Origin of the sequence: Terrimesophilobacter mesophilus (assembly GCF_014200375.1) — a bacterium.
In the GTDB taxonomy this organism is placed as follows: Bacteria; Actinomycetota; Actinomycetes; order Actinomycetales; family Microbacteriaceae; genus Terrimesophilobacter; species Terrimesophilobacter mesophilus.
Window position 1 is genome coordinate 1,874,266 of the sequence record NZ_JACHBP010000001.1, and the last position, 57,671, is coordinate 1,931,936.

The following is a 57,671-nucleotide window of genomic DNA, read 5'->3' on the forward strand; positions in this document are numbered from 1 at the left end:
ATCCCGGGCAGACGCCGCCCGGCACGCTTCGAGCGACGCTCCCGGATCGGGCGACGGTGCGACCAACGGCGGTGACGGCTCGGTCGGTGGACTCGTGAGCGACATCATCGCGGAGGTGACGGATCCGCTGAAGTCCCTCCTCCCACCCCTGCCGATTGCGCCGATACCGGAGCACACCGCGCCGGACGGGCTCGTCGGGGCTCTCGTCGATCTCGACCTCAACGGACGCGGCATGCCCGGCGCGACCGTGTCGGCGCAGGTTGCCGGCCAGGTCTACACGACAGTCGTCGCGGCGGACGGCACGTGGGCCCTGCGACTGACCGCGCTTCCGGACGGACTCGGACCGATCACGCTCACGCAGAGGCTGACCATCCTGGGGATCAGCGTGCCGCTCGACATTCCCCTCACGCTCCTCTCGGACACCCTGGGAATCACGGTCGAACTCCTCAATTGAAAAGAAGTCCGCACAAGCGCGTCATGATCCGGCAGGTTCGGAGTCTCTCCTCTCAGGAGGGACATCATTTCCACCCTCGGGGGATACAGCGTCGGCGGCACTTCGGGTGAGCCGCCGACGTCTCCTCGTCTGAGTCGGCGGGAGGCTAGGGCTTGCCCCGCATGATGGCCTGCTTGACCTCAGCGATGGCCTGGGTGACCTGGATGCCGCGCGGGCAGGCATCCGTGCAGTTGAAGGTCGTACGGCAGCGCCAGACGCCTTCCTTGTCATTCAGGATGTCCATGCGCACCTGGGCCCCCTCGTCGCGCGAGTCGAAGATGAAGCGGTGCGCGTTCACGATCGCCGCCGGGCCGAAATACTGGCCGTCGGTCCAGAACACCGGGCAGCTCGAGGTGCACGCAGCACACAGGATGCACTTCGTCGTGTCGTCGAAGCGGGCGCGCTCCTCAGGGGACTGCAGGCGCTCCTTGCCGTCCTTCGGCTTGCTCGAGGCCATGAGGAACGGCTGAACATCCCTGAAGCTGTCGAAGAACGGCTCCATGTCGACGATGAGGTCCTTCTCCAGCGGGAGGCCCTTGAGCGCTTCGACGTAGATGGGCTGCGACACGTCGAGGTCTTTGAGCAGCGTCTTGCAGGCGAGCCGATTCCGCCCGTTGATGCGCATGGCATCCGACCCGCACACGCCGTGGGCGCACGAGCGGCGGAAGGCGAGGGAGCCGTCGATCTCCCACTTGATCTTGTGGAGCGCGTCGAGGACGCGGTCGGTCCCGTGCATCTCGAGGTCGTAGTCGACCCAGCGCGGCTCTTCGTCGACCTCCGGGTCGAATCGGCGGACGATCATGGTCACCGTGAACGTCGGAACCGCGTCGTGGGCCCGAGGACCCTTCTTCTCGAGAACGTCGGATGCCATCAGTACTTTCTTTCCGTCGGTGGGTAGTTGGTGACCACAACCGGTTTCCAATCCAGCCGGATGTGGTCGTCCGCCTGCGCGGACTCCGCATCGCCGGTCAGGTAGGCCATCGTGTGGACCATGAGGTTCTTGTCGTCGCGCTTCGGGTAGTCCTCGCGCATGTGCGCGCCGCGGCTCTCCTTGCGATTGCGGGCCGAGTACACGACGACCTCGGCGAGGTCGAGCAGGAAGCCGAGCTCCACCGCTTCGAGGAGATCCGTGTTGAACCGTTTGCCCTTGTCCTGCACCTGGACGTTCCGGTACCGGGCGCGGAGCTTCTTGATGAGGTCGCCGACGTCACGCAGGGACTCGTCCGTGCGGAAGACCTGGGCATTGCGGTCCATGGCCTCCTGAAGCTCCTTGCGGATGACGGCGATCCGTTCGCTGCCGTCCCCGCCGCGCACGTGGTCGAGCAGTCGGCGCACCCCGGCCGTCGGGTCATCCGGGAGGTCGACCCAGTCCGCCGACTTCGCGTACTCGACGGCGTTGTTCCCTGCACGCTTGCCGAACACGTTGATGTCCAGAAGCGAGTTCGTTCCGAGACGGTTCGAGCCGTGGACGCTCACACACGCGCACTCGCCGGCGGCGAAGAGCCCGGGCACCGTCTCGGTGTTCGTGCGCAGCACCTCGGCGTTGTTCGTCGTCGGGATGCCGCCCATCGCGTAGTGCGCGGTCGGCAGCACCGGAACGGGCTCGGTGTACGGCTCGACGCCGAGATAGGTGCGGGCGAACTCGGTGATGTCGGGGAGCTTCGCATCGATCACCGCGGGTTCGAGGTGTGTGATGTCGAGATAGACGTAGTCCTTGTACGGCCCCGCGCCCCTGCCCTCGCGGATCTCCGTGGCCATCGACCGCGCCACGATGTCACGGGGTGCGAGGTCCTTGATGGTCGGGGCGTAGCGCTCCATGAACCGTTCGCCTTCGCTGTTGCGCAGGATCGCACCCTCACCGCGGGCGGCCTCCGAGAGCAGGATGCCGAGGCCGGCGAGACCGGTCGGGTGGAACTGGAAGAACTCCATGTCCTCGAGCGGAAGACCCTTGCGCCAGACGATTCCGACACCGTCGCCGGTGAGCGTGTGCGCGTTCGAGGTGGTCTTGTAGATCTTCCCGAATCCACCCGTCGCGAAGATGATCGACTTGCCCTGGAACACGTGCAGGTCGCCGGTGGCGAGCTCGTAGGCGACGACGCCGGCGGGCCGCTCGACACCATCCACCTCGGTCATGAGGAGGTCGAGCACGTAGAACTCGTTGAAGAAGTTGATCCCGTGCTTGACGCAGTTCTGGTACAGCGTCTGCAGGATCATGTGGCCGGTGCGGTCTGCCGCGTAGCAGGCCCTGCGCACCGGCGCCTTGCCGTGCTCGCGCGTGTGGCCGCCGAACCGACGCTGGTCGATGCGGCCCTCCGGCGTGCGGTTGAAAGGGAGACCCATGTTCTCGAGGTCGATGACCGCGTCGATCGCCTCCTTGGCGAGGATCTCCGCAGCATCCTGGTCGACGAGGTAGTCGCCGCCCTTGACCGTGTCGTAGGTGTGCCACTCCCAGTTGTCCTCTTCGACATTCGCGAGAGCGGCGGCCATGCCGCCCTGCGCTGCTCCCGTGTGGGAGCGCGTCGGGTAGAGCTTGGAGATGACGGCGGTGCTCGCCTTCGGGCCGGCTTCGATCGCCGCGCGCATGCCGGCGCCGCCCGCTCCGACGATGACGATGTCGTGCTTGTGGAAGTGCACCCCGTCGACGATGGTTCCCTGGTCCGTCTCGCTCATCGTCAACCTGCCGTGCAGAAGGACGCGAGGAGGTCGGCCGGGGAGCCTGCGGGGCACGGGTCGAAGGTATAGATCACGAGAGTTCCCAGTATGAGTAGCACGACCGTGGCAGCCAGGATGGCGCCCTTGAGCACGACGCCGACGAGGCGGTTGTGCGCGTAGTCGTTGGTGATGGTCCGCATCCCGTTCGCACCGTGGATGAGCGCGAGCCAGAGAAGCAGGGTGTCCCAGATCTGCCAGAACGGGTTGGAGAGCTTGCCGCCGACGAACGCGAAGTCGAGTGCCTTCACACCGTCGCCCAGCATGAGGTTGACGAAGAGGTGGCCGAAGATCAGCACGACGAGGACGACACCGCTCACGCGCATGTAGATCCAGCCCCACTTCTCCCAGTTGACGCCGCCACGTCGGACGGTGCGGGGTGCACGGGGGGATTCGATGGTGGTGGTCATGGCGGTCACTCGCTGAAGACGTTCATGAGGTGGCGCGGTACGAAACCGATCAGGAGGATGATCCAGAGGATGACGACGATCCACTGGAGGAGCTTCTGGTGCTTCGTCCCCCAGGCCCAGAAGTCGACGAGGATGATCCGCAGTCCGTTGAGGGCGTGCAGGCCGATCGCTGCGACGAGGGCGACCTCGCCCAGACCCATGATCGGGTTCTTATAGGTGCCGATGACCGCGTTGTATGCCTCGGGGCTCACCCTCACGAGTGCGGTGTCCAGAATGTGGACGAGAAGGAAGAAGAAGATGGCAACGCCGGTGATGCGGTGGAGTACCCACGACCACATCCCCACGTTTCCCCGATAGATGGTACCCGCCGGTGCCTTCGGCTTCGTCAGCCGGGGAAGAGGGTACTTGCCTCGTGGCGCCGGAGACGGCACCGTTTCCGCCGATATGCCAGGCACGACCAACCTTCCTGCCGATGTACGGTTCACCTCTGAGAGTAGTTGTTCGCAACTCCCGTCCAGCCAGTCTATTCCCGCGTTCGCTAGTCTGAACGCCATGGCGACACGACCGAATGGCCTCGACCGCTTCTACAGCGTGATTCCCGCCGGCGGTATCGGCTCGCGGCTGTGGCCGCTGTCGCGCGCAGATGCGCCCAAATTCCTGCACGATCTGACCGGTTCAGGCAAGACGCTGTTGCGGGCTACGTGGGAACGCCTCGAGCCGCTCACGGGGCCGGATCGGATCATGGTGGTGACCGGTCGAGCACATCGCGCCGCGGTCGAAGCCCAGTTGCCAGAGCTCACCGACCGCAATGTCGTGCTGGAGAGCGAGCCGAAGGACTCTTCGGCGGCGATCGGGCTGGCGGCCGCCATCCTGCACCACCGCGAGCCCGATGTCATCATCGGCTCCTTCGCCGCCGACCACGTGATCGGGGATGTGCGGGGGTTCCACCGGGCGGTGGGGGAGGCGGTCGTCGCGGCCGAGGAGGGTTACATCGCGACGATCGGCATCACACCGACAGAGCCCGCGATCGGATTCGGCTACATCCACTGCAACGGAAATCTCGGAATCGCCGGCGCGCCGGGGGCGGTGGGTGCGGACCGGTTCGTCGAGAAGCCCGACCTCGAGGTCGCGAAGCGGTATCTGGCCGACGGCAACTACCTGTGGAATGCCGGCATGTTCATCTCGCGCGCCGACCGGCTCCTCGAACAGCTCGGCCACAGCCAGCCGGAACTTCTCGAAGGCCTCACGGAGCTCGCCGAGGCGTGGGACACGGATCGGCGGGGAGCCGTCGTCGACCGGGTGTGGCCGCGACTCGCCAAGATCGCCATCGACTACACGGTCGCCGAACCGGCGGCTGCGGCGGGAAGACTCGCGGTGGTGCCCGGCAGCTTCGACTGGGACGACATCGGGGACTTCGCGGCGATCGCGAAGCTTCACTCGGGTGGGAGGAAGTCCGACCTGGCCATCCTGGGCGAGGGCGCTCGTGTGCTCTCGGATGCGTCGAGCGGCGTCGTCATCAGCCAGAGCGGTCGCCTGATCTCCCTGATCGGGGTGACGGACATCGTCGTCGTCGACACTCCGGATGCTCTTTTGGTGACCACGAGCGCGAATGCGCAGCGTGTCAAGGCGGTCGTCGACGCCCTGAAGGTGTCCGGCCGGGGCGACATCCTCTGACGGTCGCGATTCCTGCTGTTGCAGGTTCATAACCTTTGGCGTCTGGAGCCCGTGAGGGGTTGTCAACCCGCGCGTCGCATTAGGTAATCTGTACGGATATGGCCGCGGCACCGATGCCGTGGCAGCACCTTGGAGGACACCTTGAGAATCACCTCGCGAAAGTCCGCTCTTGCCGGACTTGCGGTCGTCGGGATCAGCACCATGCTGCTCGCCGGCTGCGCACCAGCGCCCGAAGCACCCGGTAGCAGCGACAAGCCCGCTGCATCCGACTTCCTTCCCTGCATGGTTTCCGACTCCGGCGGATTCGACGACAAGTCGTTCAACCAGCTGGGCAAGCAGGGCATCGATGAGGCGGCGACCAAGCTCGGCGTCAAGGCGAACTCAGTCGAGTCGAAGGTTGAGACCGACTACGCGCCCAACATCACGAGCCTGATCGCGCAGAACTGCAACATCATCGTCACGGTCGGGTTCAACCTCGCCGCGGCGACGAAGGATGCGGCGACTGCCAACACGGACATCAACTTCGCCATCATCGACGACAACTCGATCGACCTGCCCAACGTCAAGCCGATCGTCTTCGACACCGCGCAGGCGGCGTTCCTCGGTGGCTACGCAGCTGCGAGCTACTCGAAGTCCGGCATCGTCGGCACCTTCGGTGGCATCCCGATCCCGCCCGTGACGATCTTCATGGACGGCTTCTACGACGGCGTGCAGTACTACAACAGCCAGAAGGGCAAGGACGTCAAGGTCCTCGGCTGGGACGTCAAGAAGCAGAAGGAAGGCGCGTTCACCGGTGGCTTCGAGGCCAACGACACCGCCAAGAGCACCGCGAAGAACCTGATCGACCAGGGCGCCGACGTGATTCTCCCGGTCGGTGGTCCGATCTACCAGAGTGCGGTCCAGGCCATCAAGGACTCCGGCAAGGACATCGCGCTCATCGGTGTCGACGCGGACGTCACCCAGACCGATCCCGACATCACGCCGATGCTCCTCACGTCGATCATGAAGGGCATCCAGGTCTCGGTTGCCGAGGTCGTCTCTGAGGCTGCAGCCGGCAAGTTCGACAACACCCCGTACGTTGGCACGCTCGCCAACAACGGTGTCGGACTGGCCCCGTTCCACGACTTCGCCTCCAAGGTCGACCCCGGCCTGCAGGGCGAGCTCGATGCGATCAAGGCTGGCATCATCAGCGGCAAGATCACGGTCGAATCTCCTTCGTCACCGAAGTAGTCAGGGCCGTAGCACAGTAGGGATCGGGGAGGCCAGCAGGGCTGGTCTCCCCGATTCCGTGTAGTCTTCCTTAGCACCTGAGCGACACCGTCGGCAGCGCTGCCTGACACCAGAGGATCCGAAACACCATGAAGCTCGAACTCCGGGGTATCACCAAGCGATTTGGGGCCCTCGTGGCCAACGACCACATCTCCGTCGTGGTGGAACCGGGCGAGATCCACTGTCTCCTTGGTGAGAACGGCGCGGGCAAGTCGACCCTGATGAACGTCCTCTACGGCCTGTATCAGGCCGATGAAGGGGAGATCCTGCTGGACGACAAGGTCCAGAAGTTCTCCGGACCCGGCGACGCGATGGCCGCAGGCATCGGGATGGTTCACCAGCACTTCATGCTCATCCCCGTGTTCACGGTGGCGGAGAACGTCATGCTCGGCCACGAGCCGACCACGTTCGGCGATCGCCTGAATGTCGCGAAAGCGCGCGAACAGGTTCGCGAGATCTCCCAGCGATTCGGGTTCGACCTCGATCCGGATGCGCTCGTCGGCGACCTTCCCGTCGGCGTCCAGCAGCGCGTCGAGATCATCAAGGCGCTGTCCCGCGATGCCAAGGTCCTGGTGTTCGATGAGCCGACCGCTGTGCTCACCCCGCAGGAGACCGATGAGCTCATGCTCATCATGAAGCAGCTGAAGGAGACCGGCACCTCCATCGTCTTCATCACCCACAAGTTGCGTGAGGTGCGCGAAGTCGCAGACAAGATCACCGTCATCCGCCTCGGCAAGGTCGTCGGCGAGGCTTCTCCGACCGCGTCGAACGAGGAACTCGCCTCCATGATGGTCGGAAGGGCGATCGAGCTCACCATCGAAAAGGGCAAGGCCAAACTGGGCCAACCCGCCCTCGTCGTCGACAAGCTCTCGGTCATCGACCCGATCGGCCAGCTCGTCGTCAACAACATCAGCTTCGATATCAAAGAGGGCGAGATCGTCGCGGTCGCCGGGGTGCAGGGCAACGGCCAGACCGAACTCGTCGAAGCGATCATGGGACTCCAGTCGAAGGTCACCGGCGGGATCACCCTCAATGGCAGGTCCCTCGTCGGCCGCAGCGTGCGGGAGGTTCTCGACGCCGGAGTCGGCTTCGTCCCGGAGGATCGCAACGAAGACGGACTCGTGTCCGAGTTCACGATCGCGGAGAACCTCATGCTCGACCGGTCCAACGGCGAACCGTTCGTGAAACACGGCACACTGCAGCTGGCCACGCTCGCGGAATTCGCGGAGGAGAAACTCACCGAGTTCGACATCCGGGCACAGGGCATCGGGACGCACGCGGGAAACCTGTCGGGAGGAAACCAGCAGAAGGTCGTGCTCGCGAGGGAGTTGAGCCGTGAGTTGAAACTCCTCGTCGCGGCGCAACCGACCAGGGGCCTGGATGTCGGCTCCGTCGAGTTCGTTCACACCAGAATCGTCGAGGCACGGGACTCCGGTGTTCCGGTGCTGGTGGTCTCCACGGAACTCGACGAAGTGGTCGCACTCGCGGATCGGATCGCCGTGATGTATCGAGGAGGAATTGTTGGCATCGTCCCTGGTGACACCCCACGAGATGTGCTCGGCCTCATGATGGCCGGCGAGGCGCCGTCAGGCGGTAAGGCAGCATGAGCGGGAACGAGCCCGTGGACCGGCAACTCCCCAACATCTCTCCCGAGAAGGCCACGCGCGAACCGGGTCAGAGCGGCACCGCCTCAGAGCCTGAGCGTTCGCGCTGGAACGTGGCGATGCGGGAGATCCTCAACGGCAGCGCCATGATCTCGCTGCTGGCAGTCGTTCTCGCCATCATCATCGGCGGAATCCTGATCGCGGTGACCGACGAGAACGTCCAGGCGACGGCAGGCTACTTCTTCTCCCGGCCGGGCGACATGATCGCGGCGATCTGGAACTCGGTCTCCGGCGCATACGTCTCCCTGTTCCAGGGCTCCATCTACAACTTCCGACGGCCAGGGTTCGCCAACGGCATCCGCCCGCTCATGGACACCCTGACGTTCGCCACACCGCTCATCGTGGCAGGGCTGGGCGTCGCACTCGGATTCCGGGCCGGCTTGTTCAACATCGGTGGCCGCGGGCAGATGCTGTTCGGCGCATCGGCAGCTGGTTGGGTCGCGTTCTCCTTCGCGGGGTTGCCCTTCCCGCTCCACCTTATTTTCGCCGTCGTGGCCGGCGTCATCGCCGGGGCCCTGTGGAGCGGCCTCGCCGGACTCCTCAAGGCCACGACCGGCGCGAACGAGGTCATCACGACCATCATGCTCAACTACGTCGCCTATTACTTCGTGTACTGGATGCTGAGCACCCAGGGCCTGCTGCAATTGCCGGGTTCCAACAACCCGAAGAGCCCGGGGATGCTGCCGTCCGCGGTCCTCCCGCCGCTGTTCGGACAGCAGTATTCGCTGCACTGGGGCTTCATCATCGCGATCCTCGTGACGTTCTTCGCCTGGTGGCTGCTGAATCGCTCGAGGCTCGGATTCCAGTTCAAGGCGGTCGGACTGAATCCGGATGCCGCACGCGTCGCCGGAATCAACGTTCCCCGGATGATCGTCTACGTCATGCTCTTCTCCGGCGCTTTCGTCGGGCTCGCCGGCGTCTTCCAGGTGCTGGGAACCGTCACGACCGGCTTCAGCGCCGGCATCGACGCCGGCATCGGATTCGACGCGATCACCGTCGCACTCCTCGGGCGGTCCAAGCCATGGGGTGTGTTCGCCGCAGCAGTCCTGTTCGGTGCGTTCAAGGCCGGCGGGTTCGCCATGCAGGCCTCGCAGGGGATCTCGGTCGACATCGTGCTGGTCGTCCAGTCCGTGATCGTCCTCCTGATCGCCGCGCCGCCACTGGTGCGCGCGGTGTTCCGACTCCCCAAGCCGAACCTTCTCAGTCCGTTGAAGAGCAATAAGACGCAGGGCAAGAAGGCGGTGGTGACCAAGTGAGCACCTCAACACTCCCATCGGCCGCACCCATCACTCTCGAGCGCACGATCGTCAAGAGCTGGAAGGGTCCGATCGCCCTGTCGATCTTCGCCCTGCTCGCCATCGTGCTGTTCGGGGTCTTCGCCCGCCCGGGTGTGAGTCACTTCCGCCTGTCGACGACCGGCGACTTCTTCCAGTTGCCTCAGCTGGATGTCCCCACCACATCCACCGGCTGGATCCTGGCCGTCATTCTGGTCATCCTTGCCGCCTGGTCGGTGCTCATGGTGTTCCAGTCCAGGCGGGTTCCGCTCTGGCTCACCATCGTCTTCGCGATCGTGTTCATGGCCGGGTTCCTCACCTGGGTCGCGGCCGATGCGCTCATTCCGATCCCCGGGCTTCTCATCGGCGCGGTCAGCCTGAGCGTTCCGCTCATCTTCGGTGCGATGAGCGGTGTGATCTCCGAGCGCAGCGGTGTCATCAACATCGCCATCGAGGGACAACTGCTCGCGGGCGCCTTCGTCTCTGCGGTCGTCGCGTCGATGACCGGTTCTCCGTGGGCGGGCCTCGTCGCGGCGATGGTCGCCGGAACGCTCGTCTCGTTCGCGCTTGCGGCGTTCGCCATCAAGTACATCGTCGACCAGATCATCGTCGGCGTTGTGCTGAATGTGCTCGTATCCGGCCTCACCGGGTTCCTGTTCTCCCAGGTGCTCACGAACAACCCGAAGTTCCTGAACACGCCGCCGCGGTTCGACCGGATCGACATCCCGGTCCTCGGGCAGATCCCCATCATCGGGCCGGTGCTGTTCGATCAGACCGTCATCGTCTACTTCATGTACATCGTGGTCGCCGGTGTCGCATACGCCCTGTTCCGCACCCGGTGGGGACTGCGCACGAGGGCTGTCGGTGAGCATCCGCAGGCCGCAGACACGGTGGGCATCAAGGTCAACCTCCGTCGGTTCTGGAACGTGTCGCTGGCCGGAGCCATCGCCGGGTTCGGCGGTGCGTACTTCACGCTCGGTTCGGTGGGATCCTTCACCAAGGACATGACGGCCGGCGCCGGATTCATCGCGCTGGCGGCGGTCATCTTCGGGCGCTGGGATCCGATCCGGGCCATGCTCGCCGGCCTTCTCTTCGGGTTCGCCACGAACCTGCAGAGCGTGCTCGGGATCATCGGTTCGCCCGTGCCGAGCCAGTTCATGCTCATGCTGCCGTACATCGTCACGATCTTCGCTGTCGCCGGGCTGGTCGGCCAGTCGCGTGCTCCGGCGGCGGACGGCAAGCCATACATCAAGTCCTGATGGTCCCGGTGGATGCCGGGCTCGCCCCGTCGGCGGGCCCCGGCCCGGCGGGCAGCGGCGGCCGGACGACGTCCGGAGGAGTCTGGGCGGCGATCGCCATCGTGCTCGTCGCGCTCAACCTTCGGCCGGTGATCGTGGCGGTCGCCCCGCTCTTCGACACGATCGGGGCGGAGCTGGAGCTCACCTCGTTCCTGGCCGGACTGCTCGTCACGCTTCCCGTGCTGTGCTTCGGTGTGCTCGGCCCTGTCGCACCGGTTCTCGCTGCGAAATTCGGGTTCGAGCGGAGCCTCGCCATGGTGCTCCTGGCGATCATCGCCGGCTCAGCGCTGCGGATCGTGCCCACCATACCCGCGCTGTTCGGTGGCACGCTGTTGCTGGGCGCGGGCATCGCGGTCGGCAACATCCTGCTGCCCGGACTCATCAAGCGGGACTTCTCGCACCGACTGGGGCTCATGTCCGGGCTGTTCTCGATGTGTCTCGCCGCCGGCGCGACGCTCGCGGCGGGAGTGACCATCCCCATCGCCGAGGCCGCCGGATGGGACTGGAACGAGGCGCTCGCCGCGTGGGGGCTGTTCGCCCTGCTCGGGCTCGCGTGCTGGGTCCCGACGCTGTGGGGCGCCAGGGGGACCGCCGGCCACCCACCGACCCTGGGCATCCGCCTGTCGCGTGATCGCGTCGCCTGGCTCGTGACGGCATTCTTCGGCCTTCAGTCGTTCAACTTCTACTCGACGACGGCCTGGTTGCCGACCATCCTGATCGCCCAGGGCCATGACGCGGTGTTCGCCGGGCTCATGCTCTCGCTCGTGAACCTCGTGAGCGTGCTGCCGGCGCTCCTCGTGCCGATCCTGCTCGATCGCATCCGTCGGCAGCCCGCGTTCACGGTGTTCGTCTCCCTCGTCTACTTCGCCGCGTTCGGCGGATTCCTCGCGTTCCCGGGCCCCGTCATCGTCTGGATGGTGCTCCTCGGGTTCGCCCAGGGTGCGGGCCTCGGCCTCGGCCTCACGCTGATCGTGCTCCGCTCGCCGGACGCCGAGCACGCCACGAAGCTCTCCGGCATGGCGCAGAGCTGGGGCTACCTTCTTGCGGCGGTCGGGCCGCTCGCGCTCGGGGGCCTGCGCGACCTCACCGGCGCGTGGCTCGTGCCCGTGCTGCTCCTGTTCGTGATGCTCGTCCCTCAGGCCATCACGGCCTGGCTCGCCGGGCGGCCCGACCTCGTCGGGGGCCACCGCGCACGGGGTGCCGGAGACGGCGACGCGGCTAGATTGGATGTGTCGGAAGGATGACCATGACTGACGTCGACTGGGACGGATTGCGCGACATCGCGAACGAGGCGAATGCGCATGCATACGTGCCCTATTCGAAATTTCCGGTGGGGGCTGCGGCGATGGTGGATGACGGCCGCGTCATCTCGGGCTGCAACGTCGAGAACGCCTCCTATGGGCTCACCCTGTGCGCGGAGTGCGCGCTCGTGTCGAGCCTCCACATGACCGGCGGTGGGAGGCTCGTCGCGTTCACCTGCGTGGACGGCCACGGCAACATCCTCATGCCCTGCGGCCGATGCCGCCAGCTGCTCTTCGAGCACTCCGCTCCCGGCATGCTGCTCGAGACGGTCTCCGGTGTGAAGACGATCGACGAGGTCATCCCCGACGCCTTCGGCCCCCGCACCCTGGAGGAATACAGCGCATGACCGCCACGACATCCGGTGCAGCCCAGGCCAGCGGCATCGAGCCCTTCGACACGGTCGACCTCATCCATGCCAAGCGCGATGGCAAGAAGCTCTCCACTGCACAGGTCTCCTGGCTCATCGACGCGTACACCCGCGGTTACGTCGGGGATGAGCAGATGGCGGCCATGGCCATGGCGATCTTCCTGAACGGGATGGACCGCGAGGAAGTGCGCGATCTCACCCTCGCGATGATCGCATCCGGTGAGCGGCTGAGCTTCGACGGACTGTCGAAGAAGACCGCCGACAAGCACTCGACCGGCGGGGTGGGCGACAAGATCACGCTCCCGCTCGCGCCGCTCGTCGCATCCTTCGGGGTCGCGGTGCCGCAGCTCTCCGGCCGCGGGCTCGGCCACACCGGCGGAACGCTCGACAAGCTCGAGAGCATCCCGGGCTGGCAGGCGGATGTCAGCGCAGAGGGGATGCGGGCACAGCTGGAATCGGTGGGGGCTGTGGTGTGCGCTGCCGGTGCGTCCCTCGCGCCCGCGGACAAGAAACTGTACGCGCTGCGCGACATCACGGGAACCGTGGAGTCGATCCCGCTCATCGCGTCGTCGATCATGAGCAAGAAGATCGCCGAGGGGACGTCCGCGCTCGTGCTCGATGTGAAGTTCGGGTCCGGCGCGTTCATGCAGGACCCCGCCCGCAGCCGCCAGCTCGCCGAGACGATGGTGGCGCTCGGTACGGACGCCGGGGTGGCGACCACGGCTCTGCTCACCAACATGAACGTGCCGCTCGGCCTCGCGATCGGGAACGCGAACGAGGTTCGCGAATCCGTCGAGGTGCTCGCCGGAGGCGGCCCAGCGGATGTCGTCGAACTCACGATCGCCCTGGCGCGCGAGATGCTCGCCTCGGCCGGGCAGCCCGACGCCGACGTCGAGGCCGCGCTCAAGGATGGCCGCGCCATGGACACCTGGCGCGCGATGATCTCGGCGCAGCACGGTGACCCGGATGCTGCGCTGCCGGTTGCGAAGGAGACGCACGTCGTCACGGCCGATCGGGATGGCATCCTCGTCGAGCAGCAGGCATTGCCGTTCGGGATCGCGGCGTGGCGGCTGGGGGCCGGGCGCGCCCGCAAGGAGGACCCCGTGCAGCACTCTGCCGGCGTCGACCTGCACGCGAAGCCCGGAGACCCGGTGAAGAAGGGCCAGCCGCTCTTCACGCTAAACGCGGATGAGCCCGCGCGGTTCGAACGCGCCCTCGAGGCCCTCCAAGGCGCCTACCGGATCGGCGACCCGGGTTCTGAGGTCCACGACGGCGGCCCACTCATCCAGGGCCGCATCACGGCCTGAGCCGGGGAGCCACGCCCAACTGCGAGTGAGGGCGTCGAACTCACACGGGATCGCCGATGCGTTCGAGCGCATCGACGATGAGACTCCAGAACTTCGCGTGGTCGAGGTCCGTCGCGGCATACGTCGTGCAGTCCTCCGGTGCCGCCGAGCGGAAGTCCGCAACCGTCATTCCGAGCGTGAGGCTGCCGGTGAGTTCGATGTCGAGGGGCACCCGAACGACACTCATGACGCTCGGGTCGATGACGAGTGCGACGGCGCATGGGTCGTGCACGGGTGGATGGTCGAAGCCCTGTGCGTCCTTGTAGCTCTCGGCGAAGAACTCGAGCAGTTCGAGCACGAACCTCGCCGGCTTCGTGTCGACGGCAGCGATCGCCGCGACGACATCCGGTGTCGCGAGCGCCTGGTGCGTGAGGTCGAGACCGACCATGGTGAGCTTCCACTTCTCGTTGAACACGATGTGGGCGGCTTCGGGGTCGATCACGATGTTGAACTCTGCGGCAGCGCTCCAGTTGCCCACGTGGTATCCGCCGCCCATGAGCACGACCTCTTTCACGCGCTCGGCGATGCGCGGCTCCTTGCGTACGGCGAGGGCGATGTTCGTGAGCGCCCCGGTCGGGACGAGCGTGATGGTTCCCGGCTCACTGCTCATGATGGTGTCGATGATGAGGTCGACGGCGTGACGATCCTCCGCCTCGAACGCAGGCTCCGGCAGCACGGGGCCGTCGAGTCCGGAGTCCCCATGGATGGATTCGGCGACCTCCGGTGTCCGCACGAGCGGGCGGTGGGCGCCTGCGGCGAACGGCACGCCCGTGATGCCTGCGACCGTCGCCACGGCCAGAGCGTTCCTCGTGACCTTCTCGATCGTCTGGTTCCCGTGCACTGTCGTCACGGCCACGAGCTCGATGTTCGGATTCCCGTGAGCGAGCAGGAGAGCGATCGCGTCGTCGTGTCCTGGGTCGCAGTCGAGGATGATCTTCGTCGTCATGATGACATCATATATGAAAATCATCTTCATATATGTATGATCAAGGCATGGATGAGCTTGTCGCCCGCGGCCGTGGCCGCATCGAATGGATCCGTTCCCGCATGCCGCTCCTGGCCGACGCGCGCGCACACTTCGCGGAGACCCGGCCGTTCGCCGGGCACCGCATCGGGATGTCGCTTCACCTCGAGCCGAAGACGGCCGTGCTGCTCGAGACCCTTGCGGCGGGTGGGGCAGAGGTCGTCGCAACCGGCAACCACGGTTCGACCCAGGATGACGTCGTCGCCGTACTGCGCGCGAGCGGGATGACCGTGTTCGGCAGCCGCGACGACACGCTCGACGAGCACGGGAGGAACATCGCGGGCGTGCTCGATGCCGAGCCGGACATCCTCCTCGACAACGGGGCCGACCTCGCCGCGGGCATCGTCGCGCGCGGAAGGCAGGACACGATCCTCGGCGGCACCGAGGAGACCACCTCCGGGGGCCTGCGCCTGCGCGGCGAACTCGCCGGGGCCATTCCGTTCCCGATCCTCGTCATCAACGACAGCATCCTCAAGGCGATCGGCGAGAACCGTCACGCAGTCGGCCAGTCGGTCGTGGAGAGCTTCATGCGCATCACGAACCTCATGGTTCCCGGTCGGCGCTTCGTCGTCGCCGGGTACGGTTGGTGCGGCAGGGGAGTCGCCCAGTATCTGCGCGCTCTCGGTGGCAAGGTCGCAGTCGTGGAGGTCGATGAGCTCAAGGCCTTCGAAGCCGCCCTCGACGGCTACCGGGTCGATACGATGCAGGGCCTCGCGACGTGGGGCGAGGTGTTCATCACCGCGACGGGACATCCGGATGTCATCGGTCCGGACATCTTCCCGTTGCTGCGGGACGGCAGCGTTCTCGCCAATTGCGGCCACTTCCCGTGGGAGATCGACGTCGCCGCGCTGAAAGCGGATGCCGCCGAGGTGCGCACGCTCGATGCCGCGATCGAACGGATCGAATTCGCCGACGGCCGCCACGTCATCCTCCTCGCCGAGGGCCGCATGATGAACCTCGCCGGGCGCGAACCGAAGGGCAACTCGCTCGAGTCGATGGACCTCGGCTTCCTGCTCCAGACGCTCTCACTGGAGCGCATCGCGCGCTCGGCGGAGAGTCTCGCCGATGGAGCACAGCCGATCCCCGACGATATCAACCGCGAGATCGCGCGACGCATGCTCTCCGCCATGGGGGCAGACCGGTAGCGGCGATGGCGACGTCCGATCCGAACTACGCGGTCCCCGCGCTCGACAAGGCCCTCGACATCCTCGAGTTCCTGGCCGACCAGGGCGGTGGGGTGGGCCAGGGCGAGCTGGCGGACGCTGTCGGACGAACTCCGAGCCAGGTCTTCCGCGTGCTGCAACGCCTCGAACGACGCGGCTGGATCGTGCGCGAGAGGCCGAGCGGACTCTACCTCCTGTCGACGCGGATGCTGGACCTGGCTCATCGGCAACCGCGGTTGCGCGGCCTCATCGCCCTGGCCATCGGCCCGATGCGCAGCCTCACCGAAGAGGTGCACCAGTCGTGCAACCTGAGCGTGCTCGACGCGGGTCGCGTTCGTGTCATCGCGCAGGCGGAGAGCCCGGCGGACTTCGGGTTCCGGGTGAGGGTGGGAGCGGAGTTTCCACTCGAGACTCCGGCCGGCCAGGTGCTCACGGAGGGAGCGCCGCTCGGCTACCTGAGGCAGGACGATTCTCTCCAGCCGGGAATCACCGACCTCGTCGCCCCCGTAGTCGACGCGTCCGGTGTCGCGATCGCGGCGATCACCGTCCCGTACATCGCCACGTCGTACAGCGGCCTGCCGATCGCCGCCGTGCTGCGGGCCGTGACGGCGACAGGTCGCACCGTGTCCGCTCTCGTGCGCGGTGACTGACGAGCGCCGAGCCAGTAGGTTTGCAGAATGACCTCCGTAGATTTCGAACCCGCGACCGGGCGCGACCACCGACTTCTGGATGGCCTCTCCGCCGCCGTGCTGCCGAAGGTGTCGCTTCACGACCACCTCGACGGTGGCCTTCGACCCCAGACGATCATCGAGCTGGCCCACGAGCTCGACATCGACATCCCGGCGGATGATGCGCTCGCGCTCGGCTCCTGGTTCGCGACCCAGTCCGACTCCGGTTCGCTCGTGGAGTATCTCAAGACCTTCGACGTGACGCTCTCCGTCATGCAGACGGCGGACGGCCTCGCACGCGTCGCGCGGGACTTCGTGGAGGATCTCCACGCGGACGGTGTGATCTACGGCGAAATCCGGTGGGCGCCCGAGCAGCACCGCGCACGGGGGCTCAGCCTCGACGAGGCTGTGGATGCTGTGCAGGGCGGGATCGAGGACGGCATCGCCTCCGTCTCGCGGACCGGTGGCAGCATCCGCATCGGACAACTCGTCAGCGCGATGCGCCAGGCGGACAACGGGGCCGAGATCGCCCGGCTCGCGGTTCGGCACCGCGACAACGGAGCGGTCGGGTTCGACATCGCGGGGCCGGAGGACGGGTTCCCGCCGAGCCGGATGCGCGGCGCGTTCGACTACCTGGCAGAGCACTTCATGCCCGTCACGGTCCATGCGGGTGAAGCAGCCGGCCTCGACAGCATCCGCAGCGCGCTCTTCGACGGGCGCACGCTGCGGCTCGGGCACGGGGTACGGATCGCGGAGGACATCGACGTCGAGCACGAGCAGGGCGGCAGCAGCCTCGTCACGCTCGGAGCGCTCGCAGAGTGGGTCAAGGACCGGGAGATCGCTCTCGAACTCAGCCCGTCATCGAACCTTCAGACCGGTGCGATCGCCGCCTGGGGCTCAGAGCTGGCCGACCATCCCTTCGACCTCCTGTACCAGCTGGGCTTCCGCGTCACCGTCAACACCGACAATCGACTCATGAGCAACACGACCCTGAGTCGCGAGCTCGCTCTTCTCGCCGACACGTTCGGCTACGACCTCGGAGACCTGGAGACGTTTCAGCTCAACGCCGCGGCAGGCAGCTTTCTCCCTGTGGAGGAGAGGGAGGACCTCGCCGACCGCATCATCCGCGGGTTCGACGCGCTCTGATCGCGGTGAGGGCCACGCCCTCGCCGTCGTGCGCTAGACGACTACTTGAGTCGCATGTAGACGGGGCTGCCCCAGATGGCGTGGTACTCGACGTACCGTCCTGGGCGAGGCGAATCCACCATCATGCCGGGGCCCGCGTAGATCGCAATGTGCTGGTGCGGGTACCAGAGCAGGTCGCCGGGGCGAGCATCCGCCTGGGAGATCGGCACCGCGTATCTGGCCTGAGCATCTGCCGTGCGCGGGAGGGAGATCCCGAAGTTCTTGAAGACGTACTGCGTGAGTCCATCGCAACTGAAGCTCGTGGTCGGGCTGTTGCCGTACCCGTAGGGTACGACTCCGACGAACTGCATGGCGAATGCGACAACCGCTTCGCCACTGTAGGTCTGGGCCGGCGGGTTCAGGGTCACGAAGCGGTTGACGAGTGCCGTGACGACGCGCCGCTTCGTGGCGCTGTAGCCGTCGCGGGAGACCGCGAGCTCGATGGATCCCGAGACGTCGACGCTCTGGACGGCAACCTCTTTCGGCGTCCGGAGAGTCGATTCCTCGGCCTGGGCGCCCTGATTGAACGCATTGGCCGGTATCGCGAGACTTGCGACGAGGCCCCCGGAGACCGCGATCACCGCGAACTTCGCGACCAGGTCACGGGTCTTTCGGGAAGTCACGCGGGGCGAACCTTTCTCGTACCCTGACGGGTATGGGCCGGCGTGACGGGCACACCAGAAACTGACAAAGCAGGTTCCATGGTACAGCGCGAGCCGCTGCAGCCCAATCTGATGGGCCGAATTCAGGGCATTCCCAGCCTCGCGGCGGGGTGGTCAGCGGCCCATGAGGTCGTATCGGGCGAGCGCGTCGGCGTCCCTCGAGTAGGTCGCAGAGCTCCTCGCGGTGTCGAGCGCCGCGACCGGATCGGCTTCCGCCTCGGCCACGGCGAGGAGCCGCTCCGCCTCGGCGAGCCTCGTCCGCGCATCCGCGCCGACACCTCCTCGGCGGGTGTCGATGTAGTTCCTGGTCGCGGTGAGCTGGCTGCGGGCCCCCACGAGAGCACCGACGAGGGCGGTGCGGGCGCCATCAAGCCGCTGCTGCTGGTTCCGCGCCCCCGCCATGCTCGTGTCGAGTTCCGCGTTCGCGGCACGCAGCGTCTCGAGCGTGGCGAGCGGATCCTTCAGGTCGGGGTCGACCGCCAGTGCGGCCTCGACGGTTGCGATCGCCCTGCCGACGGCGGCGCCGGTGTCCGCATCCGGAGGGGCATCTCGTGCGGCACGCGCCGGCGCGAGGCTCTCACGGGTGGAGTTCCTGAGGGCGACCACGGCATCCCTCGCCTTGGCAAGCTCCGTGCGGAGGGCCTCGATCCCCTCGAGGAGCTTCTGGGCCCGGTAGGCATGCTCGCTCGCCCTGCGGATGAGGTCGGATGCGCCCGTATCCGGCGTGCCCCGGTCGCCCGGCGCGGCCGTCAGGATGGCATCCGCCTTCGCCGCCGCCGTCTCGGATTCCGCCCGCTCGGCCTGTGCGCGCTCGACACTGTCGGCCACCGTCGACACGGCATCGGCGGAGTATCCGCTGGACAGCGCCGCGAGGGTCTTCGCCGAGTCCTTCAGTCGCGAGTCGACGGTGGAGAGGGCGCTGCGCACCGCCGCGAGATTCTGCGGTGCATTCTTCTCGAGTTCGCGCAGCTCGGCGAACGACTTCTCCTGCTGCTCGAGGGAGGCCGCAGCGGTTTCGCACAGGTGGATGATGCGGCCGCTCCAGTCGCGACGCTGGGTGTCGCTGTCCGCATAGGCGTCGTCGAGTTTCTGCTGGAGTTCGAATGCCTCGCGCAGTTGCTTCTTGGCGGTCGAGAGCACGCGATCGAACTCCTGCGATTTCACGTCCCCGAACTGGGCGATAGCGAATCCGAGTTCGTCCTCTGCGTTCTTGACGGCGTCGTCGACGCGGACGAGCAGGATGTTGGCCCTCTGCTGGAGCGAGTCCAGCGGATCGCCCACTCGGCCGTTCCCACGCCGCCTCGCCAGCATCCAGAAGCCGACACCGACGATGGCGACGAAGATCACGATGACGGTGATGCCTGCCGTCCATGCGGCGCTCAGCAGTTGGCCACCCATGCGGATCATCCTATGGTCGCCCGAATGGATCCGGGCCGCCGCGCGAGGGCCGCGCGGGCCGTCGGAGCGGCAAAACTGGTCGCGCCTCCCCGGAAATCAGGCTTTCTCCGCTTAAGGTGGCTTCGTGTGGCGCGTCGGCAATCATCATGATGACTTCCTGGAAGACCCAGTGGAGCACGCGGATGACCCTGCCCACGCTCAGCAGCAGGTCACTGCACCCCACGCGCTCAGTCTCGGCGACCCGTCCTTCACGGCCGTGAACGTCGCTCAACCCACCTGGGACGGATGGCGCTCGCAGCTCGCCGAGGTGGGTGGCGCGAACCCGCTGCTGCACTTCGTCGACGGCCCGCTCACCCGCATCGAACTCGGGGCGACGCACCCCGGTGGTCTCGCGCAGTTCATCACGGGCAAGACCACCCTTCTCTCCAGCCTCATCCGCGACGACGTCGCCCTGCGGGCCGCCAAGCTCGCTGCGGCGGAGATCGCGGCGAAGTCGAGGGAACTGGCGACGACGAGGGGCATCGACTCCGTCCACCTCGGAATCGGCGTCGCGGCATGGCAGTTCGAGGACGTGGACCACCGGGCGCCGATCCTGCTTCGTCCGCTGGCGATCCGCCGCTACGGGAACGACTTCGAACTGCGGCTTCGCGGTGAGCCGCTCCTCAACCCTGCTCTGGCCACGGCGCTCGAGGAGCAGTTCCGCATCGTTCTCGATGCGCAGGGCTTCGTCGCGCTCGCGCAGCAGGATGGCTCGTTCAAACCGAATCCGGTGATCGACCGGCTCCGCGGGCTCACACGTCACCTCGAGTGGTTCAACGTCCAACCGAGGCTCATCGTGTCCTCGTTCGCGGATGTCGCCACGGGCATGGTCGCGGATGCTGCGGCCCTCGAGCATCCCATCCTCGACGCGCTCGCCGGCAATCCGAGCGCGAAATGGGCGGTCGAGGAGAGCCACTCCCCGACGGAGGTGCGCAACCCCGACGAGCGCACACCGGAAACCGACACCCTCCTGCTCGACGCGGACTCGGAGCAGGAGGACGTCATCGCCCAGATCGCGGCGGGCAATTCGGTCGTCGTGAAGACGCTTCCCGGCACCGGCGGAACCCAGACGATCGTCAACGCGATCGGCACACTCGTGCAGCAGAACAAGCGCGTACTCGTCGTGAGCCCGCGCAGGGCATCGCTGCAGGGCATCGCGCAGCGTTTCGGCGACGTCGGGCTGGTGGGACTTCCCGTTGCGCCAACGACGCTGCGGCGCGACGTCGTGCGCGCGATCGGCCGCAACGAGAAAGCGAAGGCACCCAAGCTGGCGGAAGTCGACGAGGCGCTCGTCCGACTTCGAAAAGTGCTCATCGACTACCGGGGCGCCGTGACGCGCACCGACCCGGAGCTCGGGGTCTCCGTACTCGACTGCCTGACCGAGTTGTCCAGGCTCGCGCTCCTTCCGCATCCCCCGGCGTCGACGGCGCGGCTGAGCCGCACGTCGGTCGAACTCATGTCGAAGGGGCGCGAACGGGCCGCTGAGACCATGATCAAGGCGGCGAGCCTCGGCGAATTCAAGTACGGTCCGGGCGACTCCGCCTGGTACGGCGCGACCTTCTCCACGAGCGAGAAGGCGACCCGCGCGCACGGAATAGCGAAGCAGCTGTACCACGTCGAAGTCCCGCGCCTGCTCCAGAGGGCGAGCGAACTCATCGCGGGCACGCGCATGCGGCCGTTCGAGACTGTCGCCGAACTGGGCGTCTATCTTCGGCTGCTCACGGACATCCGCGATTCGCTCGACAAGTTCCTCCCCGTGGTGTTCGAACGGTCGCTGAGCGAACTCATCGCTGCAACGAGTTCGCGCAAGGAGTCCTCCCACATGTCGTCGGCCAACCGCCGGCGCATGAGGCGACTCGCGCGGGAATACCAGCGCCCGGGAGCCCACGTCGGCGACCTCAACGATGCCCTGCGCCGCATCCAGCAGCAGCGCTTCCTGTGGCAGCGGTTCGTCGCAGAGGGAGTCTCGCCGGAGATCCCGGTGGGCATCGCCGACGTCCAGGTCGCGCACCAGCAGGTCATGCAGGATCTCGCAGCGCTCGACGAGCCGCTCGGCAACCAGACCACGGCGAGCCAGCTCGCGAACCTGCCGATCGCCAACCTGGTCGGTGGACTCGCCGATCTCGCGGCGGATTCGGATGCCCTGCACAACCTGCAGGAGCGCACGGTTCTCCTCGCGACGCTTCGTGAACTCGAACTCGACCCTCTGCTGGCCGATCTCGCATCCCGGCACGTCCCGGAGGGCCAGGTCGCCGCAGAACTGGAACTCGCCTGGTGGCGCTCGGCACTCGAGTCCCTGCTCGAGCAGGAGCGCGCGCTCCTGGGGGCGAATACGGATGTCCTCGACCGGCTCGAAGCCGACTTCCGTCTCGTGGATGAGGCCCATGCAGCCGGGAGCGCACACCTCCTCTCATGGCAGCTCGCGGAGAACTGGAGCGTCGGCCTCGTCGACTGGCCGGACGAGGCTTCCGCACTCAAGCGGGTGCTGCGCGGATCGTCGGCGACCTCGTACGCACTGCAGGAGGCTGCGCCGCACCTGTCGCGGGCGATCGCCCCGGTGTGGATCGCGTCCCCCTATGAGGTTCCGGAGATCACCGACAGCCTCCGGTTCGACACCGTGATCCTCGTCGACGCCGGCGCCATGACGATCGCTGAGAGCCTCGGCGGCATCCGTCGGTCGAAGCAGGTCGTCGCGTTCGGAGATCCGGTGACCCAGACTCCCGCTCCGTTCGTCGTGGCACTCGGTGCGGAGGATGCGGAGGAGCCGACGGTCGACGACCTCGACGCGCTGCACGCGGCATCCGCACTCGCGACCCTGGGCACCCTCCTTCCGACGCTCACCCTCACTCGCAGTTATCGCGCGGGCGGCGAGGATCTCGCCGAGCTCGTGAACCGGCGGTTCTACGCAGGGCGGATCGAGTCGATTCCGTGGGCGGGGAGCTTCCTCGGGCACGGGAGCATCCGGATCGACCACATCGACAACGGAACCGGAATGCCCGACGGTGACACCGGCGCCGTGGAGAGCGTCGATGCCGAGGTCGACCGGGTGGTGGAACTCGTGCTCGAGCACGCGCACCAGCGCCCCCACGAGTCCCTCATGGTCATCACGGCGAGCCCCCGCCACGCCGTTCGGGTGCAGCAGGCCGTCCTGCTCGCGCTCTCGACCCGGCCGGACGTGCACGACTTCATCCTGGGTGACCGAGCCGAACCGTTCATGGTCACGACGATCGAACAGGCGGTGGCGGAGAGCCGTGACCGCGTCATCTTCTCGATCGGCTACGGACGGACGCCGCACGGCAGGGTGCTGAGCGATTTCGGCTCCCTGGGACGCCCCGGTGGCGAACGGATGCTGGCTGCCGCCATGACCCGCGCACGGCGCGCGATGGTCATCGTGACCTGCTTCGAGGCCGCAGACATCGACGAGGACAGGATGCGCTTCGGTGCGATAGCGCTCGCGGAGATCCTCACCGATGTCACAGCGCGTACTCGCATCGAGTCCATTCCCGACGACAGCGATCCGATGCTCGTCGACCTCGCGCGCCGGCTGGAGTCGAGGGGGCTTCGCGTGGCCCTCGGGCACCGCGGCAAGCTGGGCCTGGTCGCGAACCACGGCGGAATGTGTCTCGCGATCGAGACGGACACGGTGCTCGGCGGCTCGAGTCTGAGGGAGTCCTTGCGCCTCCGCCCCGAACTGCTCCGGCGGCTCGGGTGGCACTACCTCCGCGTCTATGCGTTCGAACTGTTCAGCAATCCGGATGCCGTCGCCGACCGCGTCGTCAGGATGCTCGGCGCTGACAATTCACCGATCACGGAACCGATCCCCGTCCTGGCCGCGAACAGGCCGGTCGGCGGTTAGCGCGATGGATGCCGGAAGGCACGAGGCGAAGGATTCGCCAGACTGCCCGACAGACGCGGAGCACGTGGGCATGCCCCCATCCGATGAGGCGGAGGGGCAGGCCACGGGGGAACAGTCAGTTCGGCGCCATCGACGGGTGTCGACCCGGGCCGTTCCCGGGTCCGACCCGAATCCGCAGCCGGAGCCCGCACGCCATTCATCCGGGGAGAACGACGAGCGCCTGAAGGCGGACAAGCCGCCGCACTGGGGTTGACCGCGTCGAGTATTACTAGCTGAGATAGATACTAGGTTACGTTGTATCTAGCTTATGCAGTATGATCGAGGCATGCGCGAAGAGACGGCGGACACCCCCTCCACGATCGATCCGATGATCGACCCGAGGTACATCGACCCGGATCAGGTTCTGATCCCCCGCGGCGGGATGGATCCGGCCGAGCTGGAGGCTGTCATCTCCGTCCTTTCGGCAGTGCGCCGCTGGCGGGAGGCTGAAGAGCGGATGAGTGAAGAGTCCCGCCGCCAGATGCACCTCGGTGACAATGACATGAAGGCGATGCGTTTCATCATCGTGTCGACCAACTGGGGTACGTCGGCGACTCCCGGGATGATCGCGGAGCACCTGGGCATCTCCACGGCATCCACCACCAAACTCCTCGACCGGCTTGCCGCTGCCGGCCACATCACGCGCACACCGCATCCGGCCGATCGACGGGCCATCGTCATCACCGTCAACGAGCGCGCCCACGACGAGGTGCAGGAGAGGGTGGGGCGACTGCACGCGCGACGGTTCCAGGTCGCCGCGAAACTCGCCCCGGAGGAGCGGGAGGTCGTGATCCGGTTCCTGGATGATTTGTCTGCGACGGGCACTGTCGAGGCCGGCACTGTCGAGACGGGCACTGTCGAGACGGGGGATGTCGACTGATGGCGCGCAACGATTCGGCGACCGGCGCGACCGCCGGCCGGTCTCGCATCCGGTGGGCCAGGATCGGCATCCCGGCCATCCTGCTCATCATCTGGTTCGCGGCCGCGGCAATCGGTGGCCCGACATTCGGCAAGCTCTCTTCGGTCTCGAGCAACGACCAGGCTTCCTTCCTCCCTGCGACCGCAGAGTCGACGGAAGCCATCGCGTGGCAGAAGAAGTTCACCGACTCCGACGCGATCCCCGCCGTCGTCGTCATCGAGTCGACGTCGACGATCGACAGGTCGGACCTGTCCGGCTTCGCCGCGCTCGGAGAGAAGCTCGGGGAGGTCGAGGGGGTCGAGTCACCCGAATCGGGCCAGGACACATCCGTCGTCGGCCCGATCCCGTCGAAGGACGGTCTGGCCATCGAGTACATCGTCCCGATTGCCGAGTCGGATGGCCTGAGAGTCGTCATCGCCGACCTGCGCTCCGTCGTGAGCGACAATGTGCCGCACGGCATGACCGGCTACGTGACCGGCCCGGCAGGCTTGACGGCAGACCTGGTCAGCGCCTTCGGCGGCATCGACGGAATCCTGCTCCTGGTGGCGGGTGGCGCGGTGTTCCTGATCCTGCTTCTCGTCTACCGGTCGGTCGTACTGCCCTTCCTGGTCCTGCTGACGTCGGTGTTCGCGCTGTGCGCGGCCATCCTGCTCGTCTACGCCTTCGCGAGCTGGGGATGGATCTCCCTGAGTGGGCAGAGTCAGGGAATCCTGTCGATCCTCGTGATCGGAGCCGCGACGGATTACTCGCTACTCCTCGTTGCGCGGTTCAAGGAGGCCCTCGGTCACGTCGAGTCGCGCTGGAGCGCCATCCTGCGTGCGCTGCGCGCGGCATGGGAGCCCATCGTCGCGTCCGGCGCCACTGTCATCATCGCCCTGCTGTGCCTTCTGTTCTCCGACCTGAACTCGAACAAGAGTCTCGGCCCCATCGCCGCAATCGGAATCGTGTTCTCGCTCCTCGCCGCGCTCACCCTCCTGCCCACCTTCCTGGTTCTGTTCGGGCGCACGGCGTTCTGGCCGATCCGGCCGACGTATGTTCCCGATTCCGACCGGGAGCCCGCGTCGCCGGGGACCCTTCGCGGGCTCGTCGGCGTGACGGGCATCTGGCGCCGAATCGGGACTCTGGTTTCGCGACGACCGCGCGTGACCTGGATCGTCGCACTGGTTGTCCTGCTCGCCGGCGGCTCCGGCATCCTTCAGCTTCAGGCCAACGGTGTCCCGCAGACCGACCTGGTCCTCACACAATCGGATGCCGTCGATGGCCAGGCCGTTCTTGCCAGGCACTTCGATGCGGGCTCGGGAAGCCCCATTGTCGTGGTGAGCGACGAGTCGTCGGCGAACGACATCGTCAGCGCGCTCGAGGCCACGAAGGGGATCAGCTCTGCGTCGATCGTCCCCGGCACCGCGCGCCCGACCATGGACCCGACCGCGCCGCCCCCTGTGCCTGCCGTACGCGACGGCAAGGTCCTCGTCAACGCGGTGCTCGACTATGAGGCTGACTCCGACGACGCGGAGAACGTCGTGAGGGAGTTGCGAACGACGCTTCCGGCCATCGATCCTTCCGTGCTGGTCGGCGGAGTCACAGCGATCGCGCTCGACACGACGGACACCTCGTTGAGTGACCTCACGAAGATCATCCCCATCGTCCTCGTGGTGATCCTGCTCATCCTCATGCTGCTCCTGCGGTCGATCCTTGCGCCGGTGCTGCTCATCCTGAGCGTGGTCATCTCCTACGGCACCGCGCTCGGCGTGTCCGCCCTCGTCTTCAACCACGTGTTCGGGTTCCCCGGCGCGGATGCCGCGGTGCCGCTCTTCGGGTTCGTCTTCCTCGTCGCGCTCGGGGTGGACTACAACATCTTCCTCATGACGAGGGTGCGGGAGGAGTCGCTCAAACTCGGAACGAGACCCGGCATCCTGAGGGGTCTCGGCGTGACAGGCAGTGTCATCACATCGGCAGGCGTCGTGCTCGCGGCGACGTTCGCGGCGCTGTCGGTCATTCCGATCCTGTTTCTCGTGCAGATCGCCTTCATCGTGGCGTTCGGAGTCCTCGTCGACACGATCGTCGTCCGATCGCTTCTGGTACCGGCACTGTCGTACGACATCGGTCGGTCGATCTGGTGGCCGTCGAGGCTCGCCAGCTCGGCCGACTGAGTGCGACCTATTCTGTCGTGTGGCGACCGGTCGCGGGCGAAGCGAGAAGGTCGCGGATCTCGGTGAGCAGCTGGAGCTCGTCCGGCGGGACATCCTCTTCCGAGGCGCCGGCCTTGCGACGTGCTTCCGCGCGCTCCTTGAGCTTGTTCACCGGAAGCACGAGCGCGAAATACACCGCAGCGGCGACGAGGATGAACTGGATCGCCGCGGCGACAAGCGCGCCGAAGAGGATCTCGGCCTTGCCGCCGGCGAGGGTCGGAATCGTCACGATCCAGGCCCCGTTGAGGTCCTCGGCGTTGAAGAGCGCGCCGAGTGCCGGATTGATGATCCCGGTGACCAGCGCGTTGATGATGGCGGTGAACGCTGCGCCGATGACGACCGCGACGGCGAGGTCGATCACGTTGCCGCGCATGATGAATTCCTTGAATCCCTTGAACATGACTACTCCTTCTTTCCCGATCTGCTCCCGGAGCCGGGAGTCGACTGTGCCGCGGCCGCGTTCCTCGCGGGCGCTGCCTTTGCCGCCGCATCCTTCGCTGCCGGCGTGGCGGAAGTCGAGCCATCGCCCGAGGTGGACTCCTTCTTCGCCTTCTCCTTCGGTGGCGCGGCCCTGGAGTCGTTCCGGTAGAACCCTGCGCCGGTGAAGGAGACCCCGACCGGGCTGAACACCTTGCGCAAGAGGCCGCCGCAGCTGGGGCACACCGTCAGCGAATCGTCGGTGAACGACTGTTGCACATCGAAGGCGTTGCCGCATTCCGTGCATCGGTAGGAGTAGGTGGGCACAGGGTTCCTTAGTTGGCAGATCCGGTGAAACTGGTGATGCCCACCGGGGTGACGACGCCGTTGACGCGCTTGTCGTGAAGTTCGGTGGGCACGGTGTCGACGAGCTCATTGTCGAAGATCACGGCGAACACGGGTGGGCACTTCTCCATCGATCCGAGTGTGCGGTCGAAGTATCCGCGACCCCACCCCATCCGCATGCCGGTCCGGTCGACTGCCGCGGCAGGAACGATGATGAGGTCGACGTCATTGATCGCTATCGGGCCGAGGAGTTCGCCGACCGGTTCGGGCATCCCGTCGATGCCCTCCTGCTCAGCGTCGCTCGACACTGCCCAGTCGAGGAGACCGTCGTTCCTGCTCACAGGCAGCAGGACCCGGATGTCGTGCTCCTGCGCCCACTGGAGGTACGGCCGGATGTTCGGCTCGTCATGGGCAGGCAGGTACGCGGCGATGGAGTGCGCGTGAAAGTCGGAGGAGAGATCGATGAGATTCTGGGTGATCGACGCCGTCGCGTTGTCGCGCTCAGGGGACGTCATGGTGCGGCGTCGCCCCCGCAGTTCTGCACGGAGCGCCCGCTTCTGGTGGCTCTCGTCACCGCTCATACAGTCAGTTTACGGCGGCGGGAACGGTAACCTTGCCCCATGGCATTCCAGATCACCAAGGCGGTCATCCCCGCGGCGGGTCTCGGCACCCGATTCCTCCCGGCGACGAAGGCGATGCCGAAGGAAATGCTTCCGGTCGTGGACAAACCGGCCATCCAGTACGTCGTCGAGGAGGCGGTCGCGGCCGGGCTCAAGGACGTCCTCATGATCACCGGACGGAACAAGAGCGCGCTCGAGAATCATTTCGACCGGGTCGGTGAACTCGAGGCGGCGCTCGAACGCAAGGGCGACACGGTGCGCCTGCAGAAGGTCAACTATTCGACAGAGCTCGCCGAGGTGCACTACCTCCGTCAGGGTGATCCTCTCGGCCTCGGGCACGCCGTGCTGCGGGCGAGGATGCATGTCGGTAACCAGCCGTTCGCCGTGCTGCTCGGCGACGACCTGATCGACGAGCGGGATCCGCTGCTCACCCGCATGCTTCAGGTGCAGGCCGAGCGGAACGCATCCGTCATCGCACTGCTCGAAGTCGATCCCTCCCAGGCGCATCTCTACGGGATCGCCACGGTGGAGGCCGCGGATGCGCGAACGGCCGGGGATGACGATGTCGTGCGCATCACCGGACTGGTCGAGAAGCCTGCGGAGGGCACGCAGCTGTCGAACCTGGCCATCATCGGCCGATATGTACTCCGGCCGGAGATCTTCGACATCCTCGACCGCACGGAGCCGGGCAAGGGCGGCGAGATCCAACTGACGGATGCCCTCGAGACGCTTGCGGCCGACCCGTCGATCGCCGGAGGGGTGTACGGCGTCATCTTCCGGGGCCGCCGGTACGACACGGGTGATCGCCTCGACTACATCAAGGCCATCGTGCAGCTCGCCGTGGAACGGCGGGACCTCGGGCCCGACCTGCGCCCGTGGCTCAAGCAGTTCTCGAGCACGCTGGACTGATCCGTGATCATCCCCACGCTCACCGAGGGTGCAGTGACCATTCGCGGCATCAGGGTGCGGGATGCCAGGAAGCTCGAGCGCGAACTCCTCGACAACCGCACCTGGCTTCGCAAGTGGGAGGCGACCAACCCGCACGGAGCGATGAGCTTCGATGTGCGCTCCAGCATCCGGAGCCTGCTCGGCAATGCGCGGGCGGGGCTCGGACTCCCGTTCATCGTCGAGCACGACGGCGCGCTCGCCGGTCAGCTGAACGTGTCATCGATCTCGTGGGGCAGTGTGTCATCGGCGACGATCGGATACTGGGTCGCCGAACGTGTCGCCGGTAAGTCGGTCACGCCGACCGCCGTTGCCCTCGCGACGGATTTCTGCTTCTACCAGTTGGGCCTGCACCGCATGGAGATCTGCATCCGGCCGGAGAATGAGGCCTCGCTTCGCGTCGTCGAGAAGCTCGGGTTCCGCTATGAGGGTCTTCGTCGTCGGTACATCCACATCAACGGGGACTGGCGGGACCACTTCTGCTTCGCACTCGTCGTCGATGAGCTTCCGGTCGGCGTTCTGCGCCGCTGGCTCGACGGAAGGGTGCCGGATGGAGCAGGCATCGTGCCTGCTGCCGACCGTGCGGCAGCGCGGGAAGCGTTCGGGAAGCCGTAGGCACGGCGCGCCAGAGCCGCGTTCCGGGGCACTCGCCCTACCGTTAACCGCATGGGAATCGATGGGGTCGGCTCGAGCGTTGTCATCGCCCTCGCCGCCGTGCTGTGGTTCCTCTACCTCATCCCCACCTGGCTGAAGCGCAGGGAATACCTGGCGACGGAGCGCAACGCCGTGAGACTCCAGCAGACGATGCGGGTTCTCGCCGAGAGCGCGGAGGTTCCCTCCGTCGTGCGCGTCGAAGCGACGGCCAGGGCCGTCGCCGCGCAACAACGTGCACTGCGCAGGAACCAGCGGGGCGCCGGCGCCAGGGCGGCGTTCGCTGTTCCGGAAACCACGGGGTCCGGCTCCGCAGGCATCGCGCCGTTCACCGCAGCGAGTACCGCGCGCCGTCTTCGCCGATCGCGCGCGTTCGCATCGGTCGTTCTGCTCGCGTCGATCGTCGCGGGCGGTTTCGGATGGGCCGCGCTCGTCTCCGAGGGAAGCTGGCTGCTGCTCGCGGTGTCCGTGGTGGTTGCGCTCGGAGCGCTGGGGTTGCTGAGCCAGGCGGCCGCGGTCACACGTGCCCGGACGGAGCTTCGTCGTGCCGCGATCGCTTCACCGACGAGCTCGGAACTCCACGATCACGCGGACTATGCGCCGGCCCGCCCGTCCGGTTGGACTCCCGTGCCCGTGCCCAAGCCGCTCTACCTTTCGCGGCCGGCCTCGGCGGCGCCCGCCGGTCGCGTGGCCGAGGAGCATTCTCGCTCGGCCGCTTCGACCGAGCGGCGGATCGATCATGCTGCTGCCCTGCGCGTTGCCGCCGCTGAAGCCGAGAGCGCCCTGCGGGCTGCCCAGGCATCGCCCGAGGTCACGCGAATCGCCTCGCCGTCGATGCCGACAGAATCTGCGCCGAGCAGGTTCGCCTCGATGGGGATTCTGGACCCGGCAGGCAATGCGTCGGCGGACCTCGACGAGATCCTGCGCCGCCGCCGCGCCGTCGGCTGAGCCGTCCAGGGCAGCCGGTGTATCGAAACCGGCACGGCACGCGTGATAACGTAGCTACGCATCATCCGGGGCTATGGCGCAGTTGGTAGCGCGCTTCGTTCGCATCGAAGAGGTCAGGAGTTCGAATCTCCTTAGCTCCACCAAAAGTCTGTTACTCAAACTATTGACCTGAAAAAAGGCTGTCCGGCTTCGTGCTGAACGGCCTTTTCTGTCGTCGGCGGGGCTGGCATTGATGTTGAGTCTCCAGGCTCGTTCTGCTTCGCGCATTTCGCTGCTGAGCAGGGTATTGAATGGTTCGCGTAGCTCAGTGCGAATGCTGATGCCGCCTGGAGAGTTGTCATCGCAGGTCACAAGGATTCGTTCGAAGAGGGCTTGGTTGAATAGCTTTTTGATGTGATCGGGCGCGGTTTTATATGCGTTTCCACAGTGCTCGGTGAGGTCCAGGGCTGCTTGGAGATTCTTTTCGACGACATCAAAGTGGGCACTGGTTGCGGTTAGTTTGTGCTCGATCTGTGCGAGCGCGGTCGTAATGCGGTCTTGCTCTTTACCGAGAAGGTCGACCGAAATCGCACCGGCGTAGTGTGCTTCCATGAGCTTTCCTTGTTGACGCTGAAGCTTCTCCTTCTCACGCTGAAGGGATTGGTGTTCGGCTTCAACTTCGGTGCGTGCTTCTTGGAGGCCATTGCGGATCACTGTTTCTACCTGAATGCGGAACTTCGGCTCGAGCGTGATGCGCTGGTAGTGCTCGGTGATCTTCTTTTCAACTTCGTAGATGAGCACCGATTTTTGTTCGCAACGGGTCCTCTTGGAGTGCCGTCCGGCGCACATGAAGTATGGGTATTTTGCCCCAGTGGCTGAAGTGGATATTTGCACGAGGAGGCGTTCTTTGCAGGTGCCGCAGTAGACGGTGCTTTTCAGGTAGTGCGGGTGTTTGCGGACTCGTTCACCGTTGACGTGGGTGGCGAGAACTTCTTGAACTTGCTGCCAGATCATCGAGTCGATCAGCGGTTCATGACGACCGTCGTATGTGGCGTCCTGGAACCGCACTTTACCTTTGTAGTAAGGGTTGGTGAGGATTTTGTGCAGCAGCCCTTCACGGATCGGGGTCGATGGGAGTCTGGGGGTTGGCACCGTGGTCAAGCCTCGAGCGTTGAGGTGTTCGGCAAGTGAGGAGATGGTCCAATTACCGGTGGCATACAGTTCGAAGGCGAGTCGGATGAAGGGGGCGCGTTCCTCATCGATGATGACGGTTCGTACTTCGCGGCCTTCGGCATCAACATTGCGTTGGTTGCGGTAACCCAGTGGTGCGCGGCTAACGGTGCCGCCGCTTCGAGCCTTCTGGGTCATTCCTTTCATGACTTCAGCGGCAAGGTTGCGGGAGTAGAACTCTGCGATGGAAGACATGATGCCGTGGAGGAGCATGCCCGATGGGGTTTCGTCGATGCTTTCGGTAGTGGAAACCAGGCGTACTTTCGAGGCTGACAGGGCTTGGCTGATCTCCACATCATCTGCCCGGTTTCGGGCAAGGCGGTCCAGTTTGTGAACGATGACATAGTCCACCGGGTGCTCATCAACATATTCGAGCATGCGTTGCAGCTCGGGCCGATTGGCTGAACGTGCCGAGGCACCCCGGTCGACAAACTCTTTGATGACGATCGCGCCCAGGGTGGCGGCTTTTCGTTTGTTGGCGTCACGCTGTGCGGGGATGGAGAAGCCTTCCGCTTCACCGCCACGGTGGGCTTGGTCGCGGGTTGATACCCGTAAATATGACACTGCCACTTTCGGGGTGAGGCATTGCTGTAGGGCTTCAGCCAACGGTGCCGCTGTTGGTATGGGGCTCATGGATGATGGGTCTCCTCTTAGATCCTCTCCATTGACGCTCTTCTGGCCCAAAGAGTCCAGCGTCGTTGACAATTCCGCAACACTCTCCGGGGGTGTGAGAGGAGGCTTGTTGGGTTCAGGATCGGCGGGTGAAGACATGGATCTCTCCCTCTGCTGGGATCACGTGATAAATGCTGTCGAGCTGTTTGGTGATGCGGTTGTAGTCCCAGAAGACGGGTGGTGTTTCTTCGGGGATGGCGGCAAGATATTTGTCTGCGGCAGCCAGCCAACCAATGTTTCTGAGGTATTCCTCGCAGGCTTCTTGGAGGGTGGCGAAGCTGCCAACGTGTCGAGTCTCGAACTCATCCAGCAACTGAGGGCTCTCCAGTCGAGTGTCCGGCAGGGTAAGGAAAGCGGTGAAGGCGCTCTGGTAGTAGCTGGAGTAGCCGCGTCGGATACGTTCACGCTGTTCGGTGGTTGCTTCCCAGAGGTCTCGTCGTTCCTGCTCGGGATGATTCATCGGGTTGGTCTCACTTGGCGAAGGCATGGATGGTGCCTCCCAGATCGACGATGTCGTACATGTATCTGCGCAGGTGTTCAAGGAAGGCGTCGTAGTTCCACTCGAGGACACCCTCGGGGATGGTCTGCTGCCGGATGACCGTGTCGATGGCTTCAATCCAGCCGAGGCTGGCGATTTCACTTTCGATGAGTGCGTCCTCATCCGGGTAGGTGCCGACGAAGGCGTTTTCGTAATCGTCCGCGAGGGACTCGGAATTAGGGTCGATATCTTCCAAAGTCAAGTAGGCGGCAAATGGTACGCCGTGTACTTCATAAAGGGTTTGGATGGTCCGGGCCGACCGTCTCGTGGTGACACTGTTCACGCAGTGCTCAATAAAATAGTCGGCGGTACTTTTCTCGTGCGGTGCACGTTCTGGGGTGTGGTTTTCAGGGTTATTCATGGGGATGTTCTCCTTGCTGCCCACCCGTTGGATTGATGTTGTTGGCTCCTTCGCTAATGAGCGATGCGAGATGATCGAGGGTCACCACGGTGAAGAGCCGCTTGCTGATAGCCGGTTCCGCACTCAATCGCCGTTGCAGTTGCTCCCGCCGTACCGTGCCGGGCACGATCCAGACCACGGCGGGAAAGACACCGATGCGGTGCTGCTCGGTTCCAGTGCGCTGATACTCCTGGTACTGGAGGCATTTGCGGATGATCCGCGATGGCGGTTCGGTGTCACGATCCACTTCAATGAACCAGTGGTCCTCATAATCACCAGTGAGGGTTGTGATCGCCAGATCCGGTTTGAGACGCAGCGTGCCGCCACCGGAGCCGACGTAAGCGCGCCAACAGTCGGGTTCGAGTTGTGGTGGCCTCAAGGCTATGTTCGCCTCGGACGTGGCCTGTCGCAGGTACAGGTGCACTTCGGCGATGGCGAGGGTGTGCTCCAGGAAGGTGCTGGAGGGTTCAATGCTTCTCTGCCGTGACGTGCTGCCATCCTCTGTTCCTGTTGCCTTCCGAAGTAAGCGTGCGCCAGCGTCGGTGAGGTGCCAAACGTAGCCGCCGGAACCTGCCCGCACTCCACCGATCCGACGTTGCAAAGACTGCAAGAGCAGCAGTTCGGCGAGTTTGGATAGTGTCCGGCTGGCAGCACGCAGGGCCGCCGTTTCGGTCGGCTTGTCGGTAAAGATGAAGCGGGAGATCTGCTTCGTCGTCAAATAGCGGTGCTCGGCAACCACACCGAGAATCGCAGAATCTCGCCTGCTGAGCCGCTGCTGGATTCGATCAAGTTCCCTCCTGCTGATTCGACGGTTGGCCATCATGCAGCCTCCTGCCGTGATGGGATAAACCGCAGCTGATTCAGCGGGGGAGTCTTATCCGTTACCGGGGGCAATTGCCGGGTGTTGCGGGCACTGTCGCCGGGCCTTATGGTCGCGACAGGACAGGCGACCGGACACCTCTTGTCACTGATGGGCGGGGCCATTATGGTTTCCCTTTCGGCACCGGGCGACGCCCAATCGGTTCGTCCTCATCATCGGTTCCCTCGCTAGTCGGTGGTGTGAGGCCGATGGAGTGCAGCACCTCTTTTTCCACATCCTCAGCACTTCGCCCGTAACGCTTGGTGCTGGCATGCTTCAGCTCAATGGGGTCGGTTGTTGCGGGGGAGGCGGCAAGTGTTCGGGCGGACATCCACCCGGTTGCGTGACCGTCTCGCATCAGGTGGGTGTAGATGCCGAAGCGTGGCAACAGCATGAAGTCCTGCACATCTAACTGCGGTGCTTGCTTGGCCATCTCGGCTGCGTCGGTAGCATTGAGTCCGAAGACGATCCGGTTGTGTACGTTTGCGTCGACACCGGCGCGCAGTCCCGAAGGCAATTGCATCCGATATTGGTGAGCCAGTGTGAAGCCGACACCGAGACCTCGTGCTTGGCTGAGTGCATCGTCTAGGTCGGTGGGCAGCGCGAGGTAGTCCTGTACTTCATCGATGAAGACGTTCACGATGTGTCGGCGTTGGGCGGGCAATGCTGCTCGGGCCAGAGTCAGTGGCCACAGCTGCGAAACGACGAGGGAGCCAAGCAGTCGAGCACCCTCTGCCCCGAGGAGTCCTTTGTTCAAAGAGATCAGAACGATGCGTTTTTGGGTGAAGAGATCATTCATTTGGAAGCGCGGTTCGGACTGACCCAGGACCGCTCTTAGGGCAGGTCGGAGTAGAAACTGCCGGAGCTTGTTCATGACCGGTGCAATGACTTGCGCCCTCTGTTCTGGACTCATGGCATCGTAAGAGGCCCAGAACGGTGCGAGCCCAATCTTGTCGGTGATGCCACGGGTGAGTTTGGTGCGGAACTTTTGATCGGTCAGGAGCGCGGGCAGCATCGTTAAGGTCGCTCCGGGGTGCCTTGCCAGAGTGATCAGTGCGCTGGTGAGTACGTCTTGAGTGCGTGGCCCCCACGAGTCGGCGAAGAGTTCTTTGAAGACTGCCAGGATGCTATCGGCCACCAGTTCTGGATTCTTGTGGCTTCCAATAAACGGATTCAAACCGACCGGTTCAGGATCTGACGGGTCGATGACGACGACATCACTTTTGCGGTGTTCAGGGATACGCGCCAGAACATCATTGGTGAGGTCACGTTTTGGATCGATCACCAACACGCCCCGGCCCGCCTCGATGGCCTCCATGATGAGGGTCAGCATGGCGTTGGATTTACCGGCACCAGTCGGACCGAGCAGGACGGAGTGCTGCAGGGAATCTTTCGCAGTGATACCCAACGCGATGGTTGTGCCTGGGGCGGTGGTTTCCGCGAACGGGTAGCGCACGCTCGATAACCCGTCGGGTGCGGGAAGGCTGCGCGGGTGCTCACTGGGCAGACCCGGCAGTACCCCTTCACCAATTGGCCATCCCATCAGGGCGGTGAGTTCATGGGAGGACAGTCGAAGCGGCCACTGCCACGGCCGTCGCACTTCGTTGACTGCTGAAGGGTGTTCGGGTACCAGGTGCAGGCGAACACCGGCGCTTTCGGCAACGCGCAGTCCGCTGAGCACGGAGGCGATCAGGCTGCGCGCGCGACCTGGGTCGGCGGCGATAGCGCCGATGCGGATGACGCATTTGAAGCCGTGGAGGGATGTCCTTGATTTCATACTGACTCGTGCTTCAGCCGTCGCGCGTCGCACGGTGCCGCGAATGGTATCGAGCCAGGACGCGGTCGGGTCTTCCAGGTTTGTTGGAAGTAAATGTGGTGTGAGTCTGCCGCCCAGCAACACCTGGAGGACAACTTCTTCGCCTTCAACTCGTGCGCCGGTGAGGCTGGCCAGTACGCTGCGGGTGGTCGCCGTCAACCTCTCGACACTGAGAGCCAAGGACGGGTGGGTGACGCGCAGATGCCCGGCATGCTGCAACCGCGCACGTGATGCTGATCGTGTGGTGTTGACCTGAATGCCCGGTAGTAGCGCTTTCAATGTGCTCACTAAAGGGTGGATGTGGGTGGAGTCGGCAGCCAGCAGATATCGGATCTGCCCGGCACGTGCCCGTGCTTCCCAAATGATTGGACCCGTGTTGCGGTCAGATGCCAGACGCTCCAAAACCTCAAATGCGGTTTCTGGGTCGAAGGGTCTGGGCCAGTGAATCTCCCGCCACACTGGCTGGCCAACCCGACTCATTGCGAGCCTCCGTTTTCGCCGTCGCTGTCGTTTTGGTGCGTCGACTCTGTGTTGTTGTTGTCGGCTTGGTGGAGTGCAAGGGCGAGGAACGCTCGGCCAAGTTTTCGCGCATTGGGTTGCTCGTGAGGGATGGGGACGATGCGCACATTTGTTGAGGTGGTCGGTCTTCCGCGTCCTCGTCCCGTTGGTTTTCGCTTTGTCATTGCGGTGCCCCTCCCTTCGGTTGTGCGCGGTCGTCTGCCGCTTGTGCATGGTTATGGACGAAGGGGGTCGAATCGTCAAGGCTCACCAGTAGCGGTTGCGTCGCCACCAGATGAGAGTGCTGACGGCGATGGCGATAGCCACGAGGATTACCAGCACCCACCAGACTTCGAGGATCAGTTTTACGGCGATCCACACGGCAACGGCGATCCCAAGGAACACGACGGCGGCGTGCCATGCTCTCGACAGCAGCGAAATACTCTTCTCGTCGGACATAATCAATCTGGCTCATTTCTGTTCCTCGTAGCCGCCTGTTCGACGGCAAGCGCATCGGTGGTGGCGTCGTCGAAGTCCGACGGCACCGGGTAACCCCATTTCGCCAGCGAAACGTCGGAGGCGATCTCATTCCCCCAAACGCTCCAGTTCGGTGCCGGTGGGCGACGCCGGGCAAACAGTTCGAGCTTGCGAGTGTCACGCCCGCTGACCCGATCGATGACCGCGTACTGCTCATCGGGTTTTTCAGAATGAGCCTGCAACGGTGCATACATCCATGTCGGCTGCGACTTATATTGCACGGGCGCTTTGCCGCGAGTCCCAAACAGCAGGTGCTCGGTGGCGTTTCGCAGATACACGCCGAGAGTGAACCGTGGCTTGATCCATGTCAGCGGTGACCGGGGTGTGAAACCCCACGCCTCCATCACGTCGTAACCGTGACGCAACGTGGCGTTGGTAACCCAAAGCCACAGGTGCGCATTCTCTGACGAGAGCGCCTTGACCGCGTCACCCATTCCCTTGATCTGGTCCAGGGTCATCAGGTCGTAATGGCGTTCAGCACCAAGGGAGTTTCGTCCCTTCTGGAGCACGTCCCACGGTGGGTCGGCGCAAATCACATCCCAGGTTGCGGCTGGAGATGTCGGCACCTCCGCACCTAGCGAGTTCTGGGTGTCGTCATGAATGTGTGTGGTCATAATGGACTCCTTTCGTCTGTCAACGCGGTGACCGCGACTGTGGGCGGCTGGTTGAATGTTTTCCGGCATGGTTATGGGGCATCAGGTCTGATCTGACAACACAACGTGCGACACCAATTCGTAGCGATATGCGGTTCGGCTGCTGCGAGATCTGATAGGGGTGGCCGTGTCGTGTCTATTAGAGGTAGTGGCTAGGTGAGACGTTGTAGCGAAATACACAACGACGTGGCCCGAACGAAGGCCCGCAGCTCCTCTGCGGACCTCCGCTCATGGCCGCTCATTGCTTCGGTGGCAGTTGGCCCGAGGCGAGGTACGACTCGCGGATAAGCGCCTTGCGAGCCTCGTGAGCATCCGCACCCAACTCTGAAGCAAGCTGGAAAATGGCCGCCCGCATCCGCTCCTGAGCCACATCAAGCTCACGCTCGATCCGGGTCCGACGCCGATCACTCAACTCCTTCAGCCATTCCACGAACAACACCACTCCAATCAGAATCAGGCAGGTGAGTGCTAGCACGAGCAAGACCGCACTGAACGGGTTCGGCATGATCATCACCACCTCTGGATTGCTTGGGCAGCGCCCATCGCGTAGGCGTCAACAATGTGCTTGTAGCGTGCCTCCCCGATCGGGGCGACCTGGATCAGGTGCTGCTCCAGAGCCGACAAGGCACCGACATTCTGTAGTGCCGTATTCGTCAGCAAGGCCCGACCTTGCTCACGAGTGTCGGCCACCAGAGCCTGTGCCTGTACGCGCTCGATCTCGCGTCCAGCCTGCCGCTGCATACTGCCGGACATCTGAGCCAGCCCATTCGAACTGAATGCACCGCCCAGCGGTGCAAGTTCCGTACTGTTCACTTTTCCTCCTTGTTCAGATCAGTTGCGGTGAATGCCGCACTTCAAGGGTCGAACAAAGCAGCGGGTGCGTCACTGACACGAAACTGACACCATGAACTGATGAAGGATGATCCGCTACGTCAGCAACTTCTTCGCGAGCTGCGAGAGTTACGTCGTGGTGAAGGTGCGCTCGTACCCGAGCAGATCGCAGTCTGTGAAGCGCTCGTGAGAGTCGTCGGAATGGGCAGTGTCGAGCAAGCGCACGCCACACTCTTTGAAATGTTCAAGCGCTATTCGGTCGACCCCAATGGAGACGTTCGCGCCTACCTTGAGACAAGCGGAATCGGTCTCGAAGGACACTCGCTAAACCATCGGCTCGATGCATACGCTGCTGCCCACCACGTCGATCGTCGGACCGGTCTTCGACGAAGTGACAGGGGCGCACAAAAGCTCGCGACTTTGTTCCGCGACGAAGAACTGTTCTTCAGGCCTTGGGGCCACCTGACCATGTACCAGTTTGGACGGAGCGTCCTAACGACGATCGCGCTCCAAATTGACCCGCAATCCGAGTATCAGACACCCGTGGTGTGGGTAAATGATGAGGTAGTCGACGGCTTAGAGTTTCGCTTTGAAGCGCCCAACCAGACCACCGGATATGTGCGAGCGGTCGAGCACATCGATAACTTCAAGTTGATTCCAGAGGCGCAATGGTTGTTCAAGGTTGATGTCGAATGGCGCATGGCGGTATGGCCACAATGGGTTCTCGCGGCACAGCTTGCAGACCCGCGTCTCGTGGCCAAGATCCAAACACAGCGAAACTTCATGACCGAGGCGACGATCACTTGGGGCGCATGGCCAGCTGGCGAAATCCCAAAGACTGAGAACTTCGCCGGTTTCCCGACACACGTCCCGGTCGTTAGAGGAGTAGAGCACGACGAGTCGGTTTAGATCGTCGCCCTTTAAGAAAAATGCTGATCGTGGTATAAGTAGAGGAGAATTCAGTATCCGGTTCGAGGTTTCTCCCGGAGGTGGATCACCCGAAGTGGGACAGTGCTTGTGTCTGCAGTCGTCGGTAGCCTGAGAGCAAGCTTTGTGGATAACTAACGCACACACCTTGGTGTGGAGGAGAGCACGCACGACATGACCTATCAAATGACGAACGAATCAGGCTTGACGAGCGCGTCTTCGAGGGTGGTGGTGTGACCGTGGCACTAAAGAAGTCAGATCTATATAGCTCCCTATGGAAGGGGGCCGACGAACTTCGTGGCGGCATGGATGCCTCCCAGTACAAGGACTATGTCCTCACACTCCTGTTCGTGAAGTACGTCACTGATAAGGCCAAGTCTGACAAGAACAGCCTGATTGATGTGCCTGCTGGTGGCTCTTTCGATGATCTCATCACATTCAAGGGTGACAAGGAGATTGGCGACAAGGTCAACAAGGCGATCGCAAAACTTGCTGAAGCTAACGACTTGCAGAAGGTCATCGACCTCGCCGACTTCAACGATGAGGAGAAGCTCGGCAAGGGCAAGGAGATGCAGGATCGCCTGACGAACCTGATCTCGATCTTCCAAGATCTCGACTTCCGCGGCTCACGCGCCGAAGGAGACGATCTACTCGGCGATGCCTATGAGTATCTGATGCGGCACTTCGCAACGGAATCTGGAAAATCAAAGGGGCAGTTCTATACCCCTGCCGAGGTCTCGCGAATCATGGCGCAGCTGATCGGCATCAAGCCGAGCACGCCTTACTCGGCGACAGTTTATGATCCCACCTGCGGCTCGGGATCACTTCTCCTCAAGGTTGCCGATGCCGCGCCGCACGGCCTGACGATCTACGGACAGGAAAAGGATAACGCGACCTGGGCGCTGGCCAAGATGAACATGATCCTGCATGGCAACGAGATTGCTGACATCCGCAAGGGCGATACGATCGCCAGCCCGCAGTTCACCACGAACGACCGTCTCGACACCTTCGATTTCCTGGTCGCCAACCCGCCGTTCTCCGTCAAGTCATGGGCCAATGGCCTCGAGAACGAATACGGTCGATTCGACGGGTATGGCCGCCCTCCTGAGAAGAATGGCGACTTCGCCTTCTTGCTTCACATGCTCAAGTCGCTCAAGAGCACCGGAAAGGGCGCAGTGATCCTGCCACACGGAGTCCTGTTCCGCGGTAACGCAGAGGCGACTATCCGAAAAGTGATCATTAAGCGTGGCTATATCAAGGGCATCATCGGTCTACCGGCGAATCTCTTCTACGGCACTGGTATCCCAGCCTGCATCATCATTATCGACAAAGAAAATGCTCAGGCGCGCACTGGACTCTTCATGATTGATGCCTCGAAAGGCTTCGAGAAGGATGGGCCAAAGAACCGCTTGCGTCCGCGTGACATGCACAAGATCACCGATGCGTTCACCAAGCAGGTAGAGATTCCCGGTTACTCACGCATGGTGCCTCTGAGCGAGATCGAGAATGCGGCCAACGACTTCAACCTCAACATTCCCCGCTACATCGACTCCTCCGAACCGGAGGATATCCAAGACCTCCATGCACATATCCATGGCGGTATTCCAAACCGCGACATCGATGCCCTTGACGCTTACTGGACGGCCTTCCCGTCACTGAGGTTTGAACTCTTACGACCCCTTCGAGAGGGGTACTCCGAGCTCGCCGTCGAAAAGGACGACATTCAAGCGACTATCACGAACTCGGCCGAATACCAGTCGTTCAACTCGGCCACTGGCGATCTCGTATCGGAATGGTGGAGCGGACATCGCGAACAGCTTGCCGGGATCTCCGGCACGACAAGACCCGGTGATCTCATCAGTGGCTTGTCCGAGAACCTGCTCGACAGCTTCCACCCTCGACCCCTCGTGGACGAGTACGCGGTCTACGAACAGCTCATGAGCTACTGGAATCAGACAATGCACGACGACGTCGCGCTGGTCATGAACGAAGGCTGGGATGGTGCGGCCAAACCCCGCAAGACGATCGAGGACAAGGACCGCAAGCTATCTGAATTGCCAGATCTTGTCATCGGTTCTGGTCGGAATGCCTCAAAGTACAAAATGGATCTCGTTCCGCCCGCACTCATTGTGGCTCGCTACTTCGCTGACGAGAAGGCGAAGCTCGACCAGCTAAGTGCAGAGGTTGAGAGCGCAGCGCAGGTGATCGAAGAGTTAGTGGAAGAGAACTCCGGCGAAGAGGGGCTCTTTGCCGATGCGATGGATGACGGCAAGATTACCAAGGCGCTGGCACGCGTTCGGCTTCGCGATGCCAAGCGAGAGGACCCACGAAGCGATGAAGTTACTGCTCTCTCAAAACTAATTGCGCTCTACGACGTAGAAACTGCCGCAAAGAAGTCCGTGAAGGATGCAGGAACGACGCTCGACCAGGCCACGCTTGCTCAATACGGGAAACTTTCGATTGCTGACATCCAGCAATTAGTGATAGAGGACAAGTGGAGGGCGACTGTCGAGCAACGGATCTATGCGGAGGTTGCAGGACTCACCCTGAGGCTTATCACACGCATCACTGAGCTCGGTGATCGATATGACAAGACGTTAAGTGCGCTCAGCACCGAGGTCGAGGTGCAGAGCGCCAAAGTTGCGAGCAGTCTTGCTGCAATGGGGGTCGAGTAAGTATGGCGATAGCCACGAGTGCCAGCCGGACGGCCGCCGGATTAATCCCAGCAGACTGGGATATACGACCTTTGGGTGAGACGCTCCAGTTCATCAGCGGGAAGGCGCACGAGCCTTACGTTTCTCCGAATGGGAGCTTTGTTGTAGTCAACTCGAAGTTCATTTCCACGAATGGTGCAGTAAGAAAGCACTGCACTGTAAACCTGGCGCCTGCTCGTAAGGGTGACGTGCTCATGGTGATGAGTGATCTACCGAATGGCCGTGCGCTCGCGAAGTGCTTTCTCGTGGATACAGACAACACATATGCAGTCAATCAACGAGTATGCATCTTTCGGACGAGTGCTCACGACGCCCGTTACCTGAAGTACATCTTAAATCGAAACCCCTATTTCATGGCGTTTGACGATGGTGTGCAGCAAACACACCTGCTCAACGGCCCGATCAAGAAATGCCCACTCGTACTGCCCAAAAGGCGAGAACAGGTGGCTATAGCGGATGTGCTCTCCGACGCTGACGACCTTGTCGCCGCATTGGAGCGATTGATCGCGAAGAAGCAGGCGATCAAGCAAGGTATGATGCAGCAGCTCCTTACCGGTAACATACGGCTTCCTCGACACTTCGGGACCTGGCGCTCGGATCGTATCGGGTCGGTGTGCGTCGTTGACCCTGAATCACTTAGTCCGGCGACTGTTGCGGCGAGTGCTCAGATTGATTACATCTCGCTTGAGGATGTCAGTAAGGGAAGTGTGCTTGGTAGCACGCGTTACCGGTTTGGTGACGCCCCTTCACGTGCGAGGCGAGCGCTAACTCAAGACGATGTGCTCTTCGGGACCGTACGGCCGAATCTCCAATCCCATGCTCGTTATCAAGGCGGCTTTGCGCGGCCCGTTGCTTCTACGGGGTTTGCGGTGCTTAGGAGCATCCCGAACTTGACCGATCCATCATTTTTGTCGCATTGGGTACTCAGCGATGTCGTATCCGTTCAGATCGGGAAGATTATCGCTGGTTCCAACTATCCAGCGGTGTCTAGCAAAGACGTGCGTCAACTGAACATCGAACTTCCGCCCCTCGAAGAGCAGGTCGATATCGGGCGAACTTTGGACGATGCCGATGCGGAGATAGGTGCGTTGAAGTCACGGTTGGTTGTAACGCAAAACATCAAACAAGGCATGATGCAAGCACTCCTAACCGGCCGGACTCGCTTGATGCCAGCGGAGGTAACAGCATGAGTGTCGTCGGCCAGATCGAGCGCAAGACTCAGGACCGGGTCGTTGGGCTTTTCCGCGACCAGCTTGGCTATGACTACGCGGGCAGCTGGGAATACCGCGAAGACAACTCGCACGTCGAAGTCGAACTGCTGACGCAGAACCTCCTTGCCCGTGCCTACGATTCTGTCCTTGTATACAAAGCGGTTGCCGAACTCAAGAAGGCAGCATCTCTTGGTGGCGGACGCACGCTCTATGAGGCTAACCGTGAGGTATATGACCTGCTTCGTTACGGGGTGAAGGTCAAGCATGGAGTCGGCGAGCAATTCGAGACCGTCTGGCTTGTGGACTGGTCGAACCCTGAAGCCAATCATTTCGTGGTTGCCGAAGAGGTGTCGGTCAAGGGCGAGCACACCAAGCGTCCTGATGTAGTGATCTACGTCAACGGCATCGCGCTCGGCATTATTGAACTCAAGCGTTCCAAGGTAAGTGTCGCCGAGGGTGTTCGTCAGAACATCGGGAATCAGAAGAAGGACTTCATTCGCCCATTCTTCACTTCGGTGCAACTCCTTTTCGCAGGCAATGATGTCGAGGGTCTTCGCTACGGTGTGATCGAGACGCCGGAAAAGTATTGGTTGGAGTGGAAAGAGCCCTCTGAGGTAGAGGAGCCGCTGGATCGTGGCCTGATGCAGATGTGTGCGAAGGATCGGTTCCTCGAGCTGATCCATGACTTCATTGTGTTCGATGCCGGTGTCAAGAAAACCGCCCGGCACAACCAATACTTTGGTGTGAAGGCGAGCCAAGCACGCGTCGCCAAGCGTGAGGGCGGAATCATCTGGCATACGCAAGGCTCGGGCAAGAGTCTGACGATGGTGTGGTTAGCGAAATGGATCAAGGAACACCAGCCGGAAGCGCGTGTACTGATTATTACTGACCGCACCGAGCTTGATGAGCAAATCGAGAAGGTGTTCGGCGGCGTCAACGAGCAGATCTATCGCACGACCAGCGGTGCGGATCTAATCACCGCACTTAACAATCACAAGCCGCAATTGATCGCTTCTCTTGTGCATAAGTTCCGTGGTGATGATGATCGAGAGCGCGACGAGGCGCAAGACTCATTCCTCGCTGAACTGAACTCCAGAATCCCTGCCGGGTTCAGCGCGAAGGGCAACTTCTTCGTCTTTGTCGATGAGGCGCATCGCACCCAGTCGGGCAAGATGCACACAGCAATGAAGAGGCTTCTTCCAGGAGCCATGTTCATTGGTTTCACTGGAACGCCACTATTGAAGGCCGACAAAACCACAAGTATCGAGACGTTCGGTAGCTTCATCCACACATACAAGTTCGACGAAGCTGTCGAGGACGGTGTCGTACTCGATCTGCGCTATGAGGCACGAAATATTGATCAGGAACTGACCAGCCACGATCAGGTTGATAAATGGTTTGAAGCCAAAACTAAAGGCATGACGGACCTGACCAAAGCCGAGCTGAAGAAGCGCTGGGGCACCATGCAGAAGGTGGTTAGCGCTGAACCTCGATCGAAGCGAATCGTGCAGGACATTCTGCTTGACATGGAACTTCGTCCACGCCTAATGGACAGGCGTGGCAACGCGATGCTTGTCGGTTCAAGCATCTACCAGGCATGCAAGTTTTATGAAATGTTCGTCCAGGCTGGATTCAAAGGCAAGGTTGCGATCGTCACAAGCTACGTGCCGATGGCCGGCGACATTTCCAAAGAGGATGGCGGCCACGGCGCAACCGAGAAGCTACGCCAGTACGAAATCTACCGGCAGATGCTCGCGGACTATTTCGATGAACCAGCTGATCAAGCAGTGCTCAGAATCGAGCAGTTCGAAAAGGACGTTAAGCGCCGCTTCATCGAAGAACCTGGCCAGATGCGCCTACTGATTGTGGTTGACAAACTGTTGACCGGATTCGATGCGCCCTCAGCGACCTACCTCTATATCGACAAGACGATGCGCGACCACGGTCTCTTTCAAGCGATCTGCCGAGTCAACCGCCTCGATGGAGACGACAAGGAATACGGCTACATTGTCGACTACCAAGACCTCTTCAACTCGCTCGAAGATGCCATTACCGACTACACATCTGGCGCGCTCGACGGCTACGAGAAGAAAGACATCGAGGGTCTGCTTAAGAACCGTAGCGAGCAGGAACGCAAGGATCTCGATGAGGCGCTTGAGCGAATTCGCGCCTTATGTGAACCTGTTGCTCCGCCGAAAGAAACGCTGCAATACCAACATTATTTCTGTGCAGCCGAGGCGGGTAACGCCGAACAGTTGAAGGCCAATGAGCCAAAACGCGTGGAACTATACAAGTCGGTAAGCGGACTCGTACGGGCTTACGCTGTGCTCGCTAACGATATGGACGCCGCAGGCTATTCGACTGCCCAGGCCGCGTCGATCAAGAAGGAAGTCGCCCATTACGTGGCAGTGCGCGACGAGGTCAAGCTCGGTGCAAATGAGAATGTCGACTTCAAACAATTTGAGGCAGGAATGCGCTTCCTGCTCGATACCTACATTCAGGCAGGTAGCTCCGAAGTAGTCGCCGAGTTTGAAGACACCGGTCTGGTTGATTTGATCGTGCAACGCGGTGCAGGTGCGATCGACGCGCTTCCTCCCGGCATCAAGAAAAACAAGGACGCGGTCGCCGAAACGATTGTGAACAACGTGCGTAAGACCATCGTCGACGAGCGTGCGATGAACCCGAAGTATTACGAGACTATGTCCTCACTCCTTGACGCGCTCATCGAGCAACGCCGCCAAGAGGCAATTGACTATAAGAAGTATCTTGAGGACTTGATCGCCCTTGCGACAAAGGTCGGCAAAAAGGAATCAGACACCGTCTACCCAGACTGGGCAAAGAACGGGGCGCAGAGAGCTCTCATCGACTTCGGCTGGGCCGATGACAATATCGCAATCCAATTGGACGCGGTGATCGGTGTGGCAAAGCCCCATGACTGGGTTGGTAACAAGATGAAAGAGAAGATCGTGGCCAACGCGATCAAGAAGGTACTTCCGGAGGGCTTCGACCGCTTCGAGGAACTCTTCGATCTAGTGAGGGCACGCGATGAGTACCGCTAACGGATACCTCACCGTCGCGGGTATCGGCGTCGACGTGGTTTACAAGAACATCAAGAACATGCACATCTCTGTGTATCCACCGATCGGTCGCGTCCGCGTGGCCGCACCAGACCGACTCGACGAGGAAGCCATTCGACTCGCTGTAGTGCAGCGCCTGCCTTGGATCAAGAAGCAACGCCAACAGCTTAGGGATGCCGAGCGTCAGTCTGAACGTGAGATGGTGACCGGTGAATCGCATTACGTCTGGGGACAACGACTTCGTTTCAAATTGATCGAAGCCAATGGTCGAGCGCATGTTGACATTGTCGGATCGAAGCTCCAACTGTCTCTACCTAGTGGGTCAGAATCTGCGCATCGTAGGAAGCTTCTCGAAGCTTGGTATCGCAAGCAGATCAAAGAAGCCATCCCACCGTTAATCGAGAAATGGGAGCCAATCATCGGCCAGAAGGTGAATGGCTGGACTGTCCGTCGCATGAAAACCAAATGGGGATCATGCAACCCGGACTCAGCAAAACTCTGGTTCAATATCGAACTTGCGAAGAAGCATCCAGGCTGCCTTGAGTACATCGTCGTGCACGAAATGACTCATTTCTATGAGCGAACACACAATGACCGGTTCGTTGAGCTGATGGACAAATATCTGCCGAACTGGCGCGCAACGCGGGATGAACTAAATGGTGCCCCGTTGGCAGAAGAGGAATGGCGTTCGTGAAGATCTCAGTTGCTACTATCCATGGTTTCCGACTATTAAAAGATGCGGTCGTGCATCTTGATCCGGATGTGACAATCGTGGTTGGCCGCAACAACTCCGGAAAGACCTCGCTTGTCGAAGCCTTTTACAAGTTCGTGGGAACCGACAGTAATACGTTTACGCTGGACGACTTCAATCTCGAATTGTTATTGAAACTGCGTATTGCTGGAGAGCTTTGGTTAGAGTCACAAAGCAAGCGCAATGCGGGTGATGCTGCCGAGGCCGATCGTCTTGAGGGTGAGGCGATCGACGCAATTCCTGCGATTCGACTGGATGTAGAGTTTGAGTATGACGAAGTAGATTCGTTGGCTCCTCTCGCGGACCTAATTATGGATTTGGACCCTGAGCGGCATGATGCTCTCGTATCGTGCCGATTTCAGGCGGCGAGACCTCTTGAGATGCTTCGTGCGTTCGCCATCGTTAACGCTGATTCCGGTTTGGATCTCGTTGAGTTCCTGCGAAGACGATTAGGTTCTCATTTTGAAATCGCCTATGTTGCCTTGGATAAAAATGACTTCTCAAACGTTCGAGAAGTATCACGTGCTCAAGTTAGAGACGCGGCATTCTGTAACTTTGTCTACGCACAGAACCTTTTCGACGACACTTCGCTCGATAATGGGCATGGGCTTTCACGTGGGTTTGAGTCCTACTACCGTGCAATCAGTGACACTGACGGCACGGTAGAGAGCCTCGAGTTGGCACTCGCAGATGTGGCGCGCCAACTCGATGGGGAGTATTTAACTCTTTTTGAGGGAGTCTTCCGAGACCTGCGCGAGTTCGGGGTGAATCGGATGCCTAGCCTTCAAGATTTGAAAGTCGTTTCTGAGTTTCGAGCAGCTGACCTGCTAAATGGCAGTACAAAGGTCATGTACGCGCATGGTGCGGATGCAAGCTTGCCTGAGGCGCACAATGGTCTCGGCTATAGCAAACTCATTTTCATCATTCTCCAGTTCATCGCATTCTTTGAGGCATATAACAAAAGGCAGCCGGTTCCCGGCGTTCAGCTTCTTTTCGTGGAGGAGCCCGAAGCACATTTGCACCCGCAGATGCAATCTGTATTCATCAAGAATATTCGCGAGTACTTGTCGTCGAAACCCGGATGGAATGTACAGCTAGTGGTGACCACGCACTCGTCTCATATAGTTGCTGAAAGCGGCTTCACATGCATTAGATATTTTGATGCATCCGACGACACGTTGCAGGTTCGAGATCTAAGCGCTTTTCGATCCAAGCTAAAAGCTACCGATGAAGAGACACTTAAGTTCTTGGAGCAATACATGGTGTTGCATCGATGTGACATGTTTTTCGCTGACAAAGTGGTGTTGATTGAAGGGGCGGCGGAACGGTTAGTTTTGCCCGCAATGATCATGGCTTCGGCATCGGACTTGGCACATCAGTACGTATCGGTAATTGAAGTTGGCGGAGCTTACGCAGTGAAGTTTCGTCCACTGCTTGAGTTCATAAATGTACAAACGTTAGTTATTACCGATATTGATTCGGTGGCTGCTGAGGGCAACCACCCAAAAGTCCCGGTCAAAACCACAGGCGCGATCACGAGCAACGTGACATTGAAAACCTGGTTGCCAAGCCGCACGACGATTGCGGACCTTCTCGTCGCTTCCGACGATGCGAAACTTGATCGGAAGGCGAGGGTTGCCTACCAGATAGCCGAGATCGGCAGGACTGAATGTGGCCGGAGTTTTGAAGAGGCGTTCATTTTGGCGAACGCTGAAGCCCTTGCGACCGCAAGCCAAACTCTCTCCACTAGTCGACTTTTTCTCGATGAAAACGGAGAATGTTTCAGCGCTGAAGTCATCCGTGAGAGAGCGTATGAGATAGCGAAACAAATCGACAGTAAGTCTGACTTTGCCTTTGACGCACTCAAGATACCTAATTGGGTTACACCCAGATATATCTCGGAGGGACTGGAATGGCTAGCACCTCAGAGCAGGTAGTTGAACTACTTAAGCGTCAGCAGAGTTTCATTGTCGAGGCGGGCGCAGGAGCAGGTAAGACGCGCACGTTGGTCGACGCACTGTCATATCTCCTTTCCCATGAAGCGTCGTCTTTTTTGTCAACTAACCAGAAGCTTGTCTGCGTCACCTATACCAATGTGGCAGCTAACGAGATTAAGTCGCGGATTAATCGAGATCCGCTCGTCCGAGTTTCAACAATTCATGAGTTCCTATGGTCCGTGATTGCGCCGTTTCAAGCCGAACTCCGAGATCTAATTGTCGAGCTCAACGCAGCCGCAGTTGGCTCAAAGAAGATTGAGGGGCTGAATCTGACCGGTATGCCCATTGAGTACTGGCAATTTCCACGCAAGTACGAACGCGGAAAGATTGGACATGATGACGTAATTGACTTGTCGTCAAGGCTCTTCGCAAAGTATCCGAAAGTTTCAAGGTTGCTTGCGGATCGATACCCAGTGATATTCGTGGATGAATATCAGGACACTAATCCACGCACAATTGACCTTCTTCTTGACCATGTGCTTGCAAAGAATCCGGGCCGAGTTACTGTCGGCTTATTCGGAGATTACATGCAACAGATATACAACACTGGAGTCGGTCGTGTTGAAAGGGACGACCTTGAAGTCGTACAGAAAGTGGAGAATTTTCGCTGCTCGCTATCAGTTATCTCAGTACTAAACCATTTGAGGCCCGAGCTCAAACAGGTTGTCGGTGGAAACAACTCGCAAGGATCTGCTCGATTCGTCTACATGAGAAACGGGAATGGGGACGCCGCCGCCGTCGCAGAAATCCGGGAAGAGTTGGTACGAGAGGGCTGGAGCGAGTCGTCATCCAAAGTACTAATGCTCACGCGTCGTGGTATTGCCGACAGTTTAGAGTGGCCACAGCTGTTGGCTGCATATCAGGCACGATCGAGCTTCGGAGTCGACAATTTGATGACTCGCGAAGATGAGTTTGGCGAGTTCTTTGCCTCGATCGAAGAGCTCGCAGCAGCGTTCGATGCACAGCGGTTTGGAGACTTCTTGGCGATGCGAGGGCGATCAGGTGTGCGGATTCTTCAGCATGACGACAAGACCGCTGTGGTCAACCAAATGACCAAGTTGAATCAGCTTCGCGAGAATTCTTCAGTAGGAGAGGTGGTGGATTTCGTAGTGCAAGATGGTCTACTTCGAAAGCCACGTCGCCTTCAGGCTCTAGAGGATCGAATTGAGTTAGCTGAAGATCCTGAGCGGTCTGAGCGTGACTCTGTGTTCTTATCGAGCTTGAGGGATATTCCCTATTTAGAGATCATCAAGTTCGAGCAATACTTAAACAATGAGACTCCCTTCTCAACGAATCATGGAGTGAAGGGTGAAGAGTACGAGGACGTACTGGTTGTGCTCGATGACAGGCTTTGGAATCAATACAAGTTTGAGAGTGTCCTTGCTGGTGATACGTCAAAGACGCAGTATCAACGCTCGCTCAACCTATTTTACGTTTCGTGTTCTCGAGCAAAGAAGAATCTAGTAGTCCTGGCTCTTTCACCAATGGGAGTGTCCGCCGTCGATGGGGCTAAGCGAATCTTCGGTGAAGATATGGTCCGAGAAATTGGCTGACTTCGCATACTGATTTGACTGTTTCACGAAGCGTTTCGCTCGGTCGCTATTTCCGTGTGCTTGAGCTTGGTCGACCCCGAGGCCTGGATCTCCACAGACCTAAGCTCAACTGACGCGGGTATGCGCTTCCTAGCAAGGCGACCGGCGAACTCGGTCGAGCGCGAGTGCCACAGGTTCACGTTGAATTCTAGCGGCTGGTCAGGGATCGGAGTTGGATCCCAGAGCACACGCTCGTAAATTACAGTGCCGTCTACCTTCCATCTAATGGCGTTAGGTTTCCAGTCGATTTCGTATACGTGGAAGTCGGCGGCAGCATCGAAGCCGAGGTCGATTACGGTTGGGGTGCCACGATATCCGTACTCCAACTTCGTGTTGTCAGGGCCGGGGTTGTAATAGACATTGACGAGCATCTTTGTCGTGTTCTTACCTAGAAACTCGATGTCAATCTCCTGGCGTGGGCCGTTTCTATGCAAGAAAACCCCCGTGATGAGCCCAGGGACGTTTGATGGCCGAAGTTCTGCTCTAAAGGACCCGTAAAGGTAAGACTGGCGACTGGCAATGGCGGCTGATGAGAATTCCCGTACCGGTGTTTCCTCTTCGCGCAGCGTGAGCACGGCTCCAAGGCCCGCTTTTTCGCTGAAGTTTGCGTGTGTAAACAGTGCCAAGTTGCTTGGAAATGTATCGTCTCGGACCCTCCAAGTTGCGTCGTCTAGCGTACCTTCCTTCATCCAGTCGATGACGGCGGTGTCGCTGTCCAGAGCAGCATCGACGTCCATCGAGATTCCCTTCCAGTGTCCGCGCTCTGATCTTAAGATCCAGGGTGATGCGTCGAACTTGAGGTCTGTCGCCACGAGAGCGGTGTTGATCACCTTTTTGTTGGACGCGGTTCTTTGGCCGATGTCCGCGTCATCTGGATACATAAACGGCGGGTAGTCGATCTCAAGGAAGTTGCTTAATGCGGCCCACTTATCCTTCATGGTTGGTCCAAGTTCTAAGACTTGGTTAGATCGCGTGCACGATGGAACTTTGCTGTCGGATGTGACAATGAAAAGTGCGCCGGGGTTCGACTCGGCGATTGTGGCTAGTATTTTCGGGTTGAACGATCCTATGTTGACGTAGGCGTTGAAGAGTCTGTTGCGTTGGCCGGAGAGAAGCTTTGCCATTTCCTCGGAAGGAAGAGAGTGGTGATCGCTGAAGCACGTATAGCCCAGCATAGAGAGTGCCTTTGCGAGCGCGGTTAAGCCGGAGTCTCTGTTTCCGACAGCAATGACCGGACCTTTCATCTTCCTGGCTGTCGTCAAAAGCGGCTTCTCGCGAGTGATGACCCCTACCTGTGAGAGCACGGGAAGTACCGAGTAAGAATTGGTTGAGGGTTCGTCGATTCGTTGCTCAATGATGGGCCGCGCTGCGGTGAATACTTTAAGGCTGGAGAATTGAAAGTTCAGCCAGAGATCGATCGGCCCAAAAGCAGGGAGCCGTTCAAGTAGTTTCCGCGCTCCATCTCGTGTGAGTACATACCCGGATGCTTCCCATATTCCTGCTTTAAGCCGCTGAATAGGTTTTTGGTCGCGTGGTGAGGTCAAGTCAGATACGTCTTTGAACGCAAGGTATAGGAGGTCGAATTCGGGCTTCTTTGCTGCGTCCTGCGGTAGCCCCGACCATGTCGCCTGCAGCTCACGGGCAAAGCCAGGAGCCATGAATACGTCGTCCTCGAGCACGAGCGCGCTTGGAACGTCTCCATCTGCGATTAGCCTCCAGACTTCAATATGGGATAGCGCTATCGCTATTTCCTGACGTGTCATTGTGATTTTGTGCGCACGAGTTTCACTATCGATTTTCAGGAGTGGATTGGGGTTCACGGTGAGCTGGTCGGCGAGTGTGAACGTCGGAATTAATATCGAAAGATCAAGCGGAGATTCCATGTGTCTTGCGTCGATGGCTGAGAATCTTCGGACGATTGTCGATAGTCGCTCACCATGCCGCTCGTAGAACCGATCCAGTTCGCGACGAAGCCAACGCCATCGATCAGGTTTGCGGTCGAGATTAATTACATAGATCCGTTGCAAAGCGTCCGGCTGATGGCCGCGTGAGAACACCGTGGCATGTCGGCGTAGGTCTAGTTTCCGCATACGGAGTCGAAGTCGGTGAGCGAAACGTTCCCTGAAGTCGCCAAATGAGAGCGTATTCATGAACGAGACAACCTGTTGTTCCGTTTTAGCGTCGATCTATTCATAACCGCGTACCCAATGTCTCCAGTTGCGATGATCAGAGCGATACGCGAGTGGCCATTCAGTTGTCGCGAAAGAGTTCCAATCTGGAATCAGCTTGAAGTCGAATTTTGAGTTGGCCTGGCGCGCCCCGAGGGCATGAAGCACAAGACACATCGTCAAGTTTCCGGGTCCAGTCAGAGACTGAATGTCTCGGCTGTTCTTGTCGGATGAGAGCAATTGCGACGTCGCGCTCTCCAGTGCCCGCTCAATCACTGGGTGGCCGGGTGGCGCAATGAGCGGGTTGTTATTGACATAGAAGATCCGTCCTTCACTGTCTTTCGTTTTGGCCGAACTCACTGGGTCGACCATGGAGCCGGTCGCCAGGTCATAGCAAAGGGGTTGAATTTTAAGACAGCTATCGGATATCAGTTCCTCGATGCGGCCTCCTTGATAGCTGTCGTCTGCGTCGATGTAGACGCCACCTACTTTCATGATGAAGCACAGCCGGAAATAATCTGCGCGCATGGCCGGATGACTGCACCTCTCGAATGCACGAACATGTCGAACACCGAAGTTCTTTTTGATGAATTGCGCTGCACTTAGGTCGTCGAACAATAGGCGTTTGAATCCGGAACTCTCTAAGGGAGTCCAGCTATCTAGGCACGCCTGAACATCTGAAGGCACAGAGTCCGCATCATCCCAAAATTGAACTAAAACGCGCGGCGGGGTTGGGGCGTCGCCTGTACATAAACTATGTTCAGCGTCGGCGATGAGTCGTTGCATAAACTGCGATCTCAATTTGTGGTCATCAGCGACTTCTGAAGGTGTCATTTCTGGCTGTTCATGAGTGAGCGTCATATCTAACCATGAGTATGGGAGCAATCATGATTCCCGTCAATCTCCCGCTATCCCTCTTGTTTCCTCTCATGGGGCTGCATCGAAGGTCGCTTTCTTCCATGAGCATCTCTTGTCGCAACGCCCCGTTGTTTGAGGTAGTTGAACACAGTGCGCGCCGAGATACCTACTTCGTCGGCCACCTTCTCCATGGATAGCCCCGATTCGTAGAGTCGGATCATGTCATTGACCTGTTTGGTGGTTGCGGCCCGAAGCCGTATCTTTACACCCGCCGACTTTAGACGTTCTGTGATCGTGGTTCTATGGCAGCCGAACTCTGCCGCGAGTTCGTGAACCATCACACCGTCCTTGTAGCGCTCGATCATGCGCTCGGCCTCTGCCGTGGTCAGCCGTCGTTGCCGTTGGCGAATTAGCGCTACTCCTTCATAATCAGGCGCAGACTGCGGCTTTATTGACCCGTGGAGTAGTTTCAACAGGGAGACCCATTTATCTGCGTCAGCAGTGGACAGATCCACCACGGGAGAAGACGCGGGTTGGGAATCGACGTGAAATCGTTTCGAGAACTGCATGAGTCTGATGGGCCACTGGTTCTGCCCAATGCCTGGGATCTCGGCTCCGGTATTGCGTTTGCTTCGGCGGGTTTCCTCGCCATCGGCACCACGAGTTTCGGCATCTCTGCCAGTGCCGGATTGCCTGACGGCGGTCGCTCGAGCAAGCAGCCGACGGCGATGCTCGCGGCGCAGTTGTGCGGGCTCCCGGTACATGTCACCGCGGACATCGAGGAAGGCTATTCGGACGATCCTGCCGAGGTTTCCGCGTTCGTCGCCGAGCTGGTGGCCATGGGCGTCGCGGGGGTCAACCTGGAGGACAGCAAGGACGGTCATCTCGCCGACCCGGCCGTCCTGGCCGCGAAGATCGCCGCAGTCCGGCGGGAGAGTCCTGGGGTGTTCGTCAATGCCAGGGTCGACAACCTGTGGTTCGGGGAGGACGCCACGGCGGATGCCGTGCTGCTGCGTGCCAGGATCTATGCGGATGCCGGCGCGGACGGCATCTTCGTCCCTGGCCTGACGGAGGCTGCAGACATCCGGACCATCGCCTCAGGGATCGGATTGCCGCTCAACGTGCTGGCGCATCCTTCACTCACCGTCGCTCAACTGGGCGAGTTCGGAGTCCGGCGCGTGAGCTCGGGTTCCCTGCCATACCGTGCGGCCGTGGACGCCGCAGTGTACTCGGTCGTCGCCCTCCGTGACGGCAAACCGGCGGTGACCGCCACCCCCTACTGGGAGATGCAGTCGCGCCTCGTGGCGTTCAGCCGCGGCATCGTCGGCTGATCGGGTTCACTGCCCGTTGTCGCGGCCCGAAATCGCGGCGGTCTACGTGCCCGTCTCGGTCTCCTTCGGCAACTTGCGCACCCGTGCGCGACGTCGACGGCGCTCCGGGATCATCGAACGCATCTCCTCGAGTTTGCCGAAGCACAGCAGCCGATCGCCCGCCTCCAGGACGACATCCTTCTTGGGATTCGCGATGACGCTCGTGCCCCGATGCAAGGTCAAGGTCGTGATGTCGCGCTCCCACAGCCCGGCCTCGCGCATGGTCTTCCCGACCAGCTCGGCTCCCGCGTGCACGACGAGTTCTGCCACCCCGTACCCCGTCGAAAGGCTCAGGCGCTGCCGGACATCGATTTCCGGGAACGCGACCTGGTTGCCGATGTAATCGATGATCGCGCCGGCGACATCCAGTCCCGTCGCGCGCTCGATCCCCTCAAGCCCGGGGGACGAGTTGACCTCCATGACGAGGGGACCGTCGGCGCCCTCGAGCATGTCGACGCCGGCGACCCGCAATCCCATGATCTGAGCAGATCGGACTGCGGCCTGTTCGAACTCCTGGGTCAGCTCGACGGGCTCCACGGTACCTCCACGGTGCACGTTCGACCTGAACTCGTCGCCCACCGCCACCCTGCGCATGGCCGCCACGACCCGGTCTCCGACGACAAGGGCGCGGATGTCCTTCCCGCGGCTCTCGGCGATGAACCTCTGGATCAGGACGTTCTGCTTCGTGGAGTGGAGGGTCTCGATGATCGCCTCGGCGACCTTCACCTCCGGGGCGAGGATCACGCCGATCCCCTGCGTGCCCTCCAGGAGCTTGATCACCACGGGTGCGCCGCCGACCTTCTCGATGGCGCCCCGCACGTCGCCGCGATTGTGGACGAACGTCGTCGCCGGCATTCCGATGTTGTGCCGCGACAGGATCTGCGTCGCCCGCAGCTTGTCTCGCGAGTTCGTGATCCCGTTCGCGGTGTTCGGCGTGTAGACATCCATTTGCTCGAACTGGCGGACGACGGCCGTGCCGAAGTAGGTGATCGAATTGCCGATGCGCGGCAGGATCGCATCGTAGTCGGAGAGGAGCTTGCCGCGATATTGGAGGTCCGGTTCCGCTCCCGAGAGGTCGATTGCGAAGCGCAGTGTATTGAGGACCTTGACCTTATGGCCGCGCTGGGCCGCCGCCGTGCGCAGCCGCTGCGTCGAATAGGCCTGTGGCGCTCGCGAGAGAATTGCCAGTTTCACGGTGTGCCCCTGCCAAGATGGTGTGGTGAACGCGGAACACCATTCAAGCACCATCGTGGGATGGCGCGAATGGGTGAGCCTTCCCGGGATCGGAATCCCCTGGATCAAGGCCAAGCTCGACACCGGCGCACGAAGTTCCGCCCTGCACGCCTACGACATCGAGGAGACGTCGGATGGCGAGCGGGTTCGCTTCAAAGTCCGGCCGTGGCAGCGGTCGCTCGAAGACATCGTCGACGTGGAGTGCCCGGTGCACGATCGCCGCAGGGTGCGCAGCTCATCCGGCCACTCGGAGGATCGCATCGTGGTGCTCCTGGATGTCGAGATCGGTGGTCGCCGGGTCGCCGCGGAAACGACGCTCACCGAGCGGGATCAGATGGATTTCCGGATGCTGATCGGCCGCGAGGCACTGCGCCAGGGATTCCTCGTGAACCCGCACAAATCGTTCATCACGGGCCGGGCGCCGAAACTCGTTCGGCGCCGCAACCGCGACCGCGCGTAGGAACCGGAGCCGATCGGGCTTCAGCTCGCGTGCAGCGGTTCGTGCAGGAGAGGGCGCGTCGGACGTGCCGGCGCGCCCCCGCTTCACACTTCGATCGGTAGTTCGTATACCTGGTCGGTCGGGTGACCCGCCCTCTCGTGGATGCGCATGATCGCTTCCTTCGACGGGCCGCTCGAGAGACAAAATACCTTGCCGGAGTCCGGGTCGAGCCACGCGCGCTCGAAGTGGACACCTTCGTCGCCCTCGATGGCGAGGTCGGCGGCATGCGCTTCAGCGAGTTGTTCCTTCGTCACTCCGACGAAGCCGTCGTGAACGTCCATGAACTGTGCCATGTAAAACTCCTTTCGTGCATAGTGGGAACAGAGTAGCCTCCGGGGGCCCACTCCGTAACCCGTGAGGGAAAACTCGCGTCGCCGGCTCGCGGGC

The 57,671-nt window shown here is 61.8% G+C and carries 51 protein-coding genes, 1 tRNA gene and 1 pseudogene (1 of these 53 running past the window's edge); 29 read left to right on the top strand and 24 right to left on the bottom strand.

The genetic code is table 11. The features are described 5' to 3' along the window. On the top strand, positions 1-454 hold the 3' portion of the coding sequence (locus BKA04_RS09285; protein ID WP_104096159.1) for a sigma-70 family RNA polymerase sigma factor. Its footprint begins 1,061 nt before the window's first position; 454 of the gene's 1,515 nt are visible here — the last part of the coding sequence; its start codon lies beyond the left edge, outside the window; its stop codon occupies positions 452-454. 145 nt (positions 455-599) lie between these two features. Here the strand turns inward: BKA04_RS09285 and BKA04_RS09290 are convergent, their stop codons facing one another. The 4 genes from BKA04_RS09290 to sdhC are packed head-to-tail and all read right to left on the bottom strand — an operon-like array spanning position 600 to position 3,950. Continuing rightward, on the bottom strand, positions 600-1,364 hold the full coding sequence (locus tag BKA04_RS09290) for a succinate dehydrogenase iron-sulfur subunit (protein WP_104096160.1): 765 nt from the start codon (positions 1,362-1,364) through the stop codon (positions 600-602). Next, the gene (sdhA, locus tag BKA04_RS09295; RefSeq protein WP_104096161.1) at positions 1,364-3,163 is read right to left on the bottom strand and encodes a succinate dehydrogenase flavoprotein subunit; all 1,800 of its coding nucleotides are present in this window, start codon (positions 3,161-3,163) and stop codon (positions 1,364-1,366) included. Before sdhA ends, BKA04_RS09290 begins: the two co-directional genes overlap by 1 nt. A 2-nt stretch (positions 3,164-3,165) precedes the next feature. Beyond that, a complete protein-coding gene (gene sdhD, locus BKA04_RS09300) occupies positions 3,166-3,612 on the bottom strand; it encodes a succinate dehydrogenase, hydrophobic membrane anchor protein (RefSeq protein WP_104096726.1) in 447 nt (148 codons plus the stop codon). A gap of 5 nt (positions 3,613-3,617) precedes the next feature. Continuing rightward, a complete protein-coding gene (gene sdhC, locus BKA04_RS09305) occupies positions 3,618-3,950 on the bottom strand; it encodes a succinate dehydrogenase, cytochrome b556 subunit (RefSeq protein ID WP_232842073.1) in 333 nt (110 codons plus the stop codon). Between the two features lie 214 nt (positions 3,951-4,164). On the opposite strand from sdhC, the gene BKA04_RS09310 reads away from it, so the two are divergent. The 8 genes from BKA04_RS09310 (at position 4,165) to BKA04_RS09345 (ending at position 13,767) form a co-directional block, all read left to right on the top strand. Beyond that, the gene (locus tag BKA04_RS09310) at positions 4,165-5,286 is read left to right on the top strand and encodes a mannose-1-phosphate guanylyltransferase (RefSeq protein WP_104096162.1); all 1,122 of its coding nucleotides are present in this window, start codon (positions 4,165-4,167) and stop codon (positions 5,284-5,286) included. 141 nt (positions 5,287-5,427) lie between these two features. Then, positions 5,428-6,516: a BMP family lipoprotein gene (locus tag BKA04_RS09315; protein ID WP_104096728.1), complete on the top strand. Its 1,089-nt coding sequence runs from the start codon at positions 5,428-5,430 to the stop codon at positions 6,514-6,516. 128 nt (positions 6,517-6,644) lie between these two features. Then, positions 6,645-8,162, top strand: coding sequence for an ABC transporter ATP-binding protein (locus BKA04_RS09320; RefSeq protein ID WP_104096163.1), 1,518 nt, complete (start codon positions 6,645-6,647; stop codon positions 8,160-8,162). Continuing rightward, positions 8,159-9,475: an ABC transporter permease gene (locus BKA04_RS09325; RefSeq protein WP_167309718.1), complete on the top strand. Its 1,317-nt coding sequence runs from the start codon at positions 8,159-8,161 to the stop codon at positions 9,473-9,475. The genes BKA04_RS09320 and BKA04_RS09325 overlap by 4 nt, the downstream gene beginning before the upstream one ends. Beyond that, a complete protein-coding gene (locus BKA04_RS09330; protein WP_104096164.1) occupies positions 9,472-10,752 on the top strand; it encodes an ABC transporter permease in 1,281 nt (426 codons plus the stop codon). Before BKA04_RS09325 ends, BKA04_RS09330 begins: the two co-directional genes overlap by 4 nt. Next, a complete protein-coding gene (locus BKA04_RS09335) occupies positions 10,752-12,035 on the top strand; it encodes a CynX/NimT family MFS transporter (RefSeq protein WP_104096165.1) in 1,284 nt (427 codons plus the stop codon). Before BKA04_RS09330 ends, BKA04_RS09335 begins: the two co-directional genes overlap by 1 nt. A gap of 2 nt (positions 12,036-12,037) precedes the next feature. Beyond that, positions 12,038-12,439 (top strand): cytidine deaminase, encoded by a 402-nt coding sequence (locus BKA04_RS09340; RefSeq protein WP_198413317.1) that lies wholly within the window; start codon positions 12,038-12,040, stop codon positions 12,437-12,439. Then, positions 12,436-13,767 (top strand): thymidine phosphorylase, encoded by a 1,332-nt coding sequence (locus tag BKA04_RS09345; protein WP_104096167.1) that lies wholly within the window; start codon positions 12,436-12,438, stop codon positions 13,765-13,767. Before BKA04_RS09340 ends, BKA04_RS09345 begins: the two co-directional genes overlap by 4 nt. A 40-nt stretch (positions 13,768-13,807) precedes the next feature. Here BKA04_RS09345 and uriH read toward each other — a convergent pair whose 3' ends face one another. Then, a complete protein-coding gene (uriH, locus tag BKA04_RS09350; RefSeq protein ID WP_104096730.1) occupies positions 13,808-14,752 on the bottom strand; it encodes a uridine-preferring nucleoside hydrolase UriH in 945 nt (314 codons plus the stop codon). 47 nt (positions 14,753-14,799) lie between these two features. Between uriH and BKA04_RS09355 the strand changes: the two genes are divergently transcribed. Genes BKA04_RS09355 through BKA04_RS09365 form a run of 3 tightly spaced genes read left to right on the top strand, consistent with a single transcriptional unit; the run spans position 14,800 to position 17,807 of the window. Continuing rightward, positions 14,800-15,975, top strand: a complete 1,176-nt coding sequence (locus BKA04_RS09355; RefSeq protein WP_104096168.1) for an adenosylhomocysteinase — start codon at positions 14,800-14,802, stop codon at positions 15,973-15,975. Positions 15,976-15,980: 5 nt separating this feature from the next. After that, complete coding sequence (locus BKA04_RS09360) at positions 15,981-16,643, top strand: IclR family transcriptional regulator (protein ID WP_104096169.1); 663 nt, start codon at positions 15,981-15,983, stop codon at positions 16,641-16,643. 27 nt (positions 16,644-16,670) lie between these two features. After that, positions 16,671-17,807 (top strand): adenosine deaminase, encoded by a 1,137-nt coding sequence (locus BKA04_RS09365; protein ID WP_104096170.1) that lies wholly within the window; start codon positions 16,671-16,673, stop codon positions 17,805-17,807. A 41-nt stretch (positions 17,808-17,848) separates the two neighbouring features. On the opposite strand, the gene BKA04_RS12310 is transcribed toward BKA04_RS09365, so the two are convergent. Together BKA04_RS12310 and BKA04_RS09375 are read right to left on the bottom strand one after the other, a co-directional pair. Next, on the bottom strand, positions 17,849-18,469 hold the full coding sequence (locus tag BKA04_RS12310; RefSeq protein ID WP_104096171.1) for a C40 family peptidase: 621 nt from the start codon (positions 18,467-18,469) through the stop codon (positions 17,849-17,851). Positions 18,470-18,622: 153 nt separating this feature from the next. After that, on the bottom strand, positions 18,623-19,906 hold the full coding sequence (locus tag BKA04_RS09375; RefSeq protein WP_104096172.1) for a coiled-coil domain-containing protein: 1,284 nt from the start codon (positions 19,904-19,906) through the stop codon (positions 18,623-18,625). A gap of 124 nt (positions 19,907-20,030) precedes the next feature. On the opposite strand from BKA04_RS09375, the gene BKA04_RS09380 reads away from it, so the two are divergent. The 3 genes from BKA04_RS09380 to BKA04_RS09390 all read left to right on the top strand — a co-directional run bounded on the left by BKA04_RS09380 (position 20,031) and on the right by BKA04_RS09390 (position 26,909). Further along, positions 20,031-23,801, top strand: a complete 3,771-nt coding sequence (locus tag BKA04_RS09380; RefSeq protein WP_416237009.1) for a DUF4011 domain-containing protein — start codon at positions 20,031-20,033, stop codon at positions 23,799-23,801. Positions 23,802-24,126: 325 nt separating this feature from the next. Then, positions 24,127-24,720: a MarR family winged helix-turn-helix transcriptional regulator gene (locus tag BKA04_RS09385; protein ID WP_232842022.1), complete on the top strand. Its 594-nt coding sequence runs from the start codon at positions 24,127-24,129 to the stop codon at positions 24,718-24,720. Beyond that, positions 24,720-26,909, top strand: coding sequence for an MMPL family transporter (locus tag BKA04_RS09390; RefSeq protein ID WP_104096174.1), 2,190 nt, complete (start codon positions 24,720-24,722; stop codon positions 26,907-26,909). The genes BKA04_RS09385 and BKA04_RS09390 overlap by 1 nt, the downstream gene beginning before the upstream one ends. 7 nt (positions 26,910-26,916) lie before the next feature. Here the strand turns inward: BKA04_RS09390 and mscL are convergent, their stop codons facing one another. From mscL to BKA04_RS09405, 3 genes are read right to left on the bottom strand one after another with little or no spacing between them, the layout of a single operon-like run. Next, on the bottom strand, positions 26,917-27,348 hold the full coding sequence (gene mscL, locus BKA04_RS09395) for a large conductance mechanosensitive channel protein MscL (RefSeq protein ID WP_104096175.1): 432 nt from the start codon (positions 27,346-27,348) through the stop codon (positions 26,917-26,919). A 2-nt stretch (positions 27,349-27,350) separates the two neighbouring features. Then, positions 27,351-27,692, bottom strand: a complete 342-nt coding sequence (locus BKA04_RS09400; RefSeq protein WP_104096176.1) for an FmdB family zinc ribbon protein — start codon at positions 27,690-27,692, stop codon at positions 27,351-27,353. An 8-nt stretch (positions 27,693-27,700) separates the two neighbouring features. After that, a complete protein-coding gene (locus BKA04_RS09405; RefSeq protein WP_104096177.1) occupies positions 27,701-28,291 on the bottom strand; it encodes a 5-formyltetrahydrofolate cyclo-ligase in 591 nt (196 codons plus the stop codon). 39 nt (positions 28,292-28,330) lie between these two features. Between BKA04_RS09405 and BKA04_RS09410 the strand changes: the two genes are divergently transcribed. The 5 genes from BKA04_RS09410 (at position 28,331) to BKA04_RS09430 (ending at position 31,732) form a co-directional block, all read left to right on the top strand. Further along, positions 28,331-29,239 carry a UTP--glucose-1-phosphate uridylyltransferase gene (locus BKA04_RS09410; protein WP_104096178.1) on the top strand — a complete coding sequence of 303 codons (909 nt, stop codon included), beginning with the start codon at positions 28,331-28,333 and terminating at the stop codon, positions 29,237-29,239. A gap of 3 nt (positions 29,240-29,242) precedes the next feature. After that, a complete protein-coding gene (locus tag BKA04_RS09415) occupies positions 29,243-29,890 on the top strand; it encodes a GNAT family N-acetyltransferase (RefSeq protein WP_232842023.1) in 648 nt (215 codons plus the stop codon). 51 nt (positions 29,891-29,941) lie between these two features. Continuing rightward, positions 29,942-30,874 carry a hypothetical protein gene (locus BKA04_RS09420; RefSeq protein WP_104096179.1) on the top strand — a complete coding sequence of 311 codons (933 nt, stop codon included), beginning with the start codon at positions 29,942-29,944 and terminating at the stop codon, positions 30,872-30,874. A gap of 67 nt (positions 30,875-30,941) precedes the next feature. Further along, a tRNA-Ala gene (locus BKA04_RS09425) sits at positions 30,942-31,017 on the top strand. 358 nt (positions 31,018-31,375) lie between these two features. Then, entirely contained in the window at positions 31,376-31,732 is a 357-nt protein-coding gene (locus tag BKA04_RS09430; RefSeq protein WP_104096180.1) for a hypothetical protein, read from the top strand. Here BKA04_RS09430 and BKA04_RS12350 read toward each other — a convergent pair. The 9 genes and pseudogenes from BKA04_RS12350 to BKA04_RS09475 all read right to left on the bottom strand — a co-directional run. Further along, positions 31,673-32,854 (bottom strand): annotated as a pseudogene (locus BKA04_RS12350) (recombinase family protein); the annotation flags it as partial. The gene BKA04_RS09430 and the pseudogene BKA04_RS12350 sit on opposite strands and share 60 nt — an antisense overlap. Then, positions 32,832-33,215 (bottom strand): hypothetical protein, encoded by a 384-nt coding sequence (locus BKA04_RS09440; protein WP_104096181.1) that lies wholly within the window; start codon positions 33,213-33,215, stop codon positions 32,832-32,834. The pseudogene BKA04_RS12350 and the gene BKA04_RS09440, both read right to left, overlap by 23 nt. Positions 33,216-33,225: 10 nt before the next feature. Further along, a complete protein-coding gene (locus BKA04_RS09445; RefSeq protein ID WP_134542280.1) occupies positions 33,226-33,678 on the bottom strand; it encodes a hypothetical protein in 453 nt (150 codons plus the stop codon). Next, positions 33,647-34,516 carry a replication-relaxation family protein gene (locus BKA04_RS09450; RefSeq protein WP_104096183.1) on the bottom strand — a complete coding sequence of 290 codons (870 nt, stop codon included), beginning with the start codon at positions 34,514-34,516 and terminating at the stop codon, positions 33,647-33,649. The genes BKA04_RS09445 and BKA04_RS09450 overlap by 32 nt, the downstream gene beginning before the upstream one ends. 160 nt (positions 34,517-34,676) lie before the next feature. Then, positions 34,677-36,848 carry a type IV secretory system conjugative DNA transfer family protein gene (locus BKA04_RS09455; protein ID WP_167309720.1) on the bottom strand — a complete coding sequence of 724 codons (2,172 nt, stop codon included), beginning with the start codon at positions 36,846-36,848 and terminating at the stop codon, positions 34,677-34,679. A 285-nt stretch (positions 36,849-37,133) separates the two neighbouring features. Next, positions 37,134-37,325, bottom strand: coding sequence for a hypothetical protein (locus BKA04_RS09460; protein ID WP_104096185.1), 192 nt, complete (start codon positions 37,323-37,325; stop codon positions 37,134-37,136). Between the two features lie 2 nt (positions 37,326-37,327). After that, positions 37,328-38,017 carry an MT-A70 family methyltransferase gene (locus tag BKA04_RS09465; protein ID WP_104096186.1) on the bottom strand — a complete coding sequence of 230 codons (690 nt, stop codon included), beginning with the start codon at positions 38,015-38,017 and terminating at the stop codon, positions 37,328-37,330. A gap of 277 nt (positions 38,018-38,294) precedes the next feature. After that, positions 38,295-38,567 (bottom strand): hypothetical protein, encoded by a 273-nt coding sequence (locus tag BKA04_RS09470; RefSeq protein ID WP_104096187.1) that lies wholly within the window; start codon positions 38,565-38,567, stop codon positions 38,295-38,297. Continuing rightward, the gene (locus tag BKA04_RS09475) at positions 38,567-38,869 is read right to left on the bottom strand and encodes a hypothetical protein (RefSeq protein ID WP_134542283.1); all 303 of its coding nucleotides are present in this window, start codon (positions 38,867-38,869) and stop codon (positions 38,567-38,569) included. Before BKA04_RS09475 ends, BKA04_RS09470 begins: the two co-directional genes overlap by 1 nt. A 99-nt stretch (positions 38,870-38,968) precedes the next feature. Between BKA04_RS09475 and BKA04_RS09480 the strand changes: the two genes are divergently transcribed. The 7 genes from BKA04_RS09480 (at position 38,969) to BKA04_RS09510 (ending at position 51,117) form a co-directional block, all read left to right on the top strand. Further along, positions 38,969-39,796, top strand: coding sequence for a hypothetical protein (locus tag BKA04_RS09480; RefSeq protein ID WP_134542284.1), 828 nt, complete (start codon positions 38,969-38,971; stop codon positions 39,794-39,796). A gap of 251 nt (positions 39,797-40,047) precedes the next feature. Beyond that, complete coding sequence (locus BKA04_RS09485; protein WP_333473438.1) at positions 40,048-42,489, top strand: type I restriction-modification system subunit M; 2,442 nt, start codon at positions 40,048-40,050, stop codon at positions 42,487-42,489. Positions 42,490-42,491: 2 nt separating this feature from the next. Beyond that, the gene (locus BKA04_RS09490; RefSeq protein WP_104096190.1) at positions 42,492-43,718 is read left to right on the top strand and encodes a restriction endonuclease subunit S; all 1,227 of its coding nucleotides are present in this window, start codon (positions 42,492-42,494) and stop codon (positions 43,716-43,718) included. Further along, entirely contained in the window at positions 43,715-46,798 is a 3,084-nt protein-coding gene (locus BKA04_RS09495) for a type I restriction endonuclease subunit R (protein ID WP_104096191.1), read from the top strand. The genes BKA04_RS09490 and BKA04_RS09495 overlap by 4 nt, the downstream gene beginning before the upstream one ends. Continuing rightward, entirely contained in the window at positions 46,785-47,510 is a 726-nt protein-coding gene (locus tag BKA04_RS09500; RefSeq protein WP_104096192.1) for a M48 family metallopeptidase, read from the top strand. Before BKA04_RS09495 ends, BKA04_RS09500 begins: the two co-directional genes overlap by 14 nt. Then, on the top strand, positions 47,507-49,504 hold the full coding sequence (locus BKA04_RS09505; protein ID WP_167309721.1) for an ATP-dependent nuclease: 1,998 nt from the start codon (positions 47,507-47,509) through the stop codon (positions 49,502-49,504). The genes BKA04_RS09500 and BKA04_RS09505 overlap by 4 nt, the downstream gene beginning before the upstream one ends. Continuing rightward, positions 49,480-51,117 carry a UvrD-helicase domain-containing protein gene (locus BKA04_RS09510; protein WP_104096194.1) on the top strand — a complete coding sequence of 546 codons (1,638 nt, stop codon included), beginning with the start codon at positions 49,480-49,482 and terminating at the stop codon, positions 51,115-51,117. The genes BKA04_RS09505 and BKA04_RS09510 overlap by 25 nt, the downstream gene beginning before the upstream one ends. Positions 51,118-51,140: 23 nt before the next feature. On the opposite strand, the gene BKA04_RS09515 is transcribed toward BKA04_RS09510, so the two are convergent. From BKA04_RS09515 to BKA04_RS09525, 3 genes are read right to left on the bottom strand one after another with little or no spacing between them, the layout of a single operon-like run. Then, the gene (locus BKA04_RS09515) at positions 51,141-53,306 is read right to left on the bottom strand and encodes a family 16 glycosylhydrolase (RefSeq protein ID WP_104096195.1); all 2,166 of its coding nucleotides are present in this window, start codon (positions 53,304-53,306) and stop codon (positions 51,141-51,143) included. 36 nt (positions 53,307-53,342) lie between these two features. Then, positions 53,343-54,185 (bottom strand): glycosyltransferase family 32 protein, encoded by an 843-nt coding sequence (locus BKA04_RS09520; protein WP_134542285.1) that lies wholly within the window; start codon positions 54,183-54,185, stop codon positions 53,343-53,345. A 47-nt stretch (positions 54,186-54,232) separates the two neighbouring features. Then, complete coding sequence (locus BKA04_RS09525) at positions 54,233-54,700, bottom strand: helix-turn-helix domain-containing protein (RefSeq protein ID WP_167309723.1); 468 nt, start codon at positions 54,698-54,700, stop codon at positions 54,233-54,235. Between the two features lie 27 nt (positions 54,701-54,727). Between BKA04_RS09525 and BKA04_RS09530 the strand changes: the two genes are divergently transcribed. Further along, on the top strand, positions 54,728-55,513 hold the full coding sequence (locus BKA04_RS09530) for an isocitrate lyase/PEP mutase family protein (RefSeq protein WP_198413318.1): 786 nt from the start codon (positions 54,728-54,730) through the stop codon (positions 55,511-55,513). A gap of 42 nt (positions 55,514-55,555) precedes the next feature. Here the strand turns inward: BKA04_RS09530 and BKA04_RS09535 are convergent, their stop codons facing one another. Then, complete coding sequence (locus BKA04_RS09535) at positions 55,556-56,746, bottom strand: RimK family alpha-L-glutamate ligase (RefSeq protein WP_104096196.1); 1,191 nt, start codon at positions 56,744-56,746, stop codon at positions 55,556-55,558. A 25-nt stretch (positions 56,747-56,771) separates the two neighbouring features. Here BKA04_RS09535 and BKA04_RS09540 point away from each other — a divergent pair, with 25 nt between their 5' ends. Continuing rightward, positions 56,772-57,245, top strand: coding sequence for an ATP-dependent zinc protease family protein (locus BKA04_RS09540; protein WP_198413319.1), 474 nt, complete (start codon positions 56,772-56,774; stop codon positions 57,243-57,245). An 83-nt stretch (positions 57,246-57,328) separates the two neighbouring features. On the opposite strand, the gene BKA04_RS09545 is transcribed toward BKA04_RS09540, so the two are convergent. Beyond that, a complete protein-coding gene (locus BKA04_RS09545) occupies positions 57,329-57,577 on the bottom strand; it encodes an SCO4226 family nickel-binding protein (RefSeq protein WP_104096197.1) in 249 nt (82 codons plus the stop codon). Positions 57,578-57,671 lie beyond the last annotated feature (94 nt).

Bases quoted from the DNA above. Each gene is read 5' to 3' on its own strand.
- BKA04_RS09290 (WP_104096160.1), bottom strand. From the start codon at position 1,364: ATGGCATCCGACGTTCTCGAGAAGAAGGGTCCTCGGGCCCACGACGCG.
- sdhA (WP_104096161.1), bottom strand. From the start codon at position 3,163: ATGAGCGAGACGGACCAGGGAACCATCGTCGACGGGGTGCACTTCCAC.
- sdhD (WP_104096726.1), bottom strand. From the start codon at position 3,612: ATGACCACCACCATCGAATCCCCCCGTGCACCCCGCACCGTCCGACGT.
- sdhC (WP_232842073.1), bottom strand. From the start codon at position 3,950: ATGTGGTCGTGGGTACTCCACCGCATCACCGGCGTTGCCATCTTCTTC.
- BKA04_RS09310 (WP_104096162.1), top strand. From the start codon at position 4,165: ATGGCGACACGACCGAATGGCCTCGACCGCTTCTACAGCGTGATTCCC.
- BKA04_RS09320 (WP_104096163.1), top strand. From the start codon at position 6,645: ATGAAGCTCGAACTCCGGGGTATCACCAAGCGATTTGGGGCCCTCGTG.
- BKA04_RS09325 (WP_167309718.1), top strand. From the start codon at position 8,159: ATGAGCGGGAACGAGCCCGTGGACCGGCAACTCCCCAACATCTCTCCC.
- BKA04_RS09335 (WP_104096165.1), top strand. From the start codon at position 10,752: ATGGTCCCGGTGGATGCCGGGCTCGCCCCGTCGGCGGGCCCCGGCCCG.
- BKA04_RS09340 (WP_198413317.1), top strand. From the start codon at position 12,038: ATGACTGACGTCGACTGGGACGGATTGCGCGACATCGCGAACGAGGCG.
- BKA04_RS09345 (WP_104096167.1), top strand. From the start codon at position 12,436: ATGACCGCCACGACATCCGGTGCAGCCCAGGCCAGCGGCATCGAGCCC.
- uriH (WP_104096730.1), bottom strand. From the start codon at position 14,752: ATGACGACGAAGATCATCCTCGACTGCGACCCAGGACACGACGACGCG.
- BKA04_RS09355 (WP_104096168.1), top strand. From the start codon at position 14,800: ATGGATGAGCTTGTCGCCCGCGGCCGTGGCCGCATCGAATGGATCCGT.
- BKA04_RS09360 (WP_104096169.1), top strand. From the start codon at position 15,981: ATGGCGACGTCCGATCCGAACTACGCGGTCCCCGCGCTCGACAAGGCC.
- BKA04_RS09365 (WP_104096170.1), top strand. From the start codon at position 16,671: ATGACCTCCGTAGATTTCGAACCCGCGACCGGGCGCGACCACCGACTT.
- BKA04_RS09375 (WP_104096172.1), bottom strand. From the start codon at position 19,906: ATGGGTGGCCAACTGCTGAGCGCCGCATGGACGGCAGGCATCACCGTC.
- BKA04_RS09385 (WP_232842022.1), top strand. From the start codon at position 24,127: ATGCGCGAAGAGACGGCGGACACCCCCTCCACGATCGATCCGATGATC.
- BKA04_RS09390 (WP_104096174.1), top strand. From the start codon at position 24,720: ATGGCGCGCAACGATTCGGCGACCGGCGCGACCGCCGGCCGGTCTCGC.
- mscL (WP_104096175.1), bottom strand. From the start codon at position 27,348: ATGTTCAAGGGATTCAAGGAATTCATCATGCGCGGCAACGTGATCGAC.
- BKA04_RS09405 (WP_104096177.1), bottom strand. From the start codon at position 28,291: ATGAGCGGTGACGAGAGCCACCAGAAGCGGGCGCTCCGTGCAGAACTG.
- BKA04_RS09410 (WP_104096178.1), top strand. From the start codon at position 28,331: ATGGCATTCCAGATCACCAAGGCGGTCATCCCCGCGGCGGGTCTCGGC.
- BKA04_RS09420 (WP_104096179.1), top strand. From the start codon at position 29,942: ATGGGAATCGATGGGGTCGGCTCGAGCGTTGTCATCGCCCTCGCCGCC.
- BKA04_RS09440 (WP_104096181.1), bottom strand. From the start codon at position 33,215: ATGAATCATCCCGAGCAGGAACGACGAGACCTCTGGGAAGCAACCACC.
- BKA04_RS09450 (WP_104096183.1), bottom strand. From the start codon at position 34,516: ATGATGGCCAACCGTCGAATCAGCAGGAGGGAACTTGATCGAATCCAG.
- BKA04_RS09455 (WP_167309720.1), bottom strand. From the start codon at position 36,848: ATGAGTCGGGTTGGCCAGCCAGTGTGGCGGGAGATTCACTGGCCCAGA.
- BKA04_RS09460 (WP_104096185.1), bottom strand. From the start codon at position 37,325: ATGTCCGACGAGAAGAGTATTTCGCTGCTGTCGAGAGCATGGCACGCC.
- BKA04_RS09465 (WP_104096186.1), bottom strand. From the start codon at position 38,017: ATGACCACACACATTCATGACGACACCCAGAACTCGCTAGGTGCGGAG.
- BKA04_RS09470 (WP_104096187.1), bottom strand. From the start codon at position 38,567: ATGATCATGCCGAACCCGTTCAGTGCGGTCTTGCTCGTGCTAGCACTC.
- BKA04_RS09480 (WP_134542284.1), top strand. From the start codon at position 38,969: ATGAAGGATGATCCGCTACGTCAGCAACTTCTTCGCGAGCTGCGAGAG.
- BKA04_RS09490 (WP_104096190.1), top strand. From the start codon at position 42,492: ATGGCGATAGCCACGAGTGCCAGCCGGACGGCCGCCGGATTAATCCCA.
- BKA04_RS09495 (WP_104096191.1), top strand. From the start codon at position 43,715: ATGAGTGTCGTCGGCCAGATCGAGCGCAAGACTCAGGACCGGGTCGTT.
- BKA04_RS09500 (WP_104096192.1), top strand. From the start codon at position 46,785: ATGAGTACCGCTAACGGATACCTCACCGTCGCGGGTATCGGCGTCGAC.
- BKA04_RS09510 (WP_104096194.1), top strand. From the start codon at position 49,480: ATGGCTAGCACCTCAGAGCAGGTAGTTGAACTACTTAAGCGTCAGCAG.
- BKA04_RS09515 (WP_104096195.1), bottom strand. From the start codon at position 53,306: ATGAATACGCTCTCATTTGGCGACTTCAGGGAACGTTTCGCTCACCGA.
- BKA04_RS09520 (WP_134542285.1), bottom strand. From the start codon at position 54,185: ATGACGCTCACTCATGAACAGCCAGAAATGACACCTTCAGAAGTCGCT.
- BKA04_RS09545 (WP_104096197.1), bottom strand. From the start codon at position 57,577: ATGGCACAGTTCATGGACGTTCACGACGGCTTCGTCGGAGTGACGAAG.